Origin of the sequence: Streptomyces sp. NPDC048416 (assembly GCF_043200435.1) — a bacterium.
In the GTDB taxonomy this organism is placed as follows: domain Bacteria; phylum Actinomycetota; class Actinomycetes; order Streptomycetales; family Streptomycetaceae; genus Streptomyces.
Map to the genome: position 1 here is coordinate 1 of NZ_JBICXU010000007.1, position 56,687 is coordinate 56,687.

Genomic DNA, 56,687 nt, shown 5'->3' on the forward strand with positions numbered 1-56,687 from the left:
GTGATAGCGGAGCTATCGGGGCGTTTCGGCAACGCCGCGAGGTGCCGTGCCAGGCGCCGCACCCCCGGCCATGATCCACCAGACACCCCCTAGGGAGTGGCTTCAAGTGGCGTCGGCCGGAAGGGACTTCGAAGAGCCGACCCGGCGGTCGAGGTCCGCCAGCTCGCGCGGCAGGGGTCGGCAGTGGACGATCTCAAGGGCCGACACCGCGCGCGTCAGGACCACGTACAGCCGGTGCAGGCCGCGCTCCTCGGACGCCGCGATCTCGGCCGGTTCGACGGCCACGACGTGGTCGAATTCGAGGCCTTTGGCCAACGTCGCGGGCAGCAGGGTGACGCGGGCCCCGCCGACCGCGTCGAGGCCGGCCTCGGTGAGCGCCGTACGCAGCGCGGGCACGTCGCGGTCGGCGGCGATGACGCCCACCGACCCCTCCCCGCTCAGCGCCGCCCGCACCGCGTCCACCACTGACCGGGCCAGGTCCTGCGGGTCCATGACGCGTCGGCGGCTCAACTGGCCGTCGGTGCGCAGGGATTGGCCCGGCGGTACGTCCACGTCGAGCGCGGGGAGCAGCCCGTTGGCCAGCTCGACGATGGCGGCCGGCACCCGGAACCCCGTCGTCAGCGGCACCACGGCGGCGTCCGGCTTGCCCAGATGGGCCAGCTGTCCCGGCCAGTCGCGCGCCGCCCACGGGGTGGTGCCCTGGGCCAGATCGCCGAGCACCGTGAGCGAGCCGAATGCCGCGCGCCGCGCGATCGCCCGGCACTGCATCGGGGACAGGTCCTGCGCCTCGTCGACGACGATGTGCCCGTAGCCCTCCGGGTGCTCGATGAGGCCGGACACCTCGTCGAGCAGCACCAGGTCGGCCGCCGACCACGGGGCGGACTTCCACGACCGCGGCGGCTTCACCCACAGCAGTGCCTTCTGCTCGGCCGCGTCCAGGACGCCGTCGGCAGCCGTGGCCAGGGCGTCGGGGTCCGTGAACAGGTCCGCCAGCACCTCCTGCGGCTTCACCCTGGGCCACACCGTGTCCACGTACTCCGTCATCGGCCGCGCCCTGGTGATCTTCTGGAGCCAGGTGTGGTTCACGGGGCCGGACCGGGACTCCGCCTGGAGTTGCATCTCCCGGACCGCGCGGCTGCGCACCCGCTCCCGCCCGATGGCGTACGGCGGCGCCTCGGCCCGCACCGCGTCGACGATCGACACGAGCCGGCTCCGCGACACCCGCCAGGTGTGGGGACCCTCGCGCAGCGCCAGCCCGTTGAGGGGGTGCGTGACTCGGCTGTACAGGGCGCGGCGCAGCACCTCGGCCATGCGCACGTCGTGCTTGACGAGCGCCGCCTCCGGTTCGTCGACCGCCCGCACCTCGCGGCCTCGGGTCTCGCGCACCACTTCCTCGTCCACGGTCGACTGGCGGATGTCGTTCTCGCCGAGCGCGGGAAGAACTTCGCAGACATGGCCGAGGAAGGTGCGGTTGGGGCCGAGCACCAGGAGGCCGCGGCGCTGGACGCGTTGCGGGTAGGTGTAGAGCAGGTAGGCCGCGCGGTGCAGGCCGACGGCGGTCTTGCCGGTGCCGGGGGCGCCCTGGACGCAGATGGACTGGGCCAGTTCGGACCGTACGAGGTCGTCCTGGTCGGGCTGGATCGTGGCCGCGATGTCCCGCATGGGGCCGACGCGGGGGCGCTCGATCTCTCCGGTGAGGATCGCGCCGACCCCGCTCGCCTCCCCCGCCGTCAGGCGCTCGTCCTCCAGGCCGGTCAGATCGACGGCGGCGCCCCGGCTGCCCTGGGCCCAGCCGAACCGGCGACGGACCTCGACCCCCTGGGGGTCACGGGCGCTCGCCTGGTAGAAGCGGCGCGAGACGGGGGCGCGCCAGTCGACGACGAGAGGCGGGGCCGAGGGGTGTTCGCTGATGCGGCGGCGGCCGATGTGGTAGCTCTGGCCGGCGTGGTCGGCGTCGGCCGAGGCATCGAAGCTCAGCCGCCCGAAAAACAGGGGGCCTTCCGGCATTTCCCGCAACTCCTTGGCCCAGCTGCGGAGTTGGTAGCCGAGGACTTCGGCGTCGGCGCCCGAGGCGAAGGCGTTCTCGCCGATGACGACGCGATGCCCGGCGCCCTCGGCCATGGCGGTCAGGGCCATACGGCAGGTGTCGTGGTAGGCGCGCTCCTGGTCGAGTTCGCGATCGAGTGACGTCATGACGGCAGAATACCGTAACTCGGTTACATTTTTTACTCGGTAACGATCCATGGGAGGCGGGCTGGTCCCGCCCTCGCCTCCCCCCGGACGCCGCCCGGCACGGTTCCCCTCAGCGGCCCGTCTCGCCGTACTGACCGCCCAGCCCCTCACTCAGCTGCCCGAACGCCTGGTCCGCCGCCTCGACCGCCTGCGCGTACCCGGCCGCGGCGCTCTCACCTGCCGCGATCCGGCGCCAGTTCTCCATCGCAAGGATCCGCTGCACGGCGATGATCTGCCCGGCCGCGACGCGTGCGCCGAGCCCGTCGCCGAGTTCGCCGGCCAGCGCCCGCTCCGACCGGTCCTGGTAGCCGTAGAGCCGGGCCACCAGACTGGGGGTCCCGTACAGCAGGCCGTGGTAGGCCAGCACATGCGGGTTGTCGTTGAGGCCGGTCACCGGGTCGTGGCGCTCCAGCCCCTCACGGAAGCGGGCGTGCAGGGCGGGCAACGCCGCGAGTCCGTCCGCACGGCCCGCGGCGACGACGCGGGCCGCCTCGTCCTCGTGGTCGGCGAACCGGTGCAGCACCAGGTCCTCCTTGGCCGGGAAATAGCGGAAAAGCGTCGGCTTGGAGATCCCCGCCGCGGCCGCCACCTCCGCGACCGAGACCCCGTCGAAACCGCGCTCCAAAAACAGCGCGACCGCCGTGTCCGACACCGACTGGTACGTCTGCTGCCTCTTGCGCTCCCGCAAACCCATCTCACTGCCCATGCGACGAGCGTACGGGCCCGGGCGCAGGGAGGAAGTTGCATCGTGCCGGGGCTTCGCGCACCTGAAGTCTTCGGGTTCCTGGCCAGAGCGCGAAGAGGTGCGCATGTACCGCGGCGCGACCGCGCCGGTGCGGCTCGTGCTGGTCCTGACGCACCGGCGCGGTGACACACCCTCTGAACACGTAACGCATTTGCTCAATTACTGACAGTGCGCGAACATGGTCCCCGCTCGGCGAGGGGGAAGTCGTCGGCCTTCGGCCGGGAGTCGCAGCCCCGCTCTTCGCCCAGCCTCCGATGCACTCGGGGCCAGGTAGGTGGCCACCCCCCCCAGGTGGAATGAAAGGCGCCTTGTGACCTTGTTGGACGCGATTGTGCGCAACGTCGGGCTCGTCGTCATCGTGATCACGCTGGCGTACAACGGGCCCTTCGTCAGTGGCGTCTTGCTCGCGCGCCGCTGCGATGCGTCGCTGCGGGGGCAGCTCGCACGGAAGGCGGAGACGCCCGTCGACCTGCCGCCCGGCTGGGATGTGTTCGTCCTTGTTCCGTGCCTCAACGAGGCGCGGGTCATCGCGCATACGGTTCGCTGCCTGCGCGAGCTTCAGCCCGGGGTGCGGGCGGTCGTCATTGACGACGGCAGCGACGACGACACGGCCCTCCTCGCGGAAGCCGCCGGTGGCGGCCGGGTCGCAGTGGTACAGCGGATCGTGCCGGAGGCCCGGCGGGGGAAGGGCGCCGCCCTCAACACCGGTCTGCGTCATGTGCGATGCCGCGTGCGGGAGGAGGGCCTGGATCCCGCACGGGTGCTGGTGTGCGTGCTCGACGCCGACGGCCGCATGACTCCGCGAGCTGCCGCGCGCGTGGCCGCACTTTTCGAGGCGCCGGAGGTGGGCGGTGTCCAGCTGGCGGTGCGGATCCGTGGCCGCGGGCATGTGGCGCTGCGGTTCCAGGACTTCGAGTTCTGGGGGCTGAGTGCGATCAGCCAGTTCGGCCGGGTGGCGAGCGGGTCGGTGAGTATGGGTGGCAACGGTCAGTTCACCCGTCTGTCCGCGCTGGACGGTGTCGGTGAGCGGCCCTGGTCGGATTCGTTGACCGAGGACCTGGATCTGGGGATCAGTCTCGCCGTGCGCGGCTGGACGGTGACCTCCACGACGGGCGCCTACGTGTCCCAGCAAGGTTTGACCGACCCGCGCCGCCTGCTGCGCCAGCGCACCCGCTGGTACCAGGGACATATGAGCGCCATCGCGCGTGTGCCCGAGCTGTGGGCGAGCTCCGGTATCCGGCGAAAGACCCGGATCGAGCTCACGGGCTATCTGCTCATCCCCTACCTGATCACCCTGCCCTGGTCGCTGGCCCAGCAGTACCTCCTCCTTCGCCTCGCGTGGGGGCACGGACCCGAGCTGTCGGCTGTGGCGGACGGCCCTTGGTGGGTGCGCATCCTCAGCGGTCTGGGGTGTTACGTGCTGGCCTTCGCCGGATATCTGACCCTGGCGCTGGTGTACTGGCGGCGCACGGACGATCTGCCCCTGTGGAAGTGCCTCCTCTACTCCCAGGCCCAGGTGCTGTGGAACTACGTCAGCTTCATCGCGGGCTGGCGGGCCGTGGGCCGCATGCTCACCCTGCGCACAACCTGGACCAAGACCGAGCGTGCCGAGGAGGCCCCCGTGGCCACGAACGGCACCGCGGCAGCGCCGTACGACCGTGCGGTCGGCCGCCGCGACACCGTGCTCCAGGAAGGCGCTCTCGGCGCCCGGCAGAACAGTCGCGGACACTGAGCAGTACGGAGATCCATGCCCCCGATCAGTGCGCCCGTGCGAGCCATGCTCGTCCTCGGTACCCGGCCCGAGGCGATCAAACTGGCGCCCGTGGCCCGCGCGATGGCCGCCTCCCCGCTGTTCGAACCGATCGTGGTGACCACCGGGCAACACCGCGAAATACTTCACCAGATGCTGGACCTGCTCCAGGTGGGCGACCGTATCGAGCTCGACATGATGCGCGAGCGCCAGCAACTGTCGACTCTGACAGCTCGGTTGATCGACGCTCTGGGTGAGGTGATCCGCGAGCGGCGCCCCGACCTCGTTGTGGTCCAGGGCGACACGACGACCGCGCTGACCGGCGCCCTCGGCGCCTGCTACGAGCGCGTGCCTGTGGCACACGTAGAGGCGGGCCTGCGCACCGGCGTTTTGGACAACCCCTTTCCGGAGGAACTCAACCGGACGCTCATCGCGGGGATGGCACGCTGGCACTTCGCGCCCACACCCCGCGCCGCGGAACATCTACGGGCCGAGGGCGTTCCGGAGTCCGCGGTGTTCATCACCGGTAACACCGTCGTCGACAACCTGCTGTGGGTCCTGGCCGAGGACACCGGCACCAGCCACTTCGCCACCGGTCTGCGGCGCGTCCTCCTCACGCTGCACCGCAGGGAGAACCAGGGCGACGTCATGCGGGGCATGGGCAGAGCGGTCCGCCGGCTCGCCGACCGGGGCGACGTCGAGATCCTTGTGCCGCTGCACAAGAACCCGGCCGTCCGGGAGACGCTGTTGCCCGAGCTCACCGGACACCCGGGCATCCGTGTGGTGGAGCCCCTGGACTACCCCGACTTCTCCGCCACCCTGGCCGCCTGCGACCTCGTGCTGACCGACTCGGGTGGCATCCAGGAGGAAGCGCCGACCCTCGGCAAACCGGTCCTGATCCTGCGGACGACCACTGAGCGGGCTGAGGCGGTGGAGGCCGGTGTCGCGAAGCTGGTGGGCACCGAGCCCGAAGCCATCGTGAACGCGGCAGTCGCTCTGCTGGACGACCGCGCGGCCTACGCGCGGATGGCGACCGCACGAAACCCCTTCGGCGACGGCCACGCCTCCACACGCATCGTCGCGCAGCTGGCCACCGCGTTCGGCGCGCATGCTGCTGCGGTGCCACCGCCGGCTTCACCGGCCGCCCGCCCCTCGCCGAGAGCAGGAGCCACGGCGGCCCCGTCATGAATCGGACGCATCCCATGAAGGGGCGCGGCAGCTGCCGGCCCGAGCGAGCGGCTGCGGGTTCTCAGCCGCGCCTCGGTCTGATCGACTTCATGTCCTGCCGAACCCTTCGGGGGCGAGGATGTTCGAGGCCGCTGGTTGCGGGGACCGGGCCGCCGCACCCGTCCAGCAACTCTCCGGTCAACTCCACCTGGCCGTCCGACCGGTGAACTGCCTTGCTCGACAGGTTGCTTCCAGCGGCCCCGCAGGCGGTGGGGAAAGCGCCGAGCTCATACAAGTCGGCATCGTAGATACGCTCATCGCGCTGGTTCACGACACGAAAGTGCGTGGGGTCGTTGCGTGCCGACAACGCCAGCTGCTGGGCAGGGCCCACGCCGTCGAGGAGGACGTAGCGCGCTCCCGCCGTGCGCATCTGCTGGGCGAGCTCACCCGAGGTCAATGGGTTCTTGAGCAAGGTGATGCGGCGCTGCATCCGGGAGCCGACCAGCGGGTGCAGGAAGGGCTGCACATTGCTCGGGAGCAGAGCGATGGCAGAGCCATCAGGCACCGTGGACAGCGCGCGGTATCCGAACCAGGGCCAGACCTGGGAAGCGGCATCAGGCCGGTCAGCCACGTCGAGGACTGTGCGCAGGGGAGAAAAGAGACCGTCCGGGCCCGGCACGCTCGGATCCTGATTCGTGCTGATCGGCAATGTCGACTGTCCCCACCAGGACGTGAGCACCAGGAGCCCGGCTGCGGACGCTCTGATACCGACAGCCAGCAGCCGGGGCAGATGCCCGCCGGAACGGGCCCGCGACAGACAGGTGAGGGCATGGGCGGCCAGCGGCATGAGCGCACCGACGCCGACCAGGACGTACCGGCCCCACCACGAAGCCGGGCTGGCGGCCACCACCACCAGCGCGGCAAGCGCCAGAACTCCCCCGGGCCCGCGCCGCTGCCCGTTTCGCAACCAGAGGACCAGTCCGACCAGGGCACCCGGCACGACCATCAGCGTCCACGTCGGCCCCAAACCGCCGAGGCGAATGTCGTAGCCGATGTGGTGGATGTACAGGCCGTCCACCCACGAGGTCCAGATCTGCGAGAGCTTTCCGGCACCGCGGAGCGCCATCGGCACATTGCCGCCGACCACCACCTCTTCGGCCGAGCCACGGCCCGGGAATCCCAGCAGGCTCACCGGATAGAAGGGACTTCCGTACGCGATCCAGGTCCTCAGATACCACCACGAGCCGACCGCCAGCACAGGCACGGTGAATGCGCCGACCGCACTGCCGACGAGGCTCCCGGGCAGGGACCTGCGCCTCCTGAGCCGCCGCAGCTGGGAGAGAAGTACGAGCGCGACCAGGGGCAGGACGACGAGATTGCTGGATTTGGAGCCCACCGCAAGCCCGGTGGCCAACCCGGTCGCTGCCGAGCGCAGCAGAATCTGCCTCTGCGGCCTCGCCGTCGCCGCGCACTCGCTCAGCCCGGCTGCCAGGCTGACCGCCGCCAGAGCGAATGAGGCGGAGCCGGCATCCACGTACAAGCTGTTGGCCTGGGCGAAGACCGCAGGGGTGAGCAGGAACGCACAACCGGCAAGAACAGCATGACTGCGGCGCGCTCCCAGCCGGCGGGCCAGGGAGAGAACGCTGAGCCCTCCGAGCAGGTAACAGGGCAGCTGCGCCAGCGGTGCGTACTGGACGGTTCGCAGGTAGACCGCCGGCCATGCCGCGAGGAGTTCCACGCCCATGGGATAGGCGTCGGCCCAGAGACTCTCCGGGGTGTGCACCAGACGACCGGCCTGGATCCATTTGTCGGGCCCGACGAGGTGGTACATCAGTCCGTCGTAGTCCCCGGCGGGCAAGCGCAGCGAGAGCCAGGCCCGCAGCCCGTACACCGCGACCGTGACCAGGACCACCAGTGCGGTCACCGGGTGGCGCCAGGAGCGACGGGCCGTGAAGCTCACGGCGGCGCGGAGCAGCCGGAGGTTGGCCGGCACACGGCACGACGGCCGGTGCCGGGCGGTATTGAGCGCCGGGCACCAGCAGAGCACCGCGCATACCGCCGCCCCCACCGTGAGGGGGACAGGCCGGTAGATGCCGAGCAGGCCGCCCGCACCGAGGCTGACGAGGGTGAAGCCGGCGAGCGCCCAGGTGCTGAGCAGGACAGGAAGGTCGTGGATCCGGACAGATGCCTCCGTCGCGAGGACCGCGCAGGCGCCGATGCCCACGAAGGCGATGCTCATGGCGAGCAGCCACACGTTCACCCGTCACCCGCGTTCGGTTCAGCGGCGGACAGCGGTGGCAGGGGTGGCAGGGGCAGTGGCGGCGGCAGGGGTGGTGAACACGACGTACGCGACATCGGGAGAATTGAAGCAGTTCGCGTCGCCCCCAGCCCGGCGGCCCGCTCGGCCCCGCCCCCGGTCCCCCCGTCCCCGTCCCCGTCAAATGCGCCAGGCGCGAATGCGGTCGGCGGCCTGATACACGCTCACCTTGCCGGCCTGGATGTCGCGTACGAGGTCGACCATGGCGCCGTAGGGCGGGTCGATGCCCTCGCCGGAGGCATACATGTACGCGGCCGTCACCTGGCAGGCGTACAGGCTGTTGCGGTGCGGCAGCGGCTGGAGCCGTACCAGGGTGTGCAGCAGGGCGGCGGCCCGCCAGGCGGGCTCGGGGTCGGCTGTCGCGGGGCGGGGGATGCGGGTCCTGTGGCGGGCCACGGCCGCGACGAGCGCGGAGTAGTCGGCGACGCTCACGTCTTCGGGCACGGCCTGTTCCTGCACGTCAAGCAGCCACGGCACGTCGATGTAAAGGGCCATCAGGCGGCATCCACCCCCTGGTTGCGAGACCCGGGCGGCGCCTCGTCGGGAAAGGCGTCGTCGAACTCGGCACGCTGCTGCTCGCCCCACGAGAGCGCGTACCGGACGAATTGCAGACGCTGCTGTTCCCGCAACGGCAGATCGTGGACGTACTGCTTCAGCGATTTGCCCTCGGAGGCCGCGGCGGCCCGCACCGCTTCGAGTTCTTCGTCGGTGAAGGTGATGTTCAAGGACGGCATACCGATGATGGTACCTAGTTGGTACCTGCTCTGCCATGGGGCGGCTCCGGGGGCCCTCGTGCTTGCTGCGTCTGTTTCGGGTTCGCGCACCGTCAACCGAAGCGGGTCTTTGTCGAGACGTGTCCCGCCTGTCACATGTCCCGGCCGTGAAGGGTCAGTGCGGTGAAGGCAACGCGACAACACTGAGGAGACGGTCATGGAAACGCGCTCGATCACCGATGAGGTACCGATGGCCCCGCGGATGTCCGACGACCCCGCGCAGCTCGTCCCCGAACTGGCCGATGTGTCGGCGGCGCTGTTCAAGGTCACCGGCAACGGCTCGGTGCCACGCTCGACGATCAGCCTGGTCCAGTTGCGGGCCGGTCAGATCGTCGGCAGCACCTACCTGACCGTTCTGCACACGGGTTTTCTGCGCAAGGCGGGCGAGTCGGAGGAGCGGATCACGTCGGTGGCGTCCTGGCACGACTCTCCGTACTTCACCGGCGCCGAGCGGGCGGCGCTCGCACTCGTGGAGGCCGTACTCCAGCCGTCGAGCGGCGAAGAACGGGTCTCGGACGCGCTGTACGCCGAAGCCTCCGGGCACTACGAGCCCAGGGCGCTGGCCACGTTGATGTTCGCGATCGGGCAGGTCAACTTCTTCATCGCGGTGGCGCTCATCGCCAAGCCGGTACCCGGGCGGTCGTTCACGGCACCCTGGAGCTGAATCGCCCCCGCCCTGCCGGCACTTCTGGCCCCGTCCCGGGTTCCGGGTCCCGGGCCTCCCGCGGTCCGGTGCGTCCGGCCCCGGCGCCCGGCCGAGAGGGGACGTCGGGCGGCGGGAGTCGGGCACCGGACGCAGGACGCCGGACGCAGGGCGGGAATGTACCGGCCACCCGTGAAAGCGAAGCTGCCCGCCCAACTGCCCCGCGTGCGTGGTCGCCAGGCACCCTTGGCATACTCCGCGCCATGGATGCGACCGCGGGGACGCGCGAGATACGGATGGCGCCGAGCGTGCCGCCGGCCGGGGCGGGCCGGCCGGTGGAGTGGGTGTTCCGTTCCGCGCGATCCGCGGATGTCGAGCCCATCGTCGAGCTTCGAGCCGTCGTGATGCGCCCGGACCTGGAACGCCTCGGACGCTACGGCGAGCACCGGGTCCGCCAACGGTTGCGCGACGCCTTCTCCCCGCGGCACACCTCGGTCGTCGTCGCCGAAGGCACCTTCGCGGGCTGCGTCGCGGTGCGCCCGGCCGAGGACGGGCGGTGGCTTGAGCACTTCTATCTCGTTCCGGCGCTCCAGGGCCGGGGCCTCGGATCCGCCGTGCTGCGCAGCGTGTTGCGGCGGACCGATGCCGAAGGCGTGCCGGTGCGCCTGAACGTCCTGCAAGGCAGCGCCGCCCGGCGGCTGTACGAACGTCACGGCTTCTTTGTGGAGGCGCAGGATCCCGTCGACGTCTTCATGGTGCGGCAAGCGAGCGCGGGCGTACCGGACCCGGACCCAGGCCGGTAGAGCGCGGGCGGGCCGGACACAGGCGGGCCGGGCGCGGGCACACTCTGAGCGCATGGTCACACTGCGCCAAGTACGCGGCGTTCTCCGCGGCCTGGACCCCGTGCCCGCCGAGCGCGGAAATGGCGTGGGCCGGCCATGGAGCCGGACCGGCGCTCATGATAGACATCCGATGGGCGCGATGCGGCACAATTCCCCTTGCCCATCCGGTGTCCAGCCAATTTCTCGCGACAGAACAGCGGCACATGTCAACGGAACCGGGTGTCGATCTTTTCATCCCCCGCTGAAGCCGGAAAGGATCCGAGCCACCGCCGAGTGGCGTGAATTCCCCCTCTGCGACACATGCCTCGGGCAGCGCACTGTTCACTGGTGAATGACCGATGGCCGAAGGCCGAAGGGCCCTGGATCAGGTAAGGCTTCGGGCCGGAACCTGACGGCGGCCGCGCCGGGAAGATCGGGGAACGGAATTGCCATGATCGACGAAAGTGAACGCGCCGACGGCGTCGTCGACGCCCTGGAGCACCACCTTGTCAACGAGATCGCCCCGCTGCGTCTGCAACGGGCCAGGTCCGCCTTCCTCACGCAGGGTTTCGTGAAGACGGGTTTCCTCGCCCCGCACGACGTCAAGAAGCTGATCGCGGAGGAGACGGAATCGCTGATCGGCCGGCATGCGGTGCGGCGTGAGGGAGAGTTCGCCGAGACCGGCGGCACGCCCCGGCGGATGCACAACGTACGCCGCGCCGAAATAGCCGAGCACGGCCGGATCCTTCCGCGGGTGTATTCCTCCACCGGACTCAGGGAATCCCTGTCCGCCATCGCGGGGGAAGACGTGCTCGCATGCCCTTATCCTCCTGAGCAATTCGTCATTACCGAACTCGCCCAGTCCGGCGACACCCACGGCTGGCATTGGGACGACTACAGTTTCGCCCTCGTGTGGGTGATCGACTGCCCGCCGCTGGAGCAGGGCGGTTTCGTGCAGTGCGTACCGCGTACGGAGTGGGACAAGGAGAATCCGCAGCTGCACCGGAGCTTCGTGTCGCGGCCCATTCACTCCGTCGAGCTCCGGCCCGGCGACCTGTATTTCCTGCGGTCCGACACAACGCTGCACCGCGTCTATCCGGTGACCGGAGGAAGGCGTCTCATCGTGAACATGGGGTACGCCGCGCGCCGCGATCTGGTCAAACCCCTGTCCCACGAGACGATGGACGCCCTGTGGGCGGAACCGGAACGAGCCCGGGACACGCCCTCCCGCGGAACCGAACAGGAGAGTTCCCAGTGGCGGCGAGCGTCCTGCGGCGGCACATCGGAGTCCCCGGGCTCGTCGTCCACTACCTGACCTCCGTCCTCGGGGTGGGCCTCCTGGTCATCCCGGTGCTCGCCTGGACCACGGCCGGACCGCTGTCCCTGCTGGCCTGGGCCGTCCTGATCCTCTACAGCTACCCGTTCGCGCTCGTCTTCGCCAGGCTCTCCACGCTGCACCCGACGAGCAAGGGAGTCGCGCAGTTCGTCGAGGTCGCCTTCGGCAGGCGGGCGGGCCGGGTCGCGGCGCTCTACCTCCTGATGACGCTGCTCGCGGCCAATCCCGTACTCGGACTGATCGCCGGCCGTTACCTCGTGGCCGCGCTGGCGCCGGGGGCCTCCAACCGGACGTCGCTCGCGGCCGGGGCGGTGGTCATCCTCGCCTGTGTCGCGCTGAACCTGCTCGGCGTGAGAATCAGCGGACGCGTGCAGCTCGCCGTGCTGGTGGTCGTCACCGGGGCGCTGTGTGCCGTCATGGTCCTGGCGCTCCCCCGGGGCAGCACCGCAGGCCTCACCCCCGTCGCACCGCACGGCTGGTCCGCCCTCGGCGACTCTCTGCTGATCTGCTTCTTCGGCTTCATCGGGTGGGAGAACGCCGCTCCCATCGCGGAGGAGGTGCGCGATCCCGCACGTACCTTCCCCCGCGGCATCCTCTGCGCCGTCTGCGTGGTGGGGGTCCTCTACTTCGCCATGGCGCTCACCGTCGCCCTCACGCTGCCGTCCGGTCAGAACACCGAGGAGGGGCTGACAGGTTTCACCCGGCTGGTGCGGACCGCCCTGGGTGGCGACCACACCACCGCCGCGTATCTGGTGGCGTCCGTCCTGTTGGTTCTCACCACGAACGCCTGGTGCCTCGGCACGTCCCGGGTCGTCTTCGCACTGGCCCGCGAAGGCATCGTCCCGCGCGGCCTGAGCCGGATCTCGCCCCGTACCGGGACGCCGTCCCGTGCCGTTCTCGCCCTGGTGCCCGGCTACAGCCTCACCCTCGGCCTCCTCGCGGCCACCGACTCCAACGAGTCGGTCCTGATCAAGGCGTCGTCCGCCGCCTACCTCCTGGTCTTCCTGCTCGCCTTCCTCTCCGCCGTGCGGCTCGTGCGGACCGGGCCGATGCGCTGGACGAACTATCTGGTCGCCGCCGTAACGGTGTTGATGCTGCCGTTCATGGGCGTCAGCGTCGGCTACGCGGCCGCCATGTTCGCCGTGGCGATGCTCGTCGAGTCATGGCTGACCAGGCGGGAGCGGGGCCGCGCACACGGAGCGACCACCCCTCGCGCGCACGCCGGGCGCACACCACCGCGCGCCCCGCAGGACACCCCTCACGACACCCCACCGCAACACCACCATCCGAGCGACCACCATCCGAGCGACCACCATCCGAGAGACCTCCACCCGCGGCACAACGAACCGCGGCACGACCAACCGAGGCACGACCAACCGAGGCACGACCAACGAGAGAGGTGACGCCGTGTTAGGCCGCCACATACTCGGAATGACCGACTTCTCCCCCGTCGAACTGCGCGCTCTGCTCGATCTCGCCGAGCGCATGAAGGGCGGAGAGGACACCCACCCCTACCTCACCGGTACCGACCTGGGACTTCTCTTCCACGTTCCGTCCACCCGGACCCGGGTCTCCTTCCAGGTGGCCGCCGCCCAACTCGGCGGACGCAGCTACACCTACGGCCCCGACGAACTGCGTCTGGCCAACAACGAGACGGTGGAGGACACGGCCGGTGTCCTGAGCCGCTACCTCAGTGCCCTGGTGGTGCGCTGGTACGACATGGCCGACTACGGGGCGGGGCACCGGCGGCTGCACACCATGGCCGAGCACTCCTCCGTCCCGGTCATCAACGCCCTGGACGACGAGGAGCACCCCTGCCAGGTCCTCGCGGATCTGCTGACCCTGCGCGAGCGGTTCGGCGAGCGGCTTCCCGAGCGGCGGGTCGTCTACACCTGGGCGTACTCCTCACGGCAGAAGACCCCCGGCGTGCTGCACTCCTCGTTGCTGGCCGCCGCGCTGCTCGGACATCACGTCACGTTCGCCCACCCGCCCGGTTTCGATCTCGACGAGAGGTACGTCAAGGAGGCCCACGCCCTCGCCGCCACGTCCGGGGCACGGCTCGACTTCTGCGACGACATGGCGGAGGCGGTCCGCGGCGCGGATGCCGTCTACGTACAGAGCTGGAAGTCGCTGCAATTGAGCGGGCAGGACGAGTGGCAGGCCCGGACGCGGCTCGCGGACCGGTGGCGGGTCACCGAACCCCTCATGGCGCTTGCCGCGCCCGACGCTCCGTTCCTGGACTGCATGCCGAGCAACCGCGGTGAGGAGATGGACGCCGAGGTCAAGGACGGGCCACGCTCCTTGATCCTGGACCAGGCCGAGAACCGCCTGCACGCCCAGAAGGCGTTGCTCGCCATGGTGCTGGGCTCCGTTCCGGGAGCGCACGGGCCGGGCTCCCAGACCGGAGGGGGCAGCGGGCCGGGGCCGGTCGCGGGGGCGGACGGCGGGGCGCGTACTACGGGTGAGGGGAGCGGGCGATGAGCGCGACGGAGGGCACGCCGCGCGCGGAGAGGGACCGCGTCGTGCTCGTCACCGGCGGGGCCGGAGGTATCGGCGCGGCTGTCTGCCGCCGGCTGGCCGACCATCGCACCACCCTGGCGGTCGCCGACCGCGACGCCGGGGCCGCCCGCGAGATCGCCCTGGAGGTACGGTCGGCCGGCGGCCGGGCGGAGCCGTTCCCCTGCGACCTGTCCCGGCCCAAGGACGTCGAGTTGCTGCTCGAATCCGTGGTGGGGCGCTTCGGTGCGCTGCATGGTCTGTGCACGGTGGCGGGCAGTATCCGGCGGGGCGACATCACGGAGCTCACGCCCGCCGACTGGCGGGCCACCTTCGAGGACAACCTGGACTCGGTCTTCCTGACCTGCCGGGCGGCGGTGCCCCATCTGGCGAACGCGGGCGGGGGCGCCATCGTCACCATCGCCTCGGGCTGGGGGCTGCGCGCGGGCCGCCGAGCCGCCGCCTATTGCGCGGCGAAGGCGGGGGTGGTGATGCTGACGCAGGCCATGGCCCTGGACCACGCGTCGGTGGGCATCCGCGCCAACTGTGTGGCTCCGGGAGATGTGCGCACCCCCATGCTGGAACGCGAGGCACGTCAACTCGGCCGTCCGGTCGGCGAGTTCTACGCGGAGGCGGCCGACCGCCCCCTGGGACGCATCGGCGAGCCGAGCGAGATCGCCGACGCCGTGCGCTACCTGCTCGGTGAGGACGCCTCCTTCGTCACGGGCGCGGTCCTGACGGTGGACGGCGGCGGCACGCTGTAACCGCCGACCACGCTGACGGTCGGGGCATGGCACGTGGTGCCGTCGGTCACAGTGGACGGCCGGGGCATGGCACGTGGTGCCGTCGGTCACGGCGGACGGCCGTGGCATGGCACGTGGCGACCGCCGACCACGCCGACCGTCGGGGCATGGCACGTGCTGACCACGAACCCGCACGACCAGGGTGCACCTCAATGCCCGTTCCGCCACGGCGCGTTGGCGACAACGTGTGAGAAAACCCTTCGCTTCCGGGAGGCAGTAGGGCAGAGTGGAGGGTGGGGCGGGTGTGGCCACGGACGGCGATCGGTCGCTGTGATGCCGGATGCCCTCGCGGCCCGAAACGCCTGACCGCGCAGCGAAGTTACTGGTCCGTAAGATTGGCCGGGCGGTCATGGTGGGCCACGGGCACGGCTGACAGGCTCCCCCGTATGAAGGTCCTTCCGCGGCTGCATAAAGCCTTTTTGTTGAACTCGGCGCTCGGTGTGGTGCTCCTCGCGGCGGTAGGTGGCGCCTACGCGGTGGTCGGCTCCGGCACCACTGCTCCCGCACACACGGACACGCGCACAGCCGCCGTCTCCACGGGAAAGGTGCAGGCGACCGTAGCCGGGGCCGGGTTGCTGGCATCTCCCAGCGACGCCGGTGTCAACTTCACCACCGGAGGGCAGCTCACCAAGGTCGACGTCAAGCCCGGCGACAAGGTCACCCAGGGCCAGGTGCTCGCCAAGGTCGACGACAAAGCGGCACGTCTGGTGCTCGCGGAGGCAAAGACTGCGCTGACCACAGCCAAGACGTACCTCAACAAGGTGTCCCAGGGGCAGTCGGCGAGCCCGCCCGTGAGCCCGCCGCCCGGCACCGGCACCAACCCGTCGAGCGGTCCCACCCATTCGGCGGACCCGTCGCCCAAGACCTCACCGACACCCACCCCTACCCCCACCCCCACGCCCTCGGAATCCACGAAAACGCCCGACCCCCTCTCCGACGTGTCCTTCGTCCAGGACGCCCAGGACTCCCAGGTCTCCCAGGTCTCCCAGGTCTCCCAGGTCTCCCAGGTCTCCCAGGATGTGCCGATCCTCCAGAACGTCTCGCACGTCCGGGTGGTCCCCGTCGCTGCTCCGTCCGTGGACCCCACCCAGCTCCTCCAGGCCCAGACGCAGGTGGCGCAGGCACAGAACGCGGTCGACACCGCCCAGCGCACGCTGGACGGGACGGTCCTGACGGCTCCGGTCGACGGCACCGTGGCCTCGGTGGGCGCTGCGGTCGGCCAGACGGTGACCGGTACGACCTACACCGCCGGTACGGGTGCCGTGCCGGGTGCGGTGTCGCCGCCCGCTTCGACGGCCAACCCCGCTGCGGGCGGCACCCCGGCCACGCCGAGCGGCTTCATCGTCCTCACCAATCCGACCGGCATGCAGGTGAAGGCGAACGTCTCGGAAGCCGACGCCCTCCGGCTCAAGCCGGGCCAGACGGCCACCGTCACCCTGACCGCCCAGCCGACCACCGTGCTCAACGCGAAGGTCCTTTCGGTCAGCACGCTGGCGGTCAACGGCGGCGTCCCCGCCAACGCCGCGCAGTACCCCGTGACGCTCGACCTCATGGGTCCGACGAAGGATCTGCACACCGGGCAGGGCGTCAGTGTCCAGATCGTCGCGGGCGAAGCGGGCGACGCCCTGTTCGTGCCGACAGCTGCGCTGAGCGGCACCGGCCCCAAGCGCACCGTGACGGTCGTCGGGCCGGACGGCGCCGCGCACCCGGCCCAGGTGACGGTGGGCGTCGAGTCGGACACCAACACCCAGATCACCGACGGCCTGACGCTGGGTCAGAAAGTGCGGATCACCACCGTCGCACCGTAGGGCGGCGGCGGCTCGACGCGCTGCACCCATACGTCTGCGGGCCACCGTGGGCCAGTCCGCGCGCTTGAGCGCGACGACCGACGACCCGCTCCACCCCGCCCCATATGGCCCACCCACATATGGCCCACCTACGTGTGGCCCACCCGCATATGGACAACCCACACAGGGAAAAGGGAGTACCCACGACATGGTCCGAGACCGTGACGCGTTCACGAAGGCCGAAGGCCAGGACCCCGCACCGGGCTCGCCGGCGGCCCCTGCCCCGCCTGCCTCCGCCGCGGGCCCTGCACGCCACGAAAAGGGTGGTGACAGTCTCGGCGCCACAACGGTGCTGCCCACGGCCGGTCCGCCCGCCGCAGGGCACGTACCGGCCGGGGCCGCGACGACGGGGGCCGCGTCCGGGCCCGGCGCTCCGGCCGATGAGCAGACCAACACTTCGCGATGGCTCGAAGTGCCGTGGCTGACACTGCTCCTGGCCGTCGCCATCGTGGCAGCGCTCGCCTTCATCGCGGGCGTACTGGTCGAGAGGCACTAGGGGGTGTCTGGTGGATTGACCCGCGCTTCGGCCCCGACCGGCCTCCACGGTGGGCGGTCGGTCAGGGGGCGATGGGCAGTTGCCGCTTGTGCTCGGTGAGGCGGTAGCGGCCGACGATCGTCTCGAAGACCGGCTTGCCCACCGGCTTGCCCTCAAGGAAGTCGTCGATGTCGTCGTAGGTGACTCCGAGCGCGTCCTCGTCGGTCTTGCCGGGGGCAAGGGTTTCCAGGTCGGCGGTCGGGACCTTCCACACCAGCTCCGCGGGCGCGCCCAGCGCGTCCGCGACGGCACGGACGCGCCGCTTGGTCAGGCCGGTCAGCGGAACCAGGTCCGCGGCGCCGTCGCCGAACTTCGTGAAGAAGCCGGAGACCGCCTCGGCGGCGTGGTCCGTGCCGACGACCAGACCATGGTGTGCTCCGGCCACCGCGTACTGGGCGATCATGCGCTGGCGGGCCTTGACGTTGCCGTGCACGAAGTCCTGGTGAGCCTCGTCGCTGAACCCCACTCCGGCGGTCAGCGCCGCCTGGATCGCGGCGTCGCTCGCCGGCTTGATGTCCACGGTGAGCACGTGATCGGCCCGGATGAAGGAGAGCGCGAGCCGGGCGTCGTGCTCATCGGCCTGGACTCCGTAGGGCAGCCGCATCGCGTAGAACCGCGCCTCGTGCCCGGCGGCCCGCGCGCGCTCGACGGCGAGCTGGCACAGCCGGCCCGCGGTGGTGGAGTCGACTCCGCCGCTGATCCCGAGGACCAGGGAGCGCAGACCGGTCGAGGTCAGCCGCTCGGCGAGGAAGGCCACCCGGCGCTCGATCTCCCGCTCGGCATCGAAGGCCGTCGCGACCTGGAGTTCCCGCGCGATCTCCTGCTGCAGGGCGATGGACGCCGTCTCGCTCACGTCTGCTCCTTGTTCCGGCTGATGTGCCGGTTGATAGAGGTACTGGGGGGTGGAGGTACTACTGGCTCGTGGAGGTGCTGGGCTGGCGGAGGTGCTGCGCCGCCCACCCTAACCAAGGCGGGCTCCAGCAGGTCGGGCGCGGATCCCCTGGCGTACGCCACGGCCGATGCCTGCGTGCACTGCTCGGCGCCTGCATGGTGCCCACCGACGCACGCCCCCTTCCCATTCCTCGTCCCGTGACGCATCCTACTCAGGAAATTGACTAGTCAGATTCTTGCGTATGAGGAGACCCCATGGAGACTGCCGACCGCTTCCGCGCCGCCGTGGAGAAGCGCGATCTGGCCGCGCTCGACGGCCTGTTCACCGAGGACGTCCGGCTCTACAGCCCGGTCAAGTTCGTGCCGTTCGAGGGCAAAGCCATGGTGCTGGGACTCTTCGGGGTGCTGCTGCGCACGTTCGAGGATCTGTGCGACATCGGGCACTTCGAGGGCACGGCAGAGACCAGTGCGGACGGCGATCAGGCGCCCTCAGTGGTCCTGCCGTTCCGGGCGGTGGTGGACGGCAAGCAGATCCACGGCATCGATCTGCTCCACTTCGACAAGGCGGGCCGCATCAAGGAGTTCACGGTGATGGTCCGCCCCCAGTCCGCCGTGCACGCCCTGGGACGGGCCGTGCTGGCCGGACTGGTCGCCGACGGACTCGCACCCGAATCCGCACCCGAGCCCACGCCCAGCCCCACGCCCGCACCCGCACCCGCACCCGCACCCGCACCCGCATCCGCCGACCTGTAGGGGGTTCGGCGCCGTACTTCGTCGGGTTCCGGCTTCGGCGATCCCTGCGCCGGGGCGGTGGCGCTCAAGATGCCGGAGGCGGTGAGCTGTACGAGGGTGGGTACGCGGTCAGGCTGCTGACTGTCCGGATCGAGGAGCCCACACCATGGAACCTAGACACGGCCGAAGCGACGGCGGCCCGGGGCCTGGCGCCCAGACCGACACGAGTGCGACCGAGTCACATGTGTCCCTGCGGGTGAACGGCACCACACACAGGATCGAACTCGACCACCGCGTCACCCTCTTGGAGTGCCTTCGCGGGAATCTGGGCCTCACTGGTTCCCAGCAGGGTTGCCACGACGGCGAGTGCGGCATGTGCACGGTGCTGCTCGACGGCCGCCGGGTCAGCAGCTGCCTGCTGCTGGCCATCGCGCAGGAGGGGCACGAGATCACCACGATCGAGGGTCTTGCCGTCACGGCCGGCACGGATGACGACCGCCACCCTCTGCGGCATATCTCGCTTGAGCGGGAAGCCGTCCGGTGCGGCTACTGCGCGCCAGGACAGGCCTCCGCCGCCGCCGGAACGCCCGCCGACGCCGCGGCGGGCCAGGCCTCGGTGGTCAGCGAGATGGATCTGCCGTCGGACGTCTCCGTACGGCTGACCGCGATCGAGATCCGGGAACAGCTCAGCGGCAACCTGTGCCGCTGCGGTGCGTACCCGGGCGCCGCCGAGGTCCTGCACGATGCGACCGCGCAGGGCGCGAACGGCACGGACGATACCTACAGGGCGGATGGTACGAACGGCGCGGATCCGACCACATGTCCTGCGAACCCACAGGATGTGCCCCCGCAGGACATGGCCATACAGGATGTGACCACATGACGAAGCCGGTCGCCTATGTGTGCCCTCGGAGCGTGGCAGAGGCGGCCGCCGCCCACGGCGGTCGTCCGGAGGCCCGTTATCTGGGCGGTGGCACCAACCTCGTGGACCTGATGAGGCGCGGAGTCGAACGCCCCGATGTCGTGGTCGACACCAACCGGCTGCCCCTCGACCGGATCGAAGAGCAGCCGGACGGCTCGATACGCGTGGGGGCGACCGCACGCAACAGCGATCTCGCCGCGCATCCGGCGGTCGAGGAGCACTATCCCGTACTGTCGCAGGCGCTGCTCAGCGGCGCTTCCGGGCAGCTGCGCAACATGGCCACCACCGCGGGGAACCTTCTTCAGCGCACCCGGTGCGGCTATTTCCAGGATCTGTCGAGGCCGTGCAACAAGAGAGTCCCCGGCAGTGGCTGCGGGGCGCTCGACGGGGTCAACCGCGATCACGCGGTCTTCGGCCACTCCCCCCAGTGCGTGGCGACGCACCCCTCCGACCTGGCCGTGGCATTGGCGGCGCTCGACGCCGTGGTCGAACTGGCCTGTGTCACGGGAACCCGCAGCGTGCCGGTGGCCGAGTTCCTGCGGCTACCTCAGGACAAGCCCGAGCAGGACACCGTGCTGCGGCCCGGTGAGCTCATCACGGGCGTCCTGCTGCCGCCGCCGCACCGCGGAGCCGTCTCCCGCTACCGCAAGGCGCGGGACCGGGCCGGGTCCACGTTCGCGCTGGTCTCGGTCGCGGTCGTCGTGCGCCTGGAGCGCGGAGCGGTGGACCACATCGCTGTCGCGTTCGGCGGGCTCGCCCACCGGCCCTGGCGCGCCCGGCACACGGAGGCCGCGCTGCTCGGGGCCCGGCCCACGCCCGACGCCGTCGAACGGGCCGTGGAGGCGGAACTGGCCGGCGCCGTGCCGCTGCGCCACAACGCGTACAAAGTGGAAGTCGCCCGTGGCCTGGCCCGTGAAGTACTCGGCTCGCTCACCGCTCGACCCCCCACGAGCTGAGACGCCCGGCGACGCCCGGACCGGCGCGGGGTGCCCGCATTGCGCGATCAGCGGTCGGCGCCGCCCAGCACACGGCAGCAGTGCGCCCAGGCCGGCTCCGAGAGCAACCCGCGCCACCGGGTGAACAGGCCGAGCAGACCGGCGGCGCGATCGTGGTGGGACCGCGGGCTGACCCCGGCGAGGTCCAGCTCGTTCGCGGCGGTGAGTTCGGCGAAGTCCTGACGTTCCTGGGCTGCCGGGCAGGTGGACTCGCCGGTGAACCGGTCCATGAACACGCCCTTGTCCTCGGCCAGTTGGCGGTAGGACGCCGTGCGGTCGCACGAGGCGTACACGTACACGATGTGTTCGGCCTCGGTGCCGATCGCCGCCGCCAGTTCCGTGCGGCGGTCCAGGTCCATCAGGGCCACCGGGAATCCGTCGGTGCCGTAGAACGCGTGGCACAGCCCGGCGGACACGAGCGCCGGCCGGGCGCCCCAGGCGGCCAGCAGTTCGCTGGTCCTGAGCAGATGCGCCAACAGTGTGCCGCCCGGGTGCTCGATCCCCGCGGCCCCGGCCGTCTCCAGCATCCTCAGCGCCTGAGCGTTCACCCCGGAAACCTGCCCCTGTCCCGCCCCGAGAAATCCTGCACTCCCCCATCGCGCCCCACAGGGCGTCCCGCAGGACACGCCGAGCATGTCCGTGCGACCGCTTCGTGGTGGATACGTGTAGGGCCAAAGAAGCGGGGCACCAGAGGAAACACAACATGACCATGTCGACTGGAGGGTTTCCACTCATGCTGATGGCGCATCCGGCAGTGCTTCGCGATCTGCTCGACGAGTACGAGGCCCTCCTCGCGCTCAACGCCGCCGACGGTGGCGAGGCGACCCGGCAACGGCTGGACGACGTGAGCTACACCCTGTGCGTGTCGACGGGGACGCGGGACATCGACTCCGCCGTGATCGCCGCCCGGCACCGGCTGCCCGGCGCGCGCACCTTCGACGACTCCGTACTCACCGCCTGACGGACCCAGCGCCGCCCACGGGCCGAAGGCCGGGGCCGGTAAGCAGCGGGGACTGCCACCCGCTCGCCTCCGGTACCGGCCTTCGGCCCGTACCCGTACCCGTGCCCCGGTGCCGGGGGCTCGCCCCAGTGCCCGCCCCCGGGGTCGTCGCCTCGCCCGCCGGTCTAGGGGGTGTCTGGTGGATCAGGGTCGGTCAGGGTGCGGCGCCTGGTGCGGTGCATCGCAAGGCGCCGGAACGTCGTGATAGCGGAGCTATCGGGGCGTTTCGGCAACGCCGCGAGGTGCCGTGCCAGGCGCCGCACCCCCGGCCATGATCCACCAGACACCCCCTAGGGACCGATGTCCACCACCCGCGCCCAGGCCGGCACCCTGTTCGGCGCATGGTCGGGGTCATCCTCTTCCCACGACATGGACGAGAGGGACCGGCCGCGCGAGAACAGCCCCACCACCGTCCTGCACGGGGGACGCGTGGTCGGCCACGGCGTCTGGCCGTCGGTCAGGACGACGATGACGTCCGGGCGGGGCCAGGCCCCGAGCGCCCTGGTGAAGCCCTCACGCAGATCCGTGCCCCCGCCACCCAGCAGCGGTACCCCCTCTCCCCGGCACAGCGGGTGCACCAGGCCCGCCGCCGCGTCGCACGCGAGCACACCGACCAGGTCGCGCCGGCCCCCCACCGCCTGGGAGATGGCGGCCACCTCCAGGAGCGCGCTGCCCAGTTCGGCGTCGCTGACCGAGCCGGACGTGTCGATCACCACGCATACCCGCGGCGGTCTGCGGCGCAGACTCGGCAGGACGGCGCGGGGCACACCTGCCGAGCGCCGCGACGGCCGGCCGTAGGTGTAGTCCTCGCCCGCCCCGCCCCCGGACGCGGCCGAACGCACCGCGGCTCCGAGCAGTTCGCGCCACGGCTGCGGCGGATGGAACGCCTCCTCCGCCCACCGTTGCCATCCCTCCGGGACCGTTCCCGGGTGACCCGTGATGCCCTGCGCCACCCGGAAGCGGATCGCGTCCCGCTCCTGCTCACTGAGCCCGTGTGCACCGTCGGGACCCAGTTCCCACTCCCGGTCGAGGCCGTCGGCGCCACTGCCGCAGTCGAGCCAGGCCGTCAGTTGCGTACTCGGACCGAGCCCGAAGGTGAGCAGGTACTCCTCCATGAGCTCACCGGGGCGCAGCCCGAGGGAGCCGGGTTCGATCGCCCCTTCGGGCCGGACCAGGCCGTTTCCGTACACGTCATCATTGATCTCGCAGTCCGCCGCGATGTTCATCCGCAGGCGCTGCGCGGGGCCGGTCAGGTCTCGCTCGCGCGCGAGCCTGTCGCTGCGCCCGTGGTGGTCGCGCAGCAGGTGCGACACCTCGTGCACCCACACACCCGCCAGTTCCTCCACCGGTGTGCGGGCGACGAACGCCGGCGACACATAGCACCGCCAGTACCGGTCGACGCCCATCGTCGGTACCCGGCGCGACTCGACGGGGTGCAGGGCGAACAGGGCCGTGGCCAGGTAGGGCCGGACGCGGGCGGCGTGCAGCCGGGCGGCGAAGAGTTTGTCGTAGTCCAGGGCCCCGGGCGCGACGGGTGCGTGGGGGCTCATCGTCGTGCCTTCGCGGTGGTCCGCGCCCGGGCCGCCGCGTCGTCGGCGCGCCGGGAGAGGGACACCACTCCGGCGAACCGCTCGATCGCCGTCGGCACGTCCCAGTCTCTCTGACGCAGTGAGGCGAGGGTGGTGGCCGGGACCACCACCAGGTCGGGGGCGCCGTTCTCCAGCGCGTTGACCATGAGCGCCCATGCCGCGTCCCAGCGGGACCTGTCGGGGCGTCGGCGTACGGCTGCCACCACCGCGTCGAGTACGGCCTGTCGCAGGTCCCCGCGTTCGGGCAGGGTGGCGCCCGTCGGGTCGGCGAGCAGGTCCTCGGGGTCCGGCAGGTCCATCCGGTCCAGGCTCGCCAGGAGTTCGAGGCCGGGGCCGTCCCCCACGGTTCCCCGCACGAGCAGGGAGAGCACGTCGCGCGAGGCACCGGCCGCGGTGGCGAAGGCGGTCAGGGTCAGGGCCATCTCCCAACTCCGGGGCGAGGGCCACGGGCCGCCGCGGCGGGTTTCGCTGCTGGGCAGTCTGTGGACGAGTTCGGGGCGGGCGGTGAGCAGACCGCACACCGCGCGGCGGGCGAAGCGCACGGCTTCGGGCAGCTTCTGCGGGGCGAGCACGGGCAGCGTGGCCTGTGGCCAGGTGCCGCCGAGTCCGCGTACGACGACTTCGTGGTCGTGGGTCCATTGGAGGTGGACGAACCGGTTGGCCAGGGGCGGGCTCAGCTCCCAGCCGTCGGCGGCCGAGGACCGGGGGTTGGCGGCGGCCACGATCCTTACGCCGGGCGGGAGTTGAAGGGCGCCGATGCGTCGTTCCAGTACGAGTCGGAGCAGAGCGGCCTGCACGGCGGGCGGCGCGGTGGACAGCTCGTCGAGGAACAGCAGGCCCCGGCCGGCCCGTACCAGGCGCACGGCCCAGTCCGGTGGCGCCATCGGGACACCGTGTTCGGCGGGGTCGTCCCCGACGATGGGCAGTCCGGAGAAGTCGGACGGCTCGTGGACACTGGCGATCACCGTGGTCAGCGGCAGGTCGAGGGCGGCGGCCAGTTGGGTCAGGGCGGCGCTCTTGCCGATGCCGGGTTCGCCCCACAGGAGTACCGGCAGGTCGGCCACCACCGCCAGGGTCAGCGCGTCGAGCTGCGGGTCCGGGCGTGGCTCGGTGGTGGTATCGCGCAGCAGCGCCAACAGACCTGCCGCGACGTCGAGTTGAGCGCCGCCGGACGAGTCGCGGCGTGGGTCGGCGGCGGGTGCGAACGGAGTGCGTGTGGTCATGTGAAATCACCTGTGGGTTCGAGAGGGATGTGACAAGGCGCACCGCGCACGGGCGCGAGGCGGTCAAGGGGTGTGCGCGGGACTGCCACCGGGTGTGTACGGGACAGTCGGTGGGCGTGGTGAGGCAGTCAACGGGCGTGCGCGGGACGGACAGTGGGGGTGCACGCGAGGCCGCCAACGGGCCTGCGAGAAGCGGACAGGGTGCGTGGCGCAGCAATCAACGGGCCCGCGCGGAACGGACCGCGGGTGCAGGTGGGACGGTCAGCGGGCGGGGGCGCGGCGGGGGCGTGTACGTCCGTCGCCGGGCCGGGGTTTGGCGGGTGGGAGGCGCCCCGGTGCCGGTCCGGCCAGGCCCGAGCGGTAGAGCCCGTACGTGATCCGTCCCTGGGCTGCTTCGTCCAGGGCGTCGCGCAGACCTCCGTCGCGCAACGACGCTCCGGAGCCCAGCAGTTGCTCGACAACGGTCAGCGCGCCGGCGATGTCGCCGTGGGCCAGCCGCTCGCGGACGCCGATCAGGCACTCGGGGCGTCGGTGCGCCTCGTCGATGGCTTGCAGACAGGGCAGCGGCGTGCCGCTGAGGGCGGCCAGAAGTTCCTCCCGCCGCACTTCGGCGGGGTCGTGGTCCAGCGCGGCAAGCGCTCCGTCGAGCAGTCCGATCCGGTGCTGCTCCCCCCGGCACTCCACGAGCCGTGGCCGGCCGTCGCCGCCCGACCCGCTCCACGCCCCGGACGACGCCTTGGGCACATGGTCCGGCAGAAGCGCCGACGCGACGAGCGGGTGCAGGCGGTCGGCGTCGAGGCGACCGGAGCGCACCAGCTCCTGGTCGGGCGCTCTCCAGGTCGCCGCGTCGGGCAGGACCAGGGGCGCCGAGGCACCGGCCGTTCGCCCCCGGGTGGGCCGCAGAGTGGACGGGGCGTGACGATCCGGGTCCGCGACCGGTTCCAGGGTGAGCCGGTCCCGTGGTCCGAGGCGTACGGTCACGGCGCCGCTCGACCGGCCTTCGGCGTGCAGCAGGATCGCGGCCTCGTCGGCCCAGCGGTCGACGGCACAAAGCCGCTCCCACGGCGCCGCCGACAGCACCCGTGGATCCAGTACGGGGCCGACGCCGCCGGGCGGATCGCCAGGCCCCCCGGCTCCGGACCGCGCCCTCAACTCCTCGGTCCTGCGCGCGTCCCACAGGTGCCGATGGAGGTCGAGGCGGAACCGCGGGTGGGGGCGCGGGCGCGGGTGGCGTGAGGCGCCCGCTTTCTCGAAGTGGACGCCGTCCCACAGAGCGAGGCTCATCCGCTGGCCGGCGTCCGCCCAGGCGGGCGGAGTCCGCACCACGAGGTGGACGGGATGCGCCCCGTCGCCCGTGCCGTGGACGCCGTAACGGGCGAGGGCGACGGTCAGGCCTGGGCGGAGCAGCCCGTCGGGGGCGACCCTCGGCATGTGCCAGCGCAACAGATCCGGCGCCAACTGGCGTAGATCTGACCTGAGTTGGGCCGTGAGCTCGTGGCCGTAAGTACGTGCCAGGGAGCGGACATCGAGATCGACGTCGACATGTGCGGCGGCGCAGGCCCCGGCCCAGTCCCCGACGGAACGGCGGGCGGTCGCGGTCTCGATCATGGAAGGCGGCACGGCGAACTCACGCACGCGCAGCCAGAGGGACAGTCGGGATTCCTCGTTCGCGATCTGAGTGAGCATCAGCACTCACCTTGCGCGGACGGGTCCCCCAATCGGCTGGTGGAAGTAGTCATCGCGGGGAGTGTAGTACCCGTCCCCCGGTCTGTCAGGCGAGTTTTGACGGCGCGGGCAAGCGCGGGCCCGTGCCCGCTTCCGACACCGCGCGCGAGCCGCGCACGGGGAGCCGCAGGCCCCGACCGGGCCTCGCGCGGGCCGCGCAATCGGGAACCGCGAGCCCCGACCGGGCCGGAGAGTGGCGCCCCCGATGAGAGCCCGGGGCGGGGCGGGCCTTGATCGACTGGTGGCGTTCCCTGCCCCGGCATAGGGTCGAACCGTGGACATGGGCGTCCACGGTCCCTCGTGCGAGGGCAAGGTCCACCATGACGAGTTCGCAGCCGGCACCCCCGAGCGAGACCGCGGCCCCCACCAGCGGAGGCGGCGGCAAGGGCATTGCGCTCCTCGTCATCGCCTCGTGCCAACTGATGGTGGTACTCGACATCACCATCGTGAACATCGCCCTGCCGCACATCCAGAGCGCGCTGCACTTCTCCACGACGGGACTGGCCTGGGTGGTGAGCGCGTACACACTCACCTTCGGCGGGCTGCTCCTGCTGGGCGGGCGCACCGGTGACATCCTCGGCCGCCGCAGGGTGTTCATGTGCGGGGTGCTGCTCTTCGCGATCGCCTCGCTGCTCGGCGGACTGTCGCAGAGTTCGGGCCAGTTGCTCGCGGCGCGCGCCGTGCAGGGAGTGGGCGGCGCCATCGCCTCACCGACCGCGCTCGCGCTGATCACCACGACGTTCACCGAGGGCCTTGAACGCAATCGTGCCTTCGGTGTCTTCGCCGCCGTCTCCGCGGGCGGCGGCGCCATCGGTCTGCTCGCCGGCGGTGTCCTCGTCGAGTGGCTGGACTGGCGGTGGGTGCTGTTCGTCAACGTGCCCATCGCCGCGCTGATCCTGCTCGCCACTCCTCGGCACATCAGGGAGTCCGAGCGCCATTCCGGCCACTTCGACCTCGCCGGGGCTCTGACGTCCACGCTCGGCATGGTCGCGCTGGTCTACGGGTTCATCCGGGCCGCCCAGGAAGGCTGGCGGGACGCGTTCACGCTGGGTTCGTTCGGTGCGGCCGTGGTGCTGCTCGTGACCTTCGTGATGGTGGAGCGGCGTTCGCAGCAGCCCATCACCCCGCTGCACATGTTCGCCGACCGCAACCGGGCGGGCACGTACGGGATCATGCTGAGCCTCGCCGCGGCGATCTTCGGCATGTTCTTCTTCCTGACGTTGTTCGTGCAGAACGTGCTCGGGTTCACGCCCCTGCGGGCCGGTCTCGCCTTCCTCCCGGTCAGCGCGATCATCGCGGTGGGCGCGGGCCTCGCCTCCCAACTGCTGCCCAAGTACGGCCCGAAGCCGTTCATGGTGACGGGCGCGCTGCTGGCGGCGGGTGGACTCGCCTGGCTCACCCGGACCGACATCCACTCGACGTATGCGGGCAGCATCCTGGGCCCGATCCTCGTCTTCGGCCTCGGCATGGGTCTCAACTTCGTGTCGCTGACGCTGATGGCCGTCTCCGGCGTCCCCTCGCACGAGGCGGGCGCGGCCTCCGGCATGCTCAACGCGACCCAGCAGGTGGGCGGTTCGCTTGGGCTCTCCATCCTGGTCACCGTGTTCGGGACGGCCAGCCGGAACGAGGCGAGCGACCAGGTCCCGAAGTTCCTCGGGCAGGCCGATCCGGCGCAGCGGCTGATGTTCCGGCGCACCGGCACCCTGCCCCGCCCGTGGAGTGACCAGGTGCTCACCTCCGGGGTGTCCACCGCCTTCGTCGTCGCCGCGATCTTCGCCCTGCTGGCGGCGCTGATCGCCCTGCTCGCCATTCAGGTGCGCCCGGCCGATCTTGAGCGACTTCAGGGCGCGCGGCCCCCCGGCACCTGAACGCGCGGCCCCACCGTGAGCAGCACCATGACCGTCCAGGTCCGGGGCTCTCACGCCGTCCCCGCCGGGCCCCCGCAGGGCTCGGCGCATCCGGAGGGGGAACCATCGCGGCCCCCTCGCCGTCTTCCGGCGCGTGATCACCACGAGGGTGACGGCATGAGGTCCGAGGCCCCTGGGCCTCGGGGGGCGGGGGCTGCGCGCGTGTGGGGACCGAGGAACGCCCGTCGATCCGCGATCGGTCCGTCCGAGGACGCCTTCGGACACACGATGACGTTCGCGGCGATGGCGCAGGCACCCGACAGACGGCGCGCCGAGGCCGGGCTGCTGTGTCTGGTCGTCGTGATCACACTGGGCGGTTACGCCTGCACGGGCTTGTCGATGCAGGGGCGGCTGCCCGCGGGGTTCACGCGTTTCGCGGCCATCATGCTCGCGGTCGCGGTGGTCACGCACCTCGCCGTACGGCGCTGGGCGGCACGCGCCGATCCGCTGATCCTGCCCCTTGCGCTGCTGCTCACCGGCCTCGGCCTGGTCCTCATGAACCGTCTGGACATCACGTACGCCGCGGAACCGCGTCTGCACATGGCGCAGGCGGCCGACGGGCAGCTGATATGGACGGTCATCGGCACGGCCGCTTGCGTGGGCCTGCTCGTCGTCCTGCGCGACCATCGCCGGCTCCAGCGGTACATCTACCTGATGATGGCCGTCGCCCTGGTGCTCCTGATGGCTCCCGCGTTCTCCAGCGCCGACCAGTTCGGGGCCAAGCGATGGATCATGCTGGGGCCGTTGTCCGTGCAGCCCGGCGAGTTCGTGAAGATCATCATCGCGGTGTTCTTCGCCGGCTACCTCACCGTCAGCCGCGACGCCCTGGCCCTCTCCGGGCGCCGCTTCCTCGGCATGCGGCTGCCGCCCGGGCGGCAGTTGGGGCCGATCGCCGCGATCTGGGCGCTCAGTCTGCTGGTGCTGATCTTCGAGCGCGACCTCGGCACGTCGCTGATCTTCTTCGGCCTCTTCGTGATCATGCTGTACATGGCCACGGAGCGCACCAGTTGGGTGGTGTGCGGCCTGCTGATGGCCACGGTCGGCGCGATGGTGGTCGGTTCGCTCGAACCACATGTCCACGGCCGGGTCGTGGCGTGGCAGCACCCCATGGACGCCTTCACCGAAGCGGGCCGAGCGGCGAACATGTCCATGCAGCTGGGGCAGGCCCTGTTCAGCTTCGGCAGCGGCGGCATCACCGGAAGCGGCCTGGGTCAGGGCCACCCGGAGCTCGTCGGCTTCGCCGGCAACAGCGACTTCATCCTCACCGCGGTCGGCGAAGAACTCGGCCTGGCCGGGGTGATGGCGGTCCTGCTCCTGTACGGGCTGCTGGCCCAGCGTGGCTTCCACATCGCGCTGCTGGCCCGGGACCCCTTCGGCAAGCTCCTCGCCGCCGGGCTCGCCGGCGCCCTGGTGCTCCAGGTGTTCGTCGTCACGGGCGGAGTCATGGGACTGATCCCGCTGACCGGAAAGGCGCTGCCGTTCCTGGCGAAGGGCGGCTCCTCCATGGTGGCCAACTGGCTGATGGTGGCTCTCCTGATCCGCATCAGCGACACCGCACAGCGACGACACGAACCGGTCGAGCCGCCTCGCGGCCCCGGCCGCTCCAACTTTCCTGCGTACCAGAGGCTTTGAGGGCCGGGCTCAGGCCGCCCGGCAGCGCTCAGCTCCAACTTGACCGGCTGGCTTCTCCTCCTTCTCCTGCTCCCTCGCGGCCTTACCTCAGGCGCAGGGGCAGGGAGAGCAGGCCGCGGTGGCGGGGGTTGGCCTGCCAGCGCGCCGCGTGGTCCTCGCTCAGCCTCAGGCCGGGGTAGCGGGTCAGGAGCTGAGTGAAGGCGATCTCCGCCTGAAGACGGGCGAGCGGGGCGCCCAGACAGTGGTGGATGCCGTGGCCGAACGCCATGTGTCTGGAGGCCTCCGCACGGCGGATGTCGAACCGGTCGGGCTCGGGGAACACGTCCGGATCCCGGTTGGCGCCGAGCAGCGACACATGGACGAACTCCCCCTCGGCCAGGGTCTCTCCCCCGGCTTCGACGGGTTCGGTGGCATAGCGGAACGAGGCGAGGGCGGAGGGGGATTCGTAGCGCAGGATCTCCTCGACCGCGCCCGGCATGAGCGTCATGTCGGCCCGGAGTGCGGCGAGTTGGCCGGGGTGGGTGAGGAGGGTGTGGATGCCGTTGGCGATGAGGTTGACCGTGGTCTGGTGGCCCGCGATGAAGAGGAGGAAAGCCATCGAGGTGATCTCGTCCTCGCTCAGCACCTCGTCGCCACCTCCGGCCTGCGCCCCTCTGGCGCCCCCGGCCTGCACCCCTTCGCCGCCCCCGGCCTGCGCCCCTCTGCCGCCCCCGGCCTGTGCCCCTCTGGCGCCCCCGGCTTGCACCTCTTTGCCCTCTGCGATCGTCGCCTCAGCGCCGCCCGTGCCCATCGCCCCGTCGTCGCTCCCGCGGGCCTGGAGCAGGGCGGACAGCAGCCCGTCGTCGGGCTGTTCGCGCTTGAGGGCGATGAGCGCGCGCAGGTAGGCGGCCATGGATTCGGCGGTGAACACCGACACCTCACCGTCCCCCTGACCGCCGTCGAGGGAATTGCCCCGCACTTGCAGGGTCTCGTGGTCGGCGTCGGACGCGCCGAAGAGGTCGAACATGACGGCCACCGGGAGGGGCAGCGCGAACTCGCTGATCAGCTCGGCTTCCTCCCGGCCCTCCCACGCGTCGAGCAGACCGGTCACATGAGCTTCGATCATGGGGCGCAGGGCCGCGGTGCGGCGCGCAGTGAACGCCTTCTGGACGAGCTTGCGCAGCCGGGTGTGGTGCGGGGGGTCGGAGTTGAGCATGTGGGTGAACAGGGCGCTGCCGGGGCCCTGGGTGAGCCCGGCTTGGCGGCCGAACCTCTCGACGGCGCCGTCCTTGGACAGCCGCGGGTCGGCCAGGAGCTCCCTGGCCTGCGCGTAGGAGGTGATGACCCACCCCTCGATCGGGGTCGGCCCCGGGTACCGGGTCCTGCGCACCCCGCCCTCCTCGCGCCACCGGCGGTAGGAGTCATGGGCATGGTCGAAGAACGAGGCGTCGAGTGCGCCGGTGTCAGACATGGCGCACTTTGCTCCGGTGGCCGACATGGATGGTCTTCACTCCCAAAAGACCCACCAGCGGTACGTGTGCGCTCCGTTGACCCGGTGCGACGACGAGGCCGGAGCGCCGGATGTGGTCGAGGAGGAGTTCGGCGAGCGGCATGACCATGTGGCGTCCCCAGCATCGCTCGGACATGTGCCCGAACGGCATGTAGCCGGGGGTGCTGTCCGGGTCGAGGCCGTCCCAGCGCTCGGGGCGGAACTCGTCGGGTGCTTCCCACAGGGCGGGGTCGCGGTGGGTGAGGAGCGGCAGCATCAGGAGGTCGTCGCCGTGGCCGATGCGGTCGTCGATGGCCGGGTATTCGGGCGACCTGTTGCGCAGCAGGTTCCACGACGGCGGGAGCAGGCGCATCGCCTCGTAGATGATGCTGCTGTTGGACACGTCCTCGCCGAACGGGGAGCCGAGCCACAGCGCGTTGGCGACGAGCGTGGAGACCGTGAAGCACACCGGGGCGGCGGCGCGGCGGTAGATGCCCATGGCGTAGCGCCGGTCGTGGTAGCCACGCGCCTCGGCGAACAGGTTGGCCAGATGGGTCAGTTGAGGGCCGGGCGAGGGCCGCAGGGGCAGGGCGGCGCCGGCCACGATGGTGGTCCAGGTGATCCTGGGGTCGATCTCCAGGGTGCGGGACATCAGGACGCGCAGCCGGCGCGGGTCGTCCCGCAGGACCAGATCGCTCAGGAACCGGTGCCCGGTGATCGGCCAGGGACCCGACAGGTCCGTCCACTCCGGCAGCGGGTTGGGCTGTTCCAGCGCGGCGCGGACGTCCTTGCCGATCGTCCGCATCACGGACGACGCCTCGGTCTTCGTGATCGAGCGGCCGTGCAGGGGCTTGAAGGTGGGGCGTTCGGTCTCCGTCGCCCGCCGCGCGGCCAGGAGGCGGTCGGAGAGTTCCGCGCCCGCGATGCCGATGGTGTCGGGTTCGAGGCGGACGAGGTCCTTGCCGAGGTGTTCGTCCAGCAAAGCCTGGAGGCGAGGAGCGAATACCGTGGTGCGGCTGCTGGTGCGGGTCATGGCGGGTGGCATACGAAGAGCTCCGGAAAATGAAATGCGGAGGGCCCGCACACGCGGCTGACCGAAATGCAGTCGGCCTGCGTTGTGTGCGGGCCCGGGATTGGCCTTCGGCTTAGTACCAGAAGTACCAGGCGGCCTGCTTCAGGCTCGGCTCGCTCTTCTTCCCACGCAGTGCCGCAATGACCTTCGCCATCGTCAATCACTTCCTCTCATGAATTACTCACGGGTCAACTACACGACCGGGCATGCCAATTCGCGCATCTGGGGGACGTTGAATTTCCATCACCGGTCGATGAGGGGAAGTGAAGCCGCCTGCCACAAGCGTTGTCAATGCTTCCGGTTTTCTTTGCTGAAGCGACCGGACGGTTACTGCGGGGTATCCGGCAAACATGCATTCCAGCAACACAGGAGATCCTGCCCGAACGGTCATGTGCGCTTGCCCGTAAATACCTTTCAATTCCCGTACACTGCCTGATACCACCTGACACCAAGGGAATCGATAGGGAGGATGCCCAGTGAACTGCCCCATCTGCGCGTCCCGGGCCTTTCCCTGCCGCGGGGGCCTCGCCGCGGGCAGTGCCCCTTCGTCCGGCTGCCCGCTGGACCCCGAGGAACGGGACCTGCGCATCGCGCGGCGCGAACGGTTCCGGCGGCTCACCGCCCAGCCGGAATGGAACCAGGGCCGCCCACGGGGACGACGGACCCGCGTCAGCCTCCTCGCCTGGGCCGTGCTCGCGCTGGTCGTCCTCGTACTCTTCCTGCTGTAACAGCTGTAACTGCTGTGGCCCCCATGCGAGTTCGCCACATGGGGGCCACAGCCACAGGGGGCGATGCGCACCAAGGAGCTCAGGCAGAGCTCAGGTGGAGCTCAGGTGGAGCTCAGGTGGAGCTCACAGCGTCAGCCGGGACGCCTCGCTGCTCAGCCTCGGCGCGGGAAGCGCCGGCTCGCCGCGGAGCCTCACGGGTGCGGCCGCCAGCGGGCCACTGCGGGCGACCGAGGTGATGAGCTCCCTCAGTTGTTCCACGTAGCGATGGATGTTCTTCTGGGCGATCGCCGTGTCCGGGTAGCGGATCGCCAGCTGTAGGCCGCCGTGGAGCCGGGTGAACCACGCGCACACCTGGTCGCCGTAGGACACCCGCAGCATCGCGTACGCCCTCTGCTCGTCCCATTGCCGTGACCCCGGGATGTCCCGTGCGTCGACGAACGAGACGATCGAGTAGAGGTCGGGGGACGTGGGCCGGAAGTCCGAGCCGAGCAGGCGCAGCACCCGGGCGATCGGCAGGTGCGCGAGCGACTTGTTGGCGCGCAGCGCGGCACGGACCATCGTCAGCGCGTCGTCGAAACCCAGCGCCCGCTCGACCGGGATCTCGATCGGTGCGCCGCCGACGTACCACCCCACGGAGTCCGCCCACCGGGACTTCGCCCGTGTATGGAGGGGCACCACCGTGCGATACACGGGCTCCCCGCCGATGTCGTGGACGATGAGACTGGTGGCCGCCAGCACCCCCACCTGGCCGCCGCCGTAGGGCCGGCAGTACGCCGAGAAGGCCGCCGCGTCGGCGTCGTCCACCAGCATCTCGTACAGCAGCTTCTGTTCGGGCAGTCCGTCGCCCGGTTCGAGGCCGAGGTCCACCGGGAAGGCCGGCAGTCTGCCGTCGCAGCGGGCGATGAACTCCCGCCAGCGCGCCACGATCGCGTGGGTGTCGTCGACCTGGTCCGCGCTGGCCCGCTCCAGCTCGCAGAAGTCGACGTAGCTGCCGACCGGGGCCGGCTCATCTGCGCCCCCCTCGGGGCGCGCCGAGTAGAGCTCGCAGATCTCGGCGGGGATGCGCTGAAGCGAGTACGCGTCGACGTTGCTGTGGTCGAAGACCATGTACACGCTGACGCAGTCGTCCCTGACCACCGCCGTGTACAGGAAGTTGGGCCACCGCAGCGCGTCGGCGGCCACATCGAAACGGTGCTGGAGGTGCAGGCTCAGCGCCTGCGCGTCGGGGAAGTCGCCCACCACCTCCCGGCGCAGCGCCACGGCGTCGGAGGCTGCGGTGAACCGGCGCATCTCGTCACCGACCCATCGGAACCCGCTGCGCAGCGTCTCGTGCCGCAGGGTCCAGGTGCGCAGCGCCGCTTCGAGACGGTCGAGGTCGACGGGCCCCGCGATGTCGAACGCGGCGCCCAGCCAGGTCGGTACGAACAGGCCGTCCTGCCGCACCGAACGAGCCGTCCGGATGTGCGACTCCTGCACATAGGCAGGAGGGCGGGAATCATCGGGCTGACTGGTCGCGGCTTCGACCATCACCGGGTCCAGGGTCCACTCGACCAGCCGTCCGGGACGGACCTCGCAGCCGTGAATGTCGGTAATTCGCACGGGAGTCTTCCATTCACACACGGTCGGGGAACACGGGCGAGCTGCTGGCGTCCGAGGGCTCGATCCACCTGCCGTCAGGACCGGCGGGGCCGGACCTCACAGGTACCTCGGGGCGACCGGCCGGGCAGGGTGGGCGGGCCGGACGGGCACGTGGGGTCGGCTCACGACGGCGTCCGGCGGAGGATCGGTTCACCACGGTGGCGTCTCGCCCCGATTCCCCCTTGCTCGCCAACTCCCCTGCGCACCGGGCCGGATCGGCCACCTCGGACGACGCCGACTCGTGTACGCGAGCCCCAACGCCCCAGAACAGCACATCCGTTCGCGGCGCCGTGAGACGAAGGGCGGCATCCGCACACCTCAGCTCAGGAAATACGGTCATGCGGTGAACAACTCGCCGTGAGCGCTCTCAGGCACGCAAGACCACCCCAACGAGTCGCGCGCGACGCCCGGCTCGGGCCGGCGCCCATCGCCCCGGTGGGCCACGCGCGAAACCCCCGGCACCCCGGCATGTGTGCCCAGCCGGGGCCGAGGGGATTCCAAGGGGTCCGACGGAGGTCAGCCGGTCGCGGGCATCGGCATCGGCATCGGCTTCGGTGCGGGCACCGACTCCGGCGCCGGCCCGGGCACCGACGGCATGGTCGACATGGGCTTCGTCTGCGCCGCCGCGTCCTTCGTCTTGGTGGAGAACTCCTTCGCGATCTTCGCCACCTCGGCCTTCGCCTCGGCGACGTCCTTCGCCGCGTCCTTCTTCTCGTCCGCGATCAGTTTGTCGATCTCCTTCATCAGCGCGGCGAGCCACGTCTTGATGTCGTCGTCACCGGCTCGGGGGCCCGGCTCCTCGGGTGCTGTCCCGGGGACCGGCACGACGGGCGTGGGCGGGGCGGCGAATGCGGGTGCCGCGGTCCCCGCGGCGAGAGCACCGCTCAGAACGATCGCGGCAACGGTGGCGCAACGGCGCATGACGCGCTCCTCATCAGTTGACGGCATCCCTGTCACCCCCCACTCTTGATCCACTCTTCGGCACCCTGGACCGAAGGGCCACCTGGTCTCGCCGAACGAGTGAGCCCTCGCCCCCGCGGTTCCCGGGCGAGCACGGCCGGCTGGTGGCCGGAGCCGTAGGGGTGGCCGAGCCCTATGGGGAAGCGGTGCGCCGGGAACTCCACGAGGAGCTGGGAGTAACGGCAGAGGTGCGCCGCTGTTCACGTTCCTGTGCGACGGAGAGCTCAGCCCGTACTGGTTCGCGGTGTACGAAGCCGTGGTGGAGGAAGGGCGATCTCGTCCCGGATGCCGGCGAGATCGCTTGGCACGGATGGCTCACCGGGGACGAGTTGAAGCAGGCCATCACCGGCTGGAAGTTCGTTTCCGGCAGCCTGGACGCCCATACCCGCTTTCTCGCCCTCACAAATTGGGCGTCAGGCCCGATTGACCCGGCCGGCGATCGCATGGCCGATCAGCAGATAGACGACCGCGGGCAGACCGTAGTTGACCACCGTGCGCCATGTGTCGGACTTGATGTGGAACATGTCCCGCGACCAGCCCGAGAGCCAGTCGGCCGCATTGCGCACCCACGACACGACGTCGTTGGCGGTGTTGGCGTTGACGAGGAAGAAGGCGATCCAGAGGATAAGGATCAGTGCCATGATGTCCGCGATGACGAGGATGCCGGTCGCCGCGGGGTTTCCGCCATAGCGTCTGGCCATGTCCAACTCCTTGTTCTGACAGGTGGGTTGAGGTCGTTCCTGTATGCGCTGCGGCCGCGCCGCGCCGTTCGTGGCGCGGCGCGACCGCGTCGTATTTCCGGCGGGCGTCCCGCGGCATCCGATGGACGCCGGGGCTCACAGGCTGAGCAGGCGCTCCGCGAGCCGGCGGTACTCGCGCAGGGCCATGCGCAGGTCCTCGGTGGCCGCGCCACCGGACGCGCCCTGCCAGGACGCACGCAGCGCGCCGCGGCGCTGCTCAAGGGTCTCGACGATCTGCTCGGTGAGGGAGTCGACCGCCGACGCCGCCTCCTCCACCGCCGCCCGCGGCTCGTCCACGAAGCCGCCGACCGCCTGCTGGAGCCTGAGCTGCAGCTTGTCGCGCTCGTCCGGCCGCAGCACGGCGTCGTCCTGGGTCCCGGCACCGGGCACGGCCTCGGCACCCCGTACGTCCTGCTGAGGAACCCCCTGGCCGGGGCCGGAGCCCGCAGGGACGTCCTGGCCGGGCGCGGATCCCGCCCGGATGTCCTGGCCGGGGACGGAGCTTTCACGGCCGTCCAGGCCGATCGCGGACCCCTCGCGGCTCTCCCGGCCGAGCGCGGACCCCTCGCGACCCTCCTGGCCAGGTGCGGAATGCCTGGGTGCGGCCACCCCGGGTGCGCCCTGCTCGTCGGCGTACCGCCCGGGTCCCGCGTCCTTGCGTGCGCCTGGATCACCCACGAGCCGGTCCTCGGCGGCCCACTGGCCCTCGGCGGACGGCTGCGGTCCCGGACGTTCAGGCCTGCCTCGCTCGGGACCGGGCTGTCCGGTCCCGGGCCGGCCGGCCGCCGTGGACCCCTCGGGCATGGACCGTTCGGGCGTAAGCCGCTCCGGGGCCCCGGACTGCTCCGGGACGGGCTGCTGCGAGGCCGGGCGGCCGGATATGGGTTGCTCGGCGTGCGTCATGACTGGCTCCCTCGGGTGATGTCACCGTGCTGCATACCGTCTCGGGACGCGTGCCGGGCGCCTCGGGACGCCAGACTCCCGGCCTTGTGGCCGCGACGCTCCCCGGCGAGGACGGCGAAGAACTCATGGGCCTCGACCAGGGCCTCGCGCAGCTCTTCCGTGCTGCGGCGGCGACCTTCGGTGTTCTGGGCCACGCCCTGGATCCTGCGGTAGCCGTCGAGGTGGTCGGGGTGGTGCACCGAGAGCGCGGCAAACTGTTCGCCGGACGATCCGTCCGGGAAGCCACGCTCCCGTGCGAGCCGGCCGAGCAGTGCCTCGGCGTCGGCGACCGCCTGCGCGGGCGACTCCACGAACTCCTCCTGGACCCGGGCCCATTCGGCGGCGTACCGTCCTCGCTCCTCCGCCGTCGGAGGTTCGACCTTGAGGCTCCCGTACCGGCGAACCCGCTCGTCGAGATCCTTCTCCGCGGCCTTCACGTCGCCGTTGTGCTGGGCGACGGTCCGTTCGTACTCGGGCCCAAAGCGGCGGCGGAGCCCACTGCCCCGGCGCGCGACGAACATGCCGAGGACCACCGCCACGACAACGATCACCGCGACCGCTATCAGGATGATGACGACACCACTGGACATGGCCTGCCTTCCCGTCGGTGAACGGCCCCCGCTGCAAGGGGCGGTCCCTGTACGAATGGGCGCGACGCGGCCGAATAAACCCGGTGTAAGGCAAGTGAGTTCGGGAATGTGCGGCCGGCCGTCCGATGTGGCGGTCCTGGATCTTTCCGCAGGACTCGGATGCGGGTTCAGACGGGGCAGACAGCTACGCACGGGTAACACATGGCGCACACCGCTCCCCCCATCTCACTCACCCCAACGGGTCACGCGGCTTTCCCCGGAGCCCGACCACGGTGAGGCTGGTATCGAGCATTTCCCCACCAATAGGAGGAAACCGTGCGTATCCGTATCGCACTCACCACCACCTTCCTGGCCGCCGCCACCGTGATGGGCGCGGCCGGCGTCGCCGCGGCCGACGACCCGCCGCCGGTCGGCGTGGCGAGCGACTCGCCCGGCGTGCTGTCCGGAGACGTCATCCAGGTGCCGATCCACATCCCCGTCAACGTATGCGGCGACACGATCGACATCATCGCGCTCCTCAACCCGTCTGCCGGCAACACCTGCAAGAACGACTGACCCTGGCAGAGTGGCTTTGCGCCCCGGAACGCACCTCAGGTTCCGGGGCGCAGTCACGCGGCGGTTCCCACCGCGGCCCCGGCCCGGGGACGGCCACATGGGGACAATCGCATCCCGGCCGGGCGAACAGCACGGGACGTTCCGTCGCTGTCGTACGGTCATGTCCTAGCCGAGGAGCAACGCCGCTTCCCAGGTGAGGAGTTCCGGGTCCGACGGACCGCCCTGGGCATAGGTGTGGAGTGCCAGCGCCGCTCCGGCCTGCCCTTCCAGGAAGCCCGCTCCCTGCGCCGCCTCTCCGAGGCCGTCCGCCACCTGCGCCGCCAGGAGCGGCAGTTGGACGGCCAGCTCGCCGTCGCCCGCGTCGTACGCCATCCGTGCGGCGATGTGCAACAGACCGCCGGTGCCGTGACACAGGCCCGTCCCTTCCAGCGCCCATGTGTGTGCGGGCCGGGCGAGCGCCGCTCTCAGGGATCCGGCCGCCAGCTCCTGCCACCGCTCCTCCCCCAGGGCCCGCCCCGCGAGGAAGAGAGCGCGGGCGACGCCGGGCGTGCCATAGCACCAGGCGGCCCGTGTCGGCGGGTGCGGTGGCCGCTCGCCGCTGAGTTCGTCCTCGGCGCGTACGGACATCGGCCAGTACGTGCCGTACGCGTTCTCGTACGCCCACCCGGTCAGCCAGTGCGCGACGCGCTCGATGGCCGCGTCGTGGCCAGGGACGCGTACGCCTTGCTCGTGTGCCAGGGCCAGCAGCGCGAGCGGGCCCGGAATCCCGTGTGCGAGGCCGAGGTTGAGGTGCCCGTGCGGGAAGGCGGGGTTCGGCCCCTGGGGACCCGGGCCGTCCGGGGCCCACCAGCCGGGCAGTGCGCCGTGCGCCGTCGGAGCAGCCGGTTGCGTCAGGTCGACCAGCGTTTCGAGGCATTCGCGCAGGGCCGGCCCCTGGGGGTCGACGGCGAGGAGCAGCCGGGTCAGGCCCGTGACGCCGGCCACCACGTCGTACAGATGCGACGGTGCGCCCGCGCCCCGGGCCCTGCCTGTGCGCAGGGCCCGTGCGCGGCTCACAGCGGCCTCGGCCACGCCGGGGGTGACGGCGTCCAGGAGGGAGCGGTACGCGTCGGGGCCGGTGGCGGCGAGGCGGGCGGCGAACGCGACAGCTGCGGCGCCCGCGTACAGCCCCGAGGCGCGCAGTCCTCCGGGTGGCCGGATCGCGGCCGCGAGGTGGGCGTGGGCGATCCGGCGTGCTTCGTCCTGCCCACCCGCCGCGAGCGTCGCGAAGAGGAGGGAGACACCGGGGTGGCCGACGGCGAGCGAGTCGACCCGGGCCGGGTGGAGCGCCGTGGGGTTACGGAGCAGGGCGGCCACGGAGTCGAGCGCGGCGCGGGCGCCTTCCTTGGGCAGCCCCGCGGCGCGGGTGGTCATCCGGCCTCCTGTGCTCGTGCCCGGGCGCGGTGTGCCGCGAAGGCTCCCCTTGCCAGGGCGTGGGCGCGGCCTTCCGCGGCGGGGTCGATGCCGACGAGCCGGTTGTGGCTCATGTGGATCAGGCTGGCGTTGACGGAAGCGGGCGGACGCTGCTTGGGGTCTCGCGCGTGGAGGCGGGCGAGGAGGCGGCCGTAGTCGGCGAGGCGGGCGGCACGGTCCTGCCAGGCCTCGCGCAGGGCGGGGCCGGCCGCGTCCGGGGCGGGGCCGTCCGGTCCTATGGCGCGCAGGACGGCGGCGCGGTGCTCACGGAAAGCCCGGTGGTCGTGCTCGGACTTGGTGAACGCGGCGGGGAACCAGATGCCGGGCGGTGGCCCTTGGGCTCCGTCCAGGAAGTGGCGAGTCACATCGGCGGCGTTGACGGCGGCCAGCAGGTCCCGTTCGGGGCCGGTGCGTCCGCGCAGCGCCTCGATGCCCGCGAGTGCGGCGAGGCTGTCGGCGTGGAAGACGCGCTCCGCCGCGGCCATCGCCTCCTCGCCCCCGTAGCGTTCGAGTTCCGCGTCGTAGGTGTCGAGGCGCAGCCCGGACACGAGGTTGGCGCCGCGCAGGTCCGCGGCCCAGTCGTGCAGCAGCGGGAGCAGTGCGGCGACCGGGCCCGGCGCCTCGCCGTGGATGCGGATCCTGAGGTGGGGCGCGGGGTCTCGGTAGCGGATGAAGAACCAGCGGTCCACGTGTGCGGGCAGCGCCGCGAGGAGGAGGGGCAGGTGCTCTGCGAGGAGGGTGTCGTGGCGGAGCTCGGCCGCGTCCAGGCGTGCGTACAGCCAGTCGCCGCCGGGCAACCGTGTTGCTTTCGACGTCCTGCGGACCGGCTCGGGCGGGGGTGCGGGTCGCGAGGTACCGGTGCCGCCCCCACCGGAACTGGTGCCCTCCCCACCGGCAGCGGTGCCGGTGCCGGTGCCGGTGCCTTCCGGGGCTTCGGTCGCGTGCAGGGCCACGACGAGTTCGACGGTGCGCCTCCCGGCCGGGCCAAGCGGCCCGCCGTCGGCGGCGGACGTCAACTCCTCCTGGAGGACGGTGTGTTCAGCGGTGCGCGCATGGGTGTACAACAGCTGCTGGTGCCAGGGGAGTTCGAGGTCGAGGCTGATGCGCTGGTCGCCGGTGACCAGGCGGACCGCGGCCGGCACGCTCCAGCGCCGCCTCCAGTCGGCGAGGCCGGCGCACCACGGGCCGAAACCGTCCGTGGGCAGGTTCAGGCGCCAGGTCGCGGGGGCGAGGACCGTACGTCCGTGCCGCACCCTCGGCAGCGCGGGCAGCGCGTTGGCCGCGCCCCAGTCCCAGGGCTGCCAGGGCCGGTGCCCGGTCAGGGACACCTCGTGCAGGAAGCGGGCGACGTTGGGGGCGCCGGTGCGCTGGTTGAGTACGTGATGGGCCCTGACCTCCACCGGGCGGCCCAGGCTGCGTGAGTGGACGGTCAGGCGCTCGATGTCGGCGGAGACGGCCAGGTCGTCCAGGGGCAGGACGTGCGGGCCCGCCGGGTCCGGGAACGCGCTGATGACCACCCGGTGGTCCAGCCAGCGCGGGGTGCGGGTGATGTTGGCGTACCGGGGGCGGGCGGGGCGGAATTCCAGATGCACCGGGACGGGGCCGCCCCGCCGCGCGGCGCGCCCGCTCCCGCTCACGTCCGCCATGAGGCCGGGCCCGCCCAGGAGCCCGGCGAATCTGCCGAACGTCGCCCCGGCCACGTCGCTGCCCACCACCGGCGACAGCATGACCGTGAACTCGGCGCCGTCGCCGATGAGTTCGCCGTACAGTTCCAGCGAGGTGGGCACCCGGTGCGCCGCGTCCCCGTCGCCCGGCTCCGGGTGGGTGAGCCGGTCGAGCAGCGCCTGGTCGAGCACCACGTCGGGCAGCGGCCCGCCGGGTTCACGGTCGGCGAGTGCCCCGGCGGCCAGCTCCGCGAGCAGTCTGCCGCGCTCCGCGTCATCCTCCCCGGCCCGAGGGGCAGCGGGGCCGGCGCTCCCTCGCGGGTACTCGTAGCCCTCCGGGGGCCCCAACCCGGTCTCGGCGTCGAGGAGTTCGGAGACGGGTACCGCGCGTTCGGTGCCGTAGCGCTCGACGAACGACTGGTGGTAGGCGCGCAGATGCGCGGGCGCGGCGCGGGGCGGCGACAGGCGCCACAACACGGCGGCCGTGCGCTCGAACTCCTCGCGCACGCCGTGCGGCAGCACCATGTCCACGTCCAGGGCGAGGTCGACTTGGAGCACATGGTCGGCGGGGCACAGGGCGGTCATGCGCTCTCGCGCGACGCGCAGCGCCTTGAGCCGCGCCCCGTCGCCCCCGGCGGGAAGCTCCTCGCACCGTCGCAAGTCGGCCCGTACGGCGGCTAGTTCCGTGTGCAGGGGCAGGTGGTCCGGGATGCGCGCGACGACATGGGCCAGCGGGTCGTCGGCGTCCGGCGGGGGCAGCAGATCGGTGTGCAGGAACCCCCGCAGCACCAGGGTGTGCACGAGGCCGGCCACGGCGTCGGCGGGCGCGGCCGGGAAGGTGTCGCGCACGCGCCGGGTCAGCTCCGGGAACGGGACGGGATCCGCCGCCAGCCTCAAGGCTGCCTCGACCACTGCCGTGTGACGGATACTCACCTCGCGCATGATGTCGTCGCCGCCGGTGGGGACGTACGGAAGCGTCACGCGGTCGCCGCGGACCATGTGCTGCTGGTCGGCGACGAGGTGCAGCGCGGGCAGGATCGCGGGGTCCTGGTGCAGGCGGTCCACGACGGAGGAGAGCCAGCCGAGGTCGGGGCGCACGGCGGGTCGGTGCCGGTCGCCCCAGCGGACCGAGGCTTCGTCGCCGAACCGGGCGAGCGCGACCCCGGCGAGCAGCCCGAAGGGGGTCGGGCGGGTCGTCATGCGCAGTCGGTAGCGGCCGACCGCGGTCGCCGCACGGCGCAGCGCGTCTGCGGTCGGCCGGGTGTCGCCCGCCAGGACACGGGCCAGCGAGGGGCTCGACACCTCGATCGCCTCCCGGAACAACGGGTCGGCGGCGGCCGCGGCGACATAGGCGGCCAGGTCGGCCTCGGCGGGCCCCGCCGGGGTGTCCGGATGCTCGGGCACGGGCAGCGCGGGTGCCCGCAGAAGCACTGGTCCGGCGGCTGCGAACAGCCCTTCCCGCCGCGCCGCGCGCTGTTCGCCCACAGTTCCCCCGTTGCCGTACGACTCCCGTGATCCGCCCCTGTCTAGCGGAGATCCGGAGGCCTGTGACCGGCCCAGGAGGTCAATGTGCCCGATGATGCAGAACCCCCTTCCCTTTCGTCCCCAGTCGTTGACGGGGGTGGTGCGCCGCGGCCTACCGTCCGTTCGTTCGCTGCGAACAGCGCAGCCGAAACGAGAGGAGTTCGTCATGACCAACGAGACGACTCAGGACCTGTTCGACCTGGACGTGCGCGAGGTGCTGGCCGAGGGCGAGGCCCAGAACAACGCCGGCATCAGCATTTCCTGCGAGGGGTCCTGCCACCGCCCCTACTGCATCTGAGCGTTGTGACATCTGACGTCATCTGACATCGCACGTCTCACGTGTGACATCCGATGCCTGATGACTGACGTCTGGCGCCTGATGACTGACGCCTGATGACTGGGTCTGGTGTCTGACGCCGGACGCCCTGTTCCGCGGCTGCGGGGAGACTCTGGGGACTCTCCGCAGCCGTGGTGTTCGTGGCCGTCATTCAGCGGCCGGCCGGACCGTCGGCCGTTGGCCACTCGACCGGCGTTGCACCGGGCGTCGACGGGAGCGGGCCCCGAGCCCGCTCAAGCAGTTTCTCGGCGGTGACCGCGCCGAGCCGCCGCTGCGCCGTCTCCAGCAACGCTCGTGTGGTTTCCATGAGTTGGTGTGCTGTCAGCGGACGAGGTGCGAGTTCGTGGTCGGTCTCGTCCTGGCTCTCAACGTCGTCCTCGGCCTCCGGAAGGCCCACCGTGGGGTCGGTGAGAAGTTCGGCGAGTGTCTGACGCAGTCGGCTGGTGCTCGCTTCGCGGACGGTGAGGGCGAGGTGGACGGAGAGGCCTTCGTCGCCGGTGGCCGTGTGCGGGGCGCCGCGCGGCACGTACAGCACGTCGCCCGCGCCGATGACGGTGCGCAGAGCGGGCTCGCCCGGTGGCGATGCCGGGCCGGGGTGCCAGTGACCGTCGGCCGGGGCGTCGTACACCGTCCACTCCTTGCGTCCCGCGAGCTGCACCACGAGGACGTCGGCGTCGTCGCGGTGAATGTCGAGACCGCGCCGGCCCGCCAGGGTGGCGAAGCAGAACGCTTCGGTCCTGCGGCCCAGGTCCCGCGCGAGGAGCGCGGTCAAGGCGCCCACCGAGGGGTTCCACTGGTCGAGTTGGGGCAGGAGCAGGGTCGCCCCGTCGGCAAGCAGGCGCATGATCAGCTCCGGGTCGGCGAAGCCCTCCTCGGGCCGCCCGGCGACGACCCTGGTGGTGCTGAACTCCGAGGCCGGCACCACCTCACCCTCGCGCACCATCTCGACGTACGGTGTGCGCATCAGGCCCCCGCTCAGCGCTGCGCCCAACTCCCTTGTCCCGGGCGTCTCCTGAGGCAGACGTGGCGGCGTGAACACATGCGGGCGACCGCTTCGGCACTGGTCGAAGAACAGCTCGGGCTCCCCCACCAGCCGGTCAAGCACTCCCCAACGCATCGTCTCTCCCCTGGTACGGGGCGGTCCTGCCCGCCGCTCGAACCGAACCTACGGACGCTTCGTGGGGCGCGTCCCCGGACGGCCGGGCACCGCGGGGGTAGACGAACGTGCCCGCGAGATCATTGACCCGGCGGCGGTCATGGGCGGCCCCGTCCCGCAACCGCGTTGCCCTCAAGTGCGGTAGAGGTCGTACGTTCCTCGCATGAGTATGGAAGCCACCGCGTGGACTCAGCTCCACAACGTCATGAACGCCCAGCAGGACAAGCGTCCCTTCAACCGTGCGACGCTGCGCCGCATCGCCGCGTTCGCGGCCCCGCACCGGCGCCGTATCGCGCTCTTTCTCGTCGTGAGTGTCGCCACGGCACTGCTCGCGGTGGCCACTCCGCTGCTGGCCGGGCGGGTCGTGGACGCGATCGTCGGCGGGAAGGAGAGCGGCACCGTCGTCCGGCTCGCCTTGTACATCGCCGCGATCGCCCTCGTCGAGGCGGCGCTCGGCATTGTGAGCCGGTGGCTCTCGTCGACGCTGGGCGAGGGTCTGATCCTCGATCTGCGGACGGCGGTCTTCGACCACGTGCAGCGGATGCCGGTGGCGTTCTTCACGCGGACCCGCACCGGCGCGCTGGTCAGCCGCCTCAACAACGACGTCATCGGCGCCCAGCGCGCCTTCAGCAACACCCTGTCGGGCGTGGTGAGCAACCTGGTCACGCTGCTGCTCACGCTCGCGGTCATGCTCGGCATCTCCTGGCAGATCACCCTGCTCGCGCTGGTGCTGCTGCCGGTGTTCGTGCTGCCCGCGCGTCGCATGGGCACCCGGATGGCGCGCCTGCAGCGGGAGGCCGCGGAGCACAACGCGGCGATGGGCACCCGGATGACGGAGCGGTTCTCGGCGCCCGGCGCGACCTTGATCAAGCTCTTCGGGCGTCCTGCCGACGAGTCCGCCGAATTCGCCGCGCGGGCGCGCCGGGTGCGCGACATCGGTGTGCGTACGGCGATGGCGCAGTCCGCGTTCATCACCGCTCTCACGCTCGTGTCGGCTCTCGCGCTCGCCCTGGTGTACGGTCTCGGCGGCTACTACGCGCTGCGCGGCACGCTCGAAGCGGGCGCGGTGGTCTCGCTCGCGCTCCTCCTGACCCGGCTGTACGCGCCCCTCACCTCGCTGGCCGGGGCACGCGTGGAGGTGATGAGCGCGCTGGTCAGCTTCGAGCGGGTCTTCGAGGTGCTGGACCTGAAGCCGTTGATCGCCGAGAAGCCGGGGGCGCGGGCGGTGCCGACGGGCCCGGTGTCCGTGGAGTTCCACGAGGTGCGGTTCGGCTATCCGTCCGCCGACAAGGTCTCCCTCGCCTCCCTCGAAGAGGTCTCAAGCCTGGACACCCGGGGTGGCGCCGAGGTTCTGCACGGAGTGTCCTTCCGGGCCGAGCCGGGGCAGATGGTGGCCCTGGTGGGATCGTCCGGTGCGGGCAAGTCGACGGTCGCCCAGTTGCTGCCGCGGCTGTACGACGCCGACGCGGGCGCGGTGCGGCTCGGCGGCATCGACGTACGGGACCTGACGGCCGACTCGATCCGGGACACGATCGGCATGGTCACCCAGGACGGCCACCTCTTCCACGAGTCGGTCCGCGCCAACCTGCTGCTGGCGCGTCCGGGCGCGGACGAGAACGACCTGTGGGACGCGTTGCGGCGCGCCCGCCTTGACGACCTGGTCGCCTCCTTGCCCGATGGTCTCGACACCGTGGTCGGTGAGCGCGGCTACCGGCTCTCGGGCGGTGAGCGGCAACGTCTCACCATCGCGCGTCTGCTGCTGGCCCGCCAGCGGGTCGTCATCCTCGACGAGGCCACCGCGCACCTCGACAACACGTCCGAGGCGGCCGTCCAGGAGGCTTTGGGTGAGGCCCTTGAGGGGCGGACGGCGGTGGTCATCGCCCACCGGCTCTCCACGGTGCGCTCCGCCGATCTGATCCTGGTCGTGGAGGACGGCCGGATCGTGGAACGCGGTACCCACGGCGAACTGCTCGAACTCGGCGGGCGCTACGAGGAGTTGTACCGCACCCAGTTCGAACGCCCCGGTGGCGCGCCCGCGCACGGCTGACCGGGCCGCACGGCCGGCGGGGGCAGCACGCAGGCGGCGCCGCGGGCAACACCGCAGGCGACACCGCGGGCGAACCCGCAGGCGGCGCCCCGGGCCGCGGGGGGGGTCACGGGGCGTTCGGTAGCCGCAGGCGGGGGCGCCGAGGCCCGTGGTCGGGGGCGCCGGACGTCAGTCGCCGGGGGCGCCGAGGAGCCGGTCGACATCGGTGACGGCGCCCAGCGCCCCGCGCAGGGCGCCGACCGACATGTCGTGCAGCTGGGCCCGGGTGAACGGCTCGCTCGTCAGCCATTCCACGCACAGCGCGCGGACGAAGACCAGCCAGCCGGTGAGTGCGGCAAGGACCGTGTCCCGGCCGGGGCCCTCGATCCCGGTCGCATCGAGCACCCGTCGGCTCAGCTCGGCGAACTCGTCGGTGATGATCGCCTGGATCACCGGGTCGCCCGCCAGCACCCGGTTCGCGGCGAGCACCGTGTTCCGGTTCGCGACGAAGTAGTCGAAGTGAAGGTCGAGGCCGGCGGACAGCTGATCCATGAGCGAGTACGCCGGGTCGATCCGCGTGCCGTCGAGCAGCCGGTTGGAGGCCTCCTGGAAGATGGCGGCGAACAGGGCGCTCTTGTTGGGGAAATAGCGGTAGAGCAACGCCCGTGAGATGCCCGCCTGTTCGGCGACGTCCTCCATCAGCACATCGTGGTACGGCTTCGCCGCGAACAGGTGAGCTCCCACGTCGAGCAGCTGTCTGCGGCGCTCATCGGGATTCAGCCTGCGGCGCGTGGTCACGGACCCCAGGTTACTTGACGTGTGTCTACTAGCGCTCCTATCGTCGACTTAGTAGACACTTGCCTACTAAGAGGGAAGGGGACCCGTCATGGCCAGACTCCTCAAGTGGCTCTCCTGGGCCATGGGCATCGCCGATGTGGGGATCGGCGCCGTCCATCTGCTGGTCGGGGTGGACTCGGTGCCGGGGGCGGGATCGCCCGGCCCGACCGTGGACAGCCTCATGCGGTTCTTCGGCGCGATCTTCCTCGGGTACGGACTGGCGTGGATCTGGGTGGCATGGCAGTCACCGATCCCCTCAAGGGCGGTACGTCTGCTCGCCGGCGTCTTCTTCCTCGGCGGCGCGAGCAGGCTGCTGTCCTGGGCCGCCCTCGGCCGCCCCGACTGGTTCCAGCTCGTCCTGATGGGCATCGAACTCGCCCTGCCGCCCCTCTACTTCTGGCTGGCGAACGCCGACGAGCGGGCCGTGGCCGCCCGTCTCTGGAAGGCCGAAGAGACGTCCCGCACAGCGGCCCGCCCGACGCTCTGACGAGTCCTTGCGGGTCCTTGCAGATCCCTGGCGGATTCTCTCGGGTCCTGGCAGGTCCTTGGAGGCCGTAACGACTCCTGGTGGGGCCTGGCGGGCGGGCTCGCGCAACCGCTGCCGGGCGCGCGCCTGTCTGCGCGACGCGCACCACCGTTCCACGGTGCCGCGCCCCCATTCCGCCCTATTCCGTACGCGATCGAAAGGTGAGCGATCGCAAGGGAACGGATTGCGCCGGATCGCGGTCTAGTTCAGTGCGCGCCGCGCGGCGGCGCAACTGGACGGCGCCCCTGTGGCACCGCGTCCAGGACGACCTTTTGCAGAGAGTGTTCTTGATCCAATGGGGCTGACCAGTACCACCGCTCTGGCATCGGCCGTGCTCGCCACGGTCCTGTTGTCCCTCCTCGTCGTATGGCAGTGGCCACGGCTGGCGGGGCGCGGCTGGCGACCGGTGCTGGGGCGGGTGGGGCTGATGTGCGCGGTGCAACTGCTGCTCTTCTCCTCCGTGGGCCTCGCGGCCAACAAGACGTTCCTGTTCTACGGCTCGTGGGCGGACCTGTTCGGCCGGCAGGACGGCGTGGGGGTCCTCGACGCCCAGGCGGCCGCCAGCCCGGGGGTCAAGGTCGCCGGGAAGCAGAAGGTAGATGTGCCGGGTGCCGGAAAGCCGAGCATCGGCGGCGAGGTGCAGAAGGTCTCGGTACAGGGAGAGCGCTCCCGGATCGTCACCCCCGCCTATGTCTACCTGCCGCCGGAGTACTTCCAGAAGGGGTACGAGCAGAAGTCGTTTCCGGTCACGGTCGTGCTGACCGGCTTCCCCGGCACCGCCGAAAACCTGATCAAGGGGCTGCACTACCCGAAGACGGCGTGGACGCTGTCCAAGCAGAAGAAGACGCAGCCCATGATCCTTGTGATGATGCGGCCCACCGTGGCGCCGCCGCGCAACACCCAGTGCATCGACATCCCGGGTGGCCCCCAGACGGAGACGTTCTTCGCCGACGATCTGCGCAAGGCCATCGCCGGTAAGTACCGGGTCGGCACGAAGGCGCGGAACTGGGGTTTCATCGGCGACTCCACGGGCGGCTACTGCGCGCTGAAGATCGCTCTGGAGCATCCGGAGGCGTACGCGGCGGGGGTGGGCCTGTCCGCGGACTACAAGCCGGACGTGGACCTGCAGTCCGGTGACCTCTTCCACGGCAACAAGCACGAGCAGAACCGGTCCGATCTCCTGTGGAGCCTCGACCATCTGCCCCAGGGCAACTCGTCCTTCCTCGTCACCACGTCACATCAGGGCGAGGGCAACTTCCGGGCCACCCAGAAGTTCATCGGGAAGGTCAAGAAGCCCGCACACGTCTCCTCGATCACGCTGGATTCCGGCGGCCACAACTTCAACACCTGGCTCCGCGAGATCCCGCCCTCCTTGCAATGGCTGAGCGACCGTCTCGCATCCGACTGAGCGGCGCCCGGCAGACCGATCACAGCAGGACCGCGCGGCGGCCCGGACAGCGACCGGCGGCCGGACGGGCGACAGGCGACAGGGGGGCCCGGGGGCCGGGACGGCGACAGGGGGCGGCACGCCGACAGGGGGCGCCACGCCGACAGGGGGCCGGGCGACAGCGGGGCAGGGGGCGGGACGGGCGGGGAGCCATGTACCGCCCGCCCCGCCGTCCGCCCCGCCCCCCTCCGCTCCGTCCCGCCCGCCCCGTCACACCTTCCTCAACACGCTCCTGTTCACAGCTTCTTGATCTGGACCCGCTTGATGTTCACCGGCAGCGTGGGGAAGCCGTCGCCGGGCCCGTTCTGGTCGTCCTCGCCGCCCGCCGCGATCTTCTGCAGGACGTCGAGCCCCGACGTGACCTTGCCGAACGGGGTGTAGGCGGGCGAGAGTTTGGTGTCCTTCCAGACGAAGAAGAACTGGCTGCCGTTGGTGTTCGGACCGGCGTTGGCCATCGCCACCGTCCCGGCCGGATAGGTGGCCCCTGTCAGGTTCTCGTCCGGGAAGGAATACCCGGGACCCCCGCTGCCCGTGCCGGTCGGATCGCCGCACTGAAGGACGTACAGGCGCGCGGTGGTGAGCCGGTGGCAGTGCGTGCCGTCGAAGTAACGCTTCTCCGCGAGGAAGCGGAAGGAGTTGGTGGTGCACGGCGCCTTGTCGGTCAGCGCCTTGAAGGTGATGGCGCCCTGGCTGGTGCGCAGCGTGGCCTTGAACGGGCGGGCCGCCTTGACCGGGTCGAAGTCCGGTATCCCCTTGTAGTTGTCGGCGGGGACCGCCGGGGTGTAGGCGCAGGCGGCCGTCGGCGCCGGGGCGGCGGCGGCCGCGCCGGCCTGCGTTGCCGTGGCGAGCGGGATCAGGACGACAGCGGCGAGCAACGCACCTTTTCTACGGAGCACTTGACGGCATCCTTCCGGGAAGTACGAGCGTGACATGGCCGCATCATTCCTTCCCTGCGCCCCGTGCGCCATGCCGCCTCGCCGCCGGCACGGCCCGCGCTCCGCGAGGGCCCCGCGACGACCGCCCGGAGCCGCGCACACGCGCGATAGGCATATCAACTGCCCTACACATCAGGGAAGTTCCGCACCTCGGGTGGAACGGATCGGCGCGATCGGCTGTCTTACAGGGCGTACATCCCAAAGGGAACGAAAGGGGTACAGCATGTACGCATCTGGCATGCGCGGGGTCGTCGTCGCGGGCGCGGTGGCGGCGCTCGCCGGTTCGGGAGTCCTGCTCGGCGCCGGTGGGGCGTCGGCAGCGCCGACCGCGGCCGGCGCCTCGGTCGTGCGGACGGCCGACGCCGCTCCGGCGGCCCAGCCCACGGGCAGGATCGTCGCCAACGGCGGCCTGTGGGTCCACCAGGAAGCGAACACCACCTCCAAGCGGATCACGCTGCTGCCGCAGGGCACGATCGCGGCGCTCCAGTGCAAGAAGGCCGGCCAGAACGTGGACGGCAACAAGCTCTGGTACCGCCTCGGAGCGGGCAAGCCCGGCTGGGTCGCCGCACGCTATGTGCAGAACCTCGCCCCCGTGCCGTACTGCAAGTGAGCCGAGCCGAGGCGTCAACGCCCGTTCGACCACCGGGCGTTGGCGCCTCGGCATTGCCCGCAGGTGGCCCCCAAGCCGAGCCGCCGCACGGCGTAGGCACCGTACGCTGACCGCATCCACGCGCTCGAAACCGGCGGCCGCGAGGGCGAGACAGGTGCCGTCCGGGTCGGCCGGCGAGACATGCCCGGGTCGCCCTGCTCCCCCAAGCCGCCGCTTGGGCAGGATGAGCCCGGCCCGTACGCGGTCCTCATTTTGTTTCCTCCAAGTTTCCCCCCACCCCCTGTACATGTGGCTACCCACCAGTAGTGTGTGGCCGCGCCACCGTGACCAAAGGTTGGCGCGCCTTCGACTGTCAGTGCCACCAGGGGGATTGCACATGCGCGGTATGAGCCGCCGTCAGTTCGTTTCGAGGATGTCCGCCGCTGCCGCGGGGGCGGCCCTGTGGTCGGCGACGGCACAGGACCGGGCCATGGCGGTGACCGCCGCACGGGCCGTGCGCATCGGCGGGACCACGCTGGAGCAGGCCGCGACCCCCGTGGGCACCGGCGCGTACAAGCGCCTGGTGGCGGGCCCCGGCTGGCCGCTCGTGGTCCGTGGCGAGCTGGCCGGCGCCGGTGCCGGCCGGGACGACCGCCGCACCGGACTCGCCTCCTTCGTGCAGTTCACCGACATGCACCTGGCGGACACCGAGTCGCCGGTGCGGTTCGAGTACCTGGCCCAGTACAACGACAGCGCCTACCGTCCGCAGGAAGCCCTGACGGTACGAGGCGCGTCCTCGCTGGTCGAGCGGGTCAACGCGGTGCGCACGGGCCCCTACACCGGGATGCCGTTCAGTACGGTGATGGCCACCGGCGACAACACCGACAACCACGAACTCATCGAGCTCGACTGGTACTTGAGCGTCATGAGCGGTGGTCGCATCACCCCGAGCAGCGGTGACGCCACGCGGTACGAGGGTGTGCAGAACTCCGGCTCCGCCGCCTACTGGAACCCCGAACTGTCCTTCCAGGACTCCTACAAGGCCAAGGGTCTGCCGCAGATCCCCGGCTTCCTCTCGGGCGCGACCCGGGCCTTCGACGCGCCCGGCCTCGACGTGCCCTGGTACACGACCGTCGGCAACCACGACGACAGCATCGAGGGCAGCCTGCCCGACCTCGGCCTGCTCAACGACCTGTACACCGGTGACCGCAAGATCGAGGGCTGTGACGACGCCACCGCGGCGAAACTGGCGTACGCGCTGCGCCACGACCCGGCCCAGGCCGCGATCCTGCTCGGGAAGCTGCTCAGCAGCGGCGGCGCGATACGCAAGGTGACCCCTGACGAGCGCCGACGCCCCTTCACCCCGGCCGAGTTCGCCAAGGCGCACCTGGATCCGGCACACACCGGCGCCGGACCGGTGGGCCACGGTTTCACCTCCGACGCGGCGCACAGCGGCCATCTGTACTACACCTTCCCGCTCGCGAGCGGTGTGCTCGGCATCAGCCTGGACACCACCAACAGGGCCGGATTCGCAGACGGTTCGCTCGGCACCGCTCAGCTCAACTGGCTGGAATCGGTCCTGAAGTCGCACAGCGGTCACTGGTACGACGTGGACGGACATGTGGTCCGGGGCGGCTCCACCGACGCGCTCATCGTTGTGTTCAGCCACCACACGAGCACCACCATGGGCAATCTGCTGCCCGACCCGTACCACCCGTTCGAAGGGCGTCACGACGGCAACGCGCTGGTTTCGCTGCTCCAGCGCTACCCGAACGTGGTGGCCTGGGTGAACGGCCACACGCACGAGAACCGGATCACCCCGCACGGGCACGTCGTCCCGGAGCGCGCCTTCTGGGAGATCAACACCGCGTCGCACGTGGACTATCCGCAGCACGCCCGGATCATCGAGCTCGCGGACAACGGCGACGGCACGCTGTCCCTGTTCACCACCCTCATCGAGTCCGCCGCGCCCTACACCACGGACTTCGGCGACACCTCCGACCGTGGACTCGCCGCCCTGTACCGCGAGTTGTCGTACAACGACCCCTATGGAACCCCGACCGCCAGGCTCGGCTCCTCACTCGACCACAACACCGAACTGCTGCTGGCCCACCCGGCCAAGTAGCCGTCACCGGCGCGCCGGCGCCGCGCCGCCACCAGCCGCCGAACCGTCGAACCGTCGAGACACCGAGCCGTCGAGACACCGAAACCCCGAGATCCGAGACACCGAGACACCGCTCGATCGTCCTCCGGCCGGAGGCGCGGTCGGGCGGTTCGTCATCCGTGATGTCGGCGGCCTGTCGGGGTCTGTCGGTCCGATGTCGGTCGAGAGTGACACCTTTTGAGAGGTCCGGCCCGGTACTCCTCCGGTCGTCGGGTGACGAAGGGGATCTCTCATGCATGATGTAGTGATCGTGGGTGCCGGCCCGGTGGGCCTTTTCCTCGCCTGCGAGCTCGGTCTCGCCGGCTGCTCGGTCCTGGTGCTCGAACGGGAGGCGGAGCCCCGCTCTCCGTTCAAGGCGATGCCGCTCGGGGTGCGGGGGCTCTCCGCCGCGTCGGCCGAGGCGTTCTACCGCCGCGGGATGCTCGACCAGTTGGTGACGGCATCGGGCGGCCAGATCGGCCCCGCGGCAGCGGGCGGCCGAGCCGGTCCCGGCACGGCATCGGGCGGCCAGGTCGGCCCCGGCGCGGCACGCGCCGCGCACGAAGCCCCACTCCCCCGAAACGGCGGCCACTTCGCCGGCATGATGCTCGATCCGACCCGCGTCGACCTCGCCGCCTCGCCCTACCGGCTCCCCGGCACGGCGAGGCGGAGCATGCCGACGTATCTCGAAGCGGTCGAGACGGTGCTGTACGCCCAGGCGGCGCGGCTCGGCGTGGACATCAGGCACGGCGTCCCGGTCTCCTCCGTCACCCAGAACGACGAGGGTGTGGTCGCACGGGCCGGCGAGCACGAGTACGCTGCGCGTTGGCTCGTCGGCTGCGACGGCGGACGCAGCACGGTGCGCAGGCTCGCCGGTTTCGAATTCACCGGCACCGAGCCGCAGTTCACCGGATACGCCATGCATGCCACCGTCGCCGACCCGGAGAAGCTCCGCTTCGGGTTCAACCTGACGTCGACGGGCATGTATCTCCGGCTCACGGAAGCGTACATAGCCGTCGTGGACTTCGACGGTGGCGCGTTCGACCGCTCGCAGCAGCTCACGCGCGACCATCTCCAGACGGTTCTGCGCCGTGTGTCGGGCACCGACGTGACGCTGAGCCACGTCCATCTCGCCTCCAGTTTCACGGATCGGGCGATGCAGACGACGACGTACCGGCAAGGACGCGTGCTGCTGGCAGGCGATGCCGCGCACATCCACGCCCCTCTCGGCGGGCAGGGGCTCAACACCGGTATCGGCGACGCGATGAACCTGGGGTGGAAACTGGCGGCGACCGTGCACAAGCACGCGCCTGACGACCTTCTCGACACCTACATGCGTGAACGCCATCCGATCGGCGCGGCGGTGCTCGACTGGTCACGCGCCCAGGTGGCGGTCATGCGGCCGGGCCCGCACGGTCAGGCTCTCCAAAAGGTGGTGCGTGACTTGATCGGGACCCGCGACGGGGCGACCTACGTGGCCGAAAGGCTGTCGGGACTGTCGGTCCGTCACGACCTCGGCAGCGAGCATCCGCTGGTCGGCCGTGACGCACCGGACTTCTGCCTCAAGGACGGTACTCACCTTGGCGACCTGTTGCGCGACGGGCAAGGCGCCGTACTCGACTTCGGTGCCGACGGCGACTTGCACGAGTCGGCGCGGCGCTGGGCGAGCCGGATCCGGTACGCGGCCGGTCCTGCGGAGAACGACCTCGGGCTGGGCGCTGTGCTTGTCCGGCCCGACGGCACCGTCGCCTGGGCAGGTGATCGCGCCCCCGATCACGAGGCGTTCGAGCAGGCGGCCGGCCGTTGGTTCGGTGCCCCGGACGCCTGAAGCGATCCGGCCGGCAGAGCAGATTCGAAGGAGTACGCATGACGATCACTGTTCGGCCGGGGAGCACCGTGATGTTCACCGGCGATTCGATCACCGACTGCGAACGGCTGCGAAGCGAGGACAGTCTGGGTTTCGGATACCCACTGCGCGTCGCGGGCGAGTGGGGCCTTCAGCATCCGCGGACGCCGGTGACCTGGCTCAACTCCGCGATCGCGGGCAACAAGGTGATGGACCTCGAATCCCGTTGGCAGACGGACGTGCTCGACGCGCGCCCGGATGTCGTGTCGATCCTCGTCGGTGTCAACGACATGGGCTGGCACACCCTGGACCCGAAGGGGTACGTGATCTCCGCGGAGAAGTTCGCGGCGGGTTACGACCGTCTGCTCGCGCCCCTCGCCGAGGCGGGCACGGAGCTGATTCTCATCGAGCCGTTTCTCCTGCCGGTATCCGGCGTCGTCGAGGCCGGTGGCGTGCTCATCGGAGAGGCGGAGCGGAAGGCATGGCGCGCCGATCTGGATCCGAAGATCGAGGCGGTTCGCGGGCTCGCCCGCACCTATGGCGCGCAACTGCTGGCCGCGGACGGCATGTTCACTGAGCTCGCCGCGAGGACGACTCCGGAGCACTGGTCTGCGGACGGGGTCCATCCGACGCCCGCCGGGCACGCCGCACTCGCGAGGGCCTGGCTGCGTCTGGTCGCGTGACAGGCCCACAGGGTTCGTCGCCTTCGGGATGCGATTCCCGCAAGGCGTGGGCCCGTTGGTGCGTGGGGTCCTGTGCGGGTCGCCGTCCGTCCGCACCGTCCGCGTGCCCTCGGTCGGCGTCCAGATTCCACCTGTACAGCGTCCCGGACCGCTGCGATGGTAATGGCGTAACGGGCCGCGGGTCCCTCTGAGCGCACGGACATGATCGCCCGCGCCATCCCCGGCGCACCACCACAAGCTCCCGGTGGGCAGATGCATCCGGCAGGGCAACCGCGGGAGTTCGAGGCTGCCGCGCCGCCACCGGGAAGGCGCCCGGCGAGTGGACGGCACATTCCCCGGTACTCCCCCCATCAGGGCACCGCGGCCGTCCACTCGCCGGGTTCGTCCGGTCCACCCGGCCCATCCAGCCCATCCGGTCCAGAAGTCACGGGGTTCTCCTTGGGCCCAGGGGCGCCAGATCGCAGCCGGCCAAGCCCCGCCGGGCGTTGGGGCCTCGGGGCTCCGAGGCGTCCGAGCCCCTGGGCCTCCGCGTCGGGGGTTCGGGACGGGCCGGGGGTTCGGAAAATCCGAACCCCATGAGCGGGGGGCTGCACGATGGTGCGGAGGGGGCCGCTGGTTCAGCCTTGAGTCATGACAACTTCGTTCTCCCGCAAGGTGTTCCTGTCCACAGCCGCGCTGGCCGCGGCCACGTGCCTGGCCTGCTTCACTCCGGCCGCCGCGGAGTCCGACGCCGTCCCGGCCGCCGTGG

The 56,687-nt window shown here is 71.0% G+C and carries 48 protein-coding genes and 1 pseudogene (1 of these 49 running past the window's edge); 27 read left to right on the forward strand and 22 right to left on the reverse strand.

Going from position 1 to position 56,687, the window contains the following annotated elements; translation table 11 throughout:
* Positions 1-102 precede the first annotated feature (102 nt).
* Both ACGFW5_RS11535 and ACGFW5_RS11540 read right to left on the reverse strand, forming a co-directional pair.
* Positions 103-2,193 (reverse strand): HelD family protein, encoded by a 2,091-nt coding sequence (locus ACGFW5_RS11535; protein WP_393833976.1) that lies wholly within the window; start codon positions 2,191-2,193, stop codon positions 103-105.
* A 109-nt stretch (positions 2,194-2,302) separates the two neighbouring features.
* A complete protein-coding gene (locus tag ACGFW5_RS11540) occupies positions 2,303-2,938 on the reverse strand; it encodes a TetR/AcrR family transcriptional regulator (RefSeq protein WP_393833977.1) in 636 nt (211 codons plus the stop codon).
* Between the two features lie 355 nt (positions 2,939-3,293).
* On the opposite strand from ACGFW5_RS11540, the gene ACGFW5_RS11545 reads away from it, so the two are divergent.
* Together ACGFW5_RS11545 and wecB are read left to right on the forward strand one after the other, a co-directional pair.
* On the forward strand, positions 3,294-4,709 hold the full coding sequence (locus ACGFW5_RS11545) for a glycosyltransferase family 2 protein (RefSeq protein WP_393833978.1): 1,416 nt from the start codon (positions 3,294-3,296) through the stop codon (positions 4,707-4,709).
* A gap of 15 nt (positions 4,710-4,724) precedes the next feature.
* A complete protein-coding gene (gene wecB / locus ACGFW5_RS11550) occupies positions 4,725-5,915 on the forward strand; it encodes a non-hydrolyzing UDP-N-acetylglucosamine 2-epimerase (RefSeq protein WP_393833979.1) in 1,191 nt (396 codons plus the stop codon).
* 61 nt (positions 5,916-5,976) lie between these two features.
* Here the strand turns inward: wecB and ACGFW5_RS11555 are convergent, their stop codons facing one another.
* From ACGFW5_RS11555 to ACGFW5_RS11565, 3 genes are all read right to left on the reverse strand, one after another.
* The gene (locus tag ACGFW5_RS11555) at positions 5,977-8,118 is read right to left on the reverse strand and encodes a hypothetical protein (protein WP_393833980.1); all 2,142 of its coding nucleotides are present in this window, start codon (positions 8,116-8,118) and stop codon (positions 5,977-5,979) included.
* 213 nt (positions 8,119-8,331) lie between these two features.
* On the reverse strand, positions 8,332-8,706 hold the full coding sequence (locus tag ACGFW5_RS11560; protein ID WP_393833981.1) for a toxin Doc: 375 nt from the start codon (positions 8,704-8,706) through the stop codon (positions 8,332-8,334).
* The gene (locus ACGFW5_RS11565; protein ID WP_393833982.1) at positions 8,706-8,945 is read right to left on the reverse strand and encodes a hypothetical protein; all 240 of its coding nucleotides are present in this window, start codon (positions 8,943-8,945) and stop codon (positions 8,706-8,708) included. Before ACGFW5_RS11565 ends, ACGFW5_RS11560 begins: the two co-directional genes overlap by 1 nt.
* 196 nt (positions 8,946-9,141) lie before the next feature.
* On the opposite strand from ACGFW5_RS11565, the gene ACGFW5_RS11570 reads away from it, so the two are divergent.
* The 8 genes from ACGFW5_RS11570 to ACGFW5_RS11605 all read left to right on the forward strand — a co-directional run bounded on the left by ACGFW5_RS11570 (position 9,142) and on the right by ACGFW5_RS11605 (position 17,426).
* Complete coding sequence (locus ACGFW5_RS11570) at positions 9,142-9,648, forward strand: carboxymuconolactone decarboxylase family protein (RefSeq protein ID WP_393833983.1); 507 nt, start codon at positions 9,142-9,144, stop codon at positions 9,646-9,648.
* 275 nt (positions 9,649-9,923) lie between these two features.
* Positions 9,924-10,430 (forward strand): GNAT family N-acetyltransferase, encoded by a 507-nt coding sequence (locus ACGFW5_RS11575; RefSeq protein WP_393834232.1) that lies wholly within the window; start codon positions 9,924-9,926, stop codon positions 10,428-10,430.
* A 469-nt stretch (positions 10,431-10,899) separates the two neighbouring features.
* Positions 10,900-11,763, forward strand: coding sequence for an ArpA protein (locus ACGFW5_RS11580; RefSeq protein WP_393833984.1), 864 nt, complete (start codon positions 10,900-10,902; stop codon positions 11,761-11,763).
* Positions 11,703-13,187 carry an APC family permease gene (locus ACGFW5_RS11585; protein ID WP_393833985.1) on the forward strand — a complete coding sequence of 495 codons (1,485 nt, stop codon included), beginning with the start codon at positions 11,703-11,705 and terminating at the stop codon, positions 13,185-13,187. The genes ACGFW5_RS11580 and ACGFW5_RS11585 overlap by 61 nt, the downstream gene beginning before the upstream one ends.
* Positions 13,188-13,191: 4 nt before the next feature.
* Positions 13,192-14,265, forward strand: coding sequence for an ornithine carbamoyltransferase (locus ACGFW5_RS11590; RefSeq protein WP_393833986.1), 1,074 nt, complete (start codon positions 13,192-13,194; stop codon positions 14,263-14,265).
* Positions 14,262-15,044 (forward strand): SDR family NAD(P)-dependent oxidoreductase, encoded by a 783-nt coding sequence (locus ACGFW5_RS11595; protein WP_393833987.1) that lies wholly within the window; start codon positions 14,262-14,264, stop codon positions 15,042-15,044. The genes ACGFW5_RS11590 and ACGFW5_RS11595 overlap by 4 nt, the downstream gene beginning before the upstream one ends.
* Before the next feature lie 425 nt (positions 15,045-15,469).
* Complete coding sequence (locus ACGFW5_RS11600) at positions 15,470-16,891, forward strand: efflux RND transporter periplasmic adaptor subunit (RefSeq protein ID WP_393833988.1); 1,422 nt, start codon at positions 15,470-15,472, stop codon at positions 16,889-16,891.
* Between the two features lie 187 nt (positions 16,892-17,078).
* Positions 17,079-17,426 (forward strand): hypothetical protein, encoded by a 348-nt coding sequence (locus ACGFW5_RS11605; RefSeq protein ID WP_393833989.1) that lies wholly within the window; start codon positions 17,079-17,081, stop codon positions 17,424-17,426.
* A 61-nt stretch (positions 17,427-17,487) separates the two neighbouring features.
* Here ACGFW5_RS11605 and nadE read toward each other — a convergent pair whose 3' ends face one another.
* Complete coding sequence (gene nadE, locus ACGFW5_RS11610) at positions 17,488-18,318, reverse strand: ammonia-dependent NAD(+) synthetase (RefSeq protein WP_393833990.1); 831 nt, start codon at positions 18,316-18,318, stop codon at positions 17,488-17,490.
* Between the two features lie 293 nt (positions 18,319-18,611).
* On the opposite strand from nadE, the pseudogene ACGFW5_RS11615 reads away from it, so the two are divergent.
* The 3 genes and pseudogenes from ACGFW5_RS11615 to ACGFW5_RS11625 form a co-directional block, all read left to right on the forward strand.
* Positions 18,612-19,028, forward strand: a pseudogene (locus ACGFW5_RS11615) (nuclear transport factor 2 family protein); the annotation flags it as partial.
* Positions 19,029-19,254: 226 nt separating this feature from the next.
* Entirely contained in the window at positions 19,255-19,971 is a 717-nt protein-coding gene (locus ACGFW5_RS11620) for a 2Fe-2S iron-sulfur cluster-binding protein (RefSeq protein ID WP_393833991.1), read from the forward strand.
* Positions 19,968-20,966 (forward strand): FAD binding domain-containing protein, encoded by a 999-nt coding sequence (locus ACGFW5_RS11625; RefSeq protein WP_393833992.1) that lies wholly within the window; start codon positions 19,968-19,970, stop codon positions 20,964-20,966. The genes ACGFW5_RS11620 and ACGFW5_RS11625 overlap by 4 nt, the downstream gene beginning before the upstream one ends.
* Positions 20,967-21,013: 47 nt before the next feature.
* Here ACGFW5_RS11625 and ACGFW5_RS11630 read toward each other — a convergent pair whose 3' ends face one another.
* Entirely contained in the window at positions 21,014-21,532 is a 519-nt protein-coding gene (locus ACGFW5_RS11630) for a DUF6817 domain-containing protein (protein ID WP_393834233.1), read from the reverse strand.
* Positions 21,533-21,738: 206 nt separating this feature from the next.
* Between ACGFW5_RS11630 and ACGFW5_RS11635 the strand changes: the two genes are divergently transcribed.
* Positions 21,739-21,966 carry a DUF5133 domain-containing protein gene (locus tag ACGFW5_RS11635; protein ID WP_393834234.1) on the forward strand — a complete coding sequence of 76 codons (228 nt, stop codon included), beginning with the start codon at positions 21,739-21,741 and terminating at the stop codon, positions 21,964-21,966.
* Between the two features lie 329 nt (positions 21,967-22,295).
* Here the strand turns inward: ACGFW5_RS11635 and ACGFW5_RS11640 are convergent, their stop codons facing one another.
* The 3 genes from ACGFW5_RS11640 to ACGFW5_RS11650 form a co-directional block, all read right to left on the reverse strand.
* Positions 22,296-23,555, reverse strand: a complete 1,260-nt coding sequence (locus tag ACGFW5_RS11640) for a VWA-like domain-containing protein (RefSeq protein WP_393833993.1) — start codon at positions 23,553-23,555, stop codon at positions 22,296-22,298.
* Entirely contained in the window at positions 23,552-24,817 is a 1,266-nt protein-coding gene (locus tag ACGFW5_RS11645; protein ID WP_393833994.1) for an AAA family ATPase, read from the reverse strand. The genes ACGFW5_RS11640 and ACGFW5_RS11645 overlap by 4 nt, the downstream gene beginning before the upstream one ends.
* 261 nt (positions 24,818-25,078) lie before the next feature.
* A complete protein-coding gene (locus ACGFW5_RS11650) occupies positions 25,079-26,503 on the reverse strand; it encodes a hypothetical protein (protein WP_393833995.1) in 1,425 nt (474 codons plus the stop codon).
* 359 nt (positions 26,504-26,862) lie between these two features.
* On the opposite strand from ACGFW5_RS11650, the gene ACGFW5_RS11655 reads away from it, so the two are divergent.
* Together ACGFW5_RS11655 and ACGFW5_RS11660 are read left to right on the forward strand one after the other, a co-directional pair.
* Positions 26,863-28,410 carry an MFS transporter gene (locus ACGFW5_RS11655; RefSeq protein WP_393833996.1) on the forward strand — a complete coding sequence of 516 codons (1,548 nt, stop codon included), beginning with the start codon at positions 26,863-26,865 and terminating at the stop codon, positions 28,408-28,410.
* A gap of 267 nt (positions 28,411-28,677) precedes the next feature.
* Entirely contained in the window at positions 28,678-30,081 is a 1,404-nt protein-coding gene (locus ACGFW5_RS11660; RefSeq protein ID WP_393833997.1) for an FtsW/RodA/SpoVE family cell cycle protein, read from the forward strand.
* A gap of 82 nt (positions 30,082-30,163) precedes the next feature.
* Here ACGFW5_RS11660 and ACGFW5_RS11665 read toward each other — a convergent pair whose 3' ends face one another.
* Both ACGFW5_RS11665 and ACGFW5_RS11670 read right to left on the reverse strand, forming a co-directional pair.
* A complete protein-coding gene (locus ACGFW5_RS11665; protein ID WP_393833998.1) occupies positions 30,164-31,531 on the reverse strand; it encodes a cytochrome P450 in 1,368 nt (455 codons plus the stop codon).
* Positions 31,524-32,582 (reverse strand): cytochrome P450, encoded by a 1,059-nt coding sequence (locus tag ACGFW5_RS11670; protein ID WP_393833999.1) that lies wholly within the window; start codon positions 32,580-32,582, stop codon positions 31,524-31,526. Before ACGFW5_RS11670 ends, ACGFW5_RS11665 begins: the two co-directional genes overlap by 8 nt.
* 515 nt (positions 32,583-33,097) lie before the next feature.
* Between ACGFW5_RS11670 and ACGFW5_RS11675 the strand changes: the two genes are divergently transcribed.
* Positions 33,098-33,349: a hypothetical protein gene (locus ACGFW5_RS11675; RefSeq protein WP_393834000.1), complete on the forward strand. Its 252-nt coding sequence runs from the start codon at positions 33,098-33,100 to the stop codon at positions 33,347-33,349.
* A 123-nt stretch (positions 33,350-33,472) separates the two neighbouring features.
* Here the strand turns inward: ACGFW5_RS11675 and ACGFW5_RS11680 are convergent, their stop codons facing one another.
* From ACGFW5_RS11680 to ACGFW5_RS11700, 5 genes are all read right to left on the reverse strand, one after another.
* On the reverse strand, positions 33,473-34,948 hold the full coding sequence (locus ACGFW5_RS11680) for a condensation domain-containing protein (RefSeq protein ID WP_393834001.1): 1,476 nt from the start codon (positions 34,946-34,948) through the stop codon (positions 33,473-33,475).
* A gap of 555 nt (positions 34,949-35,503) precedes the next feature.
* Positions 35,504-35,908, reverse strand: a complete 405-nt coding sequence (locus tag ACGFW5_RS11685; RefSeq protein WP_393834002.1) for a hypothetical protein — start codon at positions 35,906-35,908, stop codon at positions 35,504-35,506.
* A 452-nt stretch (positions 35,909-36,360) separates the two neighbouring features.
* On the reverse strand, positions 36,361-36,648 hold the full coding sequence (locus ACGFW5_RS11690; RefSeq protein ID WP_393834003.1) for a hypothetical protein: 288 nt from the start codon (positions 36,646-36,648) through the stop codon (positions 36,361-36,363).
* Between the two features lie 135 nt (positions 36,649-36,783).
* Entirely contained in the window at positions 36,784-37,590 is an 807-nt protein-coding gene (locus ACGFW5_RS11695) for a hypothetical protein (protein ID WP_393834004.1), read from the reverse strand.
* Positions 37,587-38,219, reverse strand: a complete 633-nt coding sequence (locus ACGFW5_RS11700) for a hypothetical protein (RefSeq protein WP_393834005.1) — start codon at positions 38,217-38,219, stop codon at positions 37,587-37,589. The genes ACGFW5_RS11695 and ACGFW5_RS11700 overlap by 4 nt, the downstream gene beginning before the upstream one ends.
* Positions 38,220-38,585: 366 nt before the next feature.
* Between ACGFW5_RS11700 and ACGFW5_RS11705 the strand changes: the two genes are divergently transcribed.
* Entirely contained in the window at positions 38,586-38,774 is a 189-nt protein-coding gene (locus ACGFW5_RS11705; RefSeq protein ID WP_393834235.1) for a chaplin, read from the forward strand.
* Positions 38,775-38,939: 165 nt separating this feature from the next.
* Here the strand turns inward: ACGFW5_RS11705 and ACGFW5_RS11710 are convergent, their stop codons facing one another.
* Positions 38,940-40,187 (reverse strand): lanthionine synthetase C family protein, encoded by a 1,248-nt coding sequence (locus tag ACGFW5_RS11710; protein ID WP_393834006.1) that lies wholly within the window; start codon positions 40,185-40,187, stop codon positions 38,940-38,942.
* Positions 40,184-43,294, reverse strand: coding sequence for a lantibiotic dehydratase (locus ACGFW5_RS11715; protein ID WP_393834007.1), 3,111 nt, complete (start codon positions 43,292-43,294; stop codon positions 40,184-40,186). Before ACGFW5_RS11715 ends, ACGFW5_RS11710 begins: the two co-directional genes overlap by 4 nt.
* Before the next feature lie 286 nt (positions 43,295-43,580).
* On the opposite strand from ACGFW5_RS11715, the gene ACGFW5_RS11720 reads away from it, so the two are divergent.
* Positions 43,581-43,712 carry a hypothetical protein gene (locus tag ACGFW5_RS11720; protein ID WP_393834008.1) on the forward strand — a complete coding sequence of 44 codons (132 nt, stop codon included), beginning with the start codon at positions 43,581-43,583 and terminating at the stop codon, positions 43,710-43,712.
* Positions 43,713-43,902: 190 nt separating this feature from the next.
* Here ACGFW5_RS11720 and ACGFW5_RS11725 read toward each other — a convergent pair whose 3' ends face one another.
* On the reverse strand, positions 43,903-44,868 hold the full coding sequence (locus ACGFW5_RS11725) for a JmjC domain-containing protein (RefSeq protein ID WP_393834009.1): 966 nt from the start codon (positions 44,866-44,868) through the stop codon (positions 43,903-43,905).
* A 202-nt stretch (positions 44,869-45,070) separates the two neighbouring features.
* Here ACGFW5_RS11725 and ACGFW5_RS11730 point away from each other — a divergent pair, with 202 nt between their 5' ends.
* Entirely contained in the window at positions 45,071-46,954 is a 1,884-nt protein-coding gene (locus tag ACGFW5_RS11730; protein ID WP_393834010.1) for an ABC transporter ATP-binding protein, read from the forward strand.
* A gap of 168 nt (positions 46,955-47,122) precedes the next feature.
* Here the strand turns inward: ACGFW5_RS11730 and ACGFW5_RS11735 are convergent, their stop codons facing one another.
* Positions 47,123-47,731: a TetR/AcrR family transcriptional regulator gene (locus ACGFW5_RS11735; protein ID WP_393834011.1), complete on the reverse strand. Its 609-nt coding sequence runs from the start codon at positions 47,729-47,731 to the stop codon at positions 47,123-47,125.
* 88 nt (positions 47,732-47,819) lie between these two features.
* On the opposite strand from ACGFW5_RS11735, the gene ACGFW5_RS11740 reads away from it, so the two are divergent.
* Positions 47,820-48,257: a DUF4345 domain-containing protein gene (locus ACGFW5_RS11740; RefSeq protein WP_393834012.1), complete on the forward strand. Its 438-nt coding sequence runs from the start codon at positions 47,820-47,822 to the stop codon at positions 48,255-48,257.
* A gap of 334 nt (positions 48,258-48,591) precedes the next feature.
* Positions 48,592-49,704 carry an alpha/beta hydrolase gene (locus ACGFW5_RS11745; RefSeq protein ID WP_393834013.1) on the forward strand — a complete coding sequence of 371 codons (1,113 nt, stop codon included), beginning with the start codon at positions 48,592-48,594 and terminating at the stop codon, positions 49,702-49,704.
* 275 nt (positions 49,705-49,979) lie between these two features.
* Here ACGFW5_RS11745 and ACGFW5_RS11750 read toward each other — a convergent pair whose 3' ends face one another.
* Entirely contained in the window at positions 49,980-50,639 is a 660-nt protein-coding gene (locus tag ACGFW5_RS11750; protein WP_393834014.1) for a peptidylprolyl isomerase, read from the reverse strand.
* A gap of 262 nt (positions 50,640-50,901) precedes the next feature.
* Between ACGFW5_RS11750 and ACGFW5_RS11755 the strand changes: the two genes are divergently transcribed.
* The 5 genes from ACGFW5_RS11755 to ACGFW5_RS11775 form a co-directional block, all read left to right on the forward strand.
* Entirely contained in the window at positions 50,902-51,288 is a 387-nt protein-coding gene (locus tag ACGFW5_RS11755; RefSeq protein WP_393834015.1) for an SH3 domain-containing protein, read from the forward strand.
* A gap of 376 nt (positions 51,289-51,664) precedes the next feature.
* A complete protein-coding gene (locus ACGFW5_RS11760; protein ID WP_393834016.1) occupies positions 51,665-53,392 on the forward strand; it encodes a TIGR03767 family metallophosphoesterase in 1,728 nt (575 codons plus the stop codon).
* A 271-nt stretch (positions 53,393-53,663) separates the two neighbouring features.
* Positions 53,664-55,238: an FAD-dependent monooxygenase gene (locus ACGFW5_RS11765; protein ID WP_393834017.1), complete on the forward strand. Its 1,575-nt coding sequence runs from the start codon at positions 53,664-53,666 to the stop codon at positions 55,236-55,238.
* A 38-nt stretch (positions 55,239-55,276) separates the two neighbouring features.
* On the forward strand, positions 55,277-55,939 hold the full coding sequence (locus ACGFW5_RS11770; RefSeq protein ID WP_393834018.1) for an SGNH/GDSL hydrolase family protein: 663 nt from the start codon (positions 55,277-55,279) through the stop codon (positions 55,937-55,939).
* Positions 55,940-56,569: 630 nt separating this feature from the next.
* Positions 56,570-56,687, forward strand: partial view of an alpha/beta hydrolase family protein gene (locus tag ACGFW5_RS11775; RefSeq protein ID WP_393834019.1) — the 5' end (the start) only. The gene runs 1,160 nt beyond the window's last position; 118 of the gene's 1,278 nt are visible here — the first part of the coding sequence; it begins with the start codon at positions 56,570-56,572; the stop codon falls past the right edge of the window.

What these genes read in the sequence shown, in the direction of transcription:
- ACGFW5_RS11535 (WP_393833976.1), bottom strand. Translation starts at nt 2,193, where the DNA reads ATGACGTCACTCGATCGCGAACTCGACCAGGAGCGCGCCTACCACGAC.
- ACGFW5_RS11540 (WP_393833977.1), bottom strand. Translation starts at nt 2,938, where the DNA reads ATGGGCAGTGAGATGGGTTTGCGGGAGCGCAAGAGGCAGCAGACGTAC.
- wecB (WP_393833979.1), top strand. Translation starts at nt 4,725, where the DNA reads ATGCCCCCGATCAGTGCGCCCGTGCGAGCCATGCTCGTCCTCGGTACC.
- ACGFW5_RS11560 (WP_393833981.1), bottom strand. Translation starts at nt 8,706, where the DNA reads ATGGCCCTTTACATCGACGTGCCGTGGCTGCTTGACGTGCAGGAACAG.
- ACGFW5_RS11565 (WP_393833982.1), bottom strand. Translation starts at nt 8,945, where the DNA reads ATGCCGTCCTTGAACATCACCTTCACCGACGAAGAACTCGAAGCGGTG.
- ACGFW5_RS11570 (WP_393833983.1), top strand. Translation starts at nt 9,142, where the DNA reads ATGGAAACGCGCTCGATCACCGATGAGGTACCGATGGCCCCGCGGATG.
- ACGFW5_RS11575 (WP_393834232.1), top strand. Translation starts at nt 9,924, where the DNA reads ATGGCGCCGAGCGTGCCGCCGGCCGGGGCGGGCCGGCCGGTGGAGTGG.
- ACGFW5_RS11580 (WP_393833984.1), top strand. Translation starts at nt 10,900, where the DNA reads ATGATCGACGAAAGTGAACGCGCCGACGGCGTCGTCGACGCCCTGGAG.
- ACGFW5_RS11595 (WP_393833987.1), top strand. Translation starts at nt 14,262, where the DNA reads ATGAGCGCGACGGAGGGCACGCCGCGCGCGGAGAGGGACCGCGTCGTG.
- ACGFW5_RS11600 (WP_393833988.1), top strand. Translation starts at nt 15,470, where the DNA reads ATGAAGGTCCTTCCGCGGCTGCATAAAGCCTTTTTGTTGAACTCGGCG.
- ACGFW5_RS11605 (WP_393833989.1), top strand. Translation starts at nt 17,079, where the DNA reads ATGGTCCGAGACCGTGACGCGTTCACGAAGGCCGAAGGCCAGGACCCC.
- ACGFW5_RS11620 (WP_393833991.1), top strand. Translation starts at nt 19,255, where the DNA reads ATGGAACCTAGACACGGCCGAAGCGACGGCGGCCCGGGGCCTGGCGCC.
- ACGFW5_RS11625 (WP_393833992.1), top strand. Translation starts at nt 19,968, where the DNA reads ATGACGAAGCCGGTCGCCTATGTGTGCCCTCGGAGCGTGGCAGAGGCG.
- ACGFW5_RS11630 (WP_393834233.1), bottom strand. Translation starts at nt 21,532, where the DNA reads ATGCTGGAGACGGCCGGGGCCGCGGGGATCGAGCACCCGGGCGGCACA.
- ACGFW5_RS11635 (WP_393834234.1), top strand. Translation starts at nt 21,739, where the DNA reads ATGCTGATGGCGCATCCGGCAGTGCTTCGCGATCTGCTCGACGAGTAC.
- ACGFW5_RS11640 (WP_393833993.1), bottom strand. Translation starts at nt 23,555, where the DNA reads ATGAGCCCCCACGCACCCGTCGCGCCCGGGGCCCTGGACTACGACAAA.
- ACGFW5_RS11645 (WP_393833994.1), bottom strand. Translation starts at nt 24,817, where the DNA reads ATGACCACACGCACTCCGTTCGCACCCGCCGCCGACCCACGCCGCGAC.
- ACGFW5_RS11650 (WP_393833995.1), bottom strand. Translation starts at nt 26,503, where the DNA reads ATGCTCACTCAGATCGCGAACGAGGAATCCCGACTGTCCCTCTGGCTG.
- ACGFW5_RS11655 (WP_393833996.1), top strand. Translation starts at nt 26,863, where the DNA reads ATGACGAGTTCGCAGCCGGCACCCCCGAGCGAGACCGCGGCCCCCACC.
- ACGFW5_RS11660 (WP_393833997.1), top strand. Translation starts at nt 28,678, where the DNA reads ATGACGTTCGCGGCGATGGCGCAGGCACCCGACAGACGGCGCGCCGAG.
- ACGFW5_RS11665 (WP_393833998.1), bottom strand. Translation starts at nt 31,531, where the DNA reads ATGTCTGACACCGGCGCACTCGACGCCTCGTTCTTCGACCATGCCCAT.
- ACGFW5_RS11670 (WP_393833999.1), bottom strand. Translation starts at nt 32,582, where the DNA reads ATGACCCGCACCAGCAGCCGCACCACGGTATTCGCTCCTCGCCTCCAG.
- ACGFW5_RS11685 (WP_393834002.1), bottom strand. Translation starts at nt 35,908, where the DNA reads ATGCGCCGTTGCGCCACCGTTGCCGCGATCGTTCTGAGCGGTGCTCTC.
- ACGFW5_RS11690 (WP_393834003.1), bottom strand. Translation starts at nt 36,648, where the DNA reads ATGGCCAGACGCTATGGCGGAAACCCCGCGGCGACCGGCATCCTCGTC.
- ACGFW5_RS11695 (WP_393834004.1), bottom strand. Translation starts at nt 37,590, where the DNA reads ATGACGCACGCCGAGCAACCCATATCCGGCCGCCCGGCCTCGCAGCAG.
- ACGFW5_RS11700 (WP_393834005.1), bottom strand. Translation starts at nt 38,219, where the DNA reads ATGTCCAGTGGTGTCGTCATCATCCTGATAGCGGTCGCGGTGATCGTT.
- ACGFW5_RS11705 (WP_393834235.1), top strand. Translation starts at nt 38,586, where the DNA reads ATGGGCGCGGCCGGCGTCGCCGCGGCCGACGACCCGCCGCCGGTCGGC.
- ACGFW5_RS11710 (WP_393834006.1), bottom strand. Translation starts at nt 40,187, where the DNA reads ATGACCACCCGCGCCGCGGGGCTGCCCAAGGAAGGCGCCCGCGCCGCG.
- ACGFW5_RS11720 (WP_393834008.1), top strand. Translation starts at nt 43,581, where the DNA reads ATGACCAACGAGACGACTCAGGACCTGTTCGACCTGGACGTGCGCGAG.
- ACGFW5_RS11725 (WP_393834009.1), bottom strand. Translation starts at nt 44,868, where the DNA reads ATGCGTTGGGGAGTGCTTGACCGGCTGGTGGGGGAGCCCGAGCTGTTC.
- ACGFW5_RS11730 (WP_393834010.1), top strand. Translation starts at nt 45,071, where the DNA reads ATGAGTATGGAAGCCACCGCGTGGACTCAGCTCCACAACGTCATGAAC.
- ACGFW5_RS11740 (WP_393834012.1), top strand. Translation starts at nt 47,820, where the DNA reads ATGGCCAGACTCCTCAAGTGGCTCTCCTGGGCCATGGGCATCGCCGAT.
- ACGFW5_RS11745 (WP_393834013.1), top strand. Translation starts at nt 48,592, where the DNA reads ATGGGGCTGACCAGTACCACCGCTCTGGCATCGGCCGTGCTCGCCACG.
- ACGFW5_RS11755 (WP_393834015.1), top strand. Translation starts at nt 50,902, where the DNA reads ATGTACGCATCTGGCATGCGCGGGGTCGTCGTCGCGGGCGCGGTGGCG.
- ACGFW5_RS11760 (WP_393834016.1), top strand. Translation starts at nt 51,665, where the DNA reads ATGCGCGGTATGAGCCGCCGTCAGTTCGTTTCGAGGATGTCCGCCGCT.
- ACGFW5_RS11765 (WP_393834017.1), top strand. Translation starts at nt 53,664, where the DNA reads ATGCATGATGTAGTGATCGTGGGTGCCGGCCCGGTGGGCCTTTTCCTC.
- ACGFW5_RS11770 (WP_393834018.1), top strand. Translation starts at nt 55,277, where the DNA reads ATGACGATCACTGTTCGGCCGGGGAGCACCGTGATGTTCACCGGCGAT.